Origin of the sequence: Mongoliitalea daihaiensis (assembly GCF_021596945.1) — a bacterium.
In the GTDB taxonomy this organism is placed as follows: Bacteria; Bacteroidota; Bacteroidia; order Cytophagales; family Cyclobacteriaceae; genus Mongoliitalea; species Mongoliitalea daihaiensis.
In genome coordinates, this window is the sequence record NZ_CP063779.1 from 1 (window position 1) to 57671 (window position 57671).

The following is a 57671-nucleotide window of genomic DNA, read 5'->3' on the forward strand; positions in this document are numbered from 1 at the left end:
ATGGAGAAAGAGATAACAATTTACGATATAGCGAAACAGAGTGGCGTTTCACCGACTACTGTCAGTAGAGCACTCAACAATCATCCTGCGGTAAAAGAGAAAACCAAGAAAAAGATTTTTCAAGCAGCCTCAGATCTCGGCTACCAATCCAATGTATTTGCTGCCAATCTTCGAAGTAAAAAAACAAATAATATTGGTGTAATAGTCCCCAGCCTAAACAGCAGCTTTCAAGCCTCAGTACTTGCTGGTATGGAAAAAATTGCAAATGATGCTGGTTACAACCTAATTATTACACAATCTTTAGAATCGAGTGAGAAAGAAATAGCTAACACGCTCTCCATGTTTAAAAGTAGGGTGGACGGCTTGATCGTATCCCTTGTTAGTGAAGCTCATCAGCTTGAACACTTCGAACCCTTTCATAAAAGAGGAATTCCGGTTTTATTCTATGACAGAGTTGCTAATAGTAAGGATAGTGTTGGTGTTACCATAGATAACATTCAAGCGGCACAAATCGCTACTAACCATCTCATAGAGCAAGGTTGTAAAAAAATAGTTCATGTTTTGGGAAGCACTAAAATCAGTGTTTATGCAGAGCGTCTGAAAGGCTTTAAGTACGCATTGGTAGACAAAGGGTTAACTATTCAGGAAGATCAAGTGATTGTATTAAATGAAATTAATGAACATGCAGCAGAGTATGTCATAGATCTGCTACTTAAGATGAGTCCATTACCAGACGGTCTTTTTGTATCAAATGATGCCTGCGCTGCAAGTTGTATGAATCAACTCATCCAAAAAGGATTTAAGGTACCAGAAGATATCGCCATCGTTGGTTTCAATAATGAGGTCATCTCAAGACTCGTTCATCCTAAGATTACTACAATCAATTATCCAGGCTATGAAATGGGGGAAGTTGCCATGAAAAACCTCATCAACCACTTAGATGAACCTGAAACTACACTTCTCCAAAAAACCAATAAAATCACACTTAGATCCGATTTAATCATAAGAGAATCCTCCCTTAGATTGAAATAACCTCACTTCCGTTTAAGCTTCAGAAAAAGAACGGAACAAAAAATATGCAAACGAAATAATTTTTTTAATTATGCAACCGATTTCATAAATATTTTTTAACTTCGAGGATCTTAAAGATAATTTGCTCCTTAAATAAAATAAAAACCTCCTTAATATTCATATAACTCTATTTTACAATAGATAATATTCCAAATATTTATGTTATCGATTTCAAATTTTCACACTTATTCATTTCTATTAAATCCTGAGATTAACATCAAACCCTCTAACCCTATGAGATTTCCGATCACTCTTTTTTTTATCTTATTCATGAGCCTTCAAGGGTTTTCGAATGACGGATATAAACTTTGGTTGCAGTATTTCCCCATACAAGAACCTGAAGCATGGCAAATTTCCGCACTTTCAAATTATGAGGTTATAGGCAGTTCGGCTACTATATCTATTCTAAAAAAAGAACTTGAAACTGCATCAATTGGCATGATTCAATCGCTTAATCCAAAAAAAAGCACGGATCATTCGTTATTAATAAGTAAAATTGAAGATCTAGGGATCCCTAACCTTCCAAATGAAAAGATTGATCAATTAACAGCCGATGGTTTCGGGATTTTTATCTATAGCAGCAATCAGCTGATTGTCACTTCAAAGACTGATATTGGCCTGCTATATGGAACATTTAGATTACTCCAATATATTCAGACAGGTACAAGTATTCCCGCAATGGGAATATTTGAGTCTCCAAAAGTTCAATATAGAGTATTGAATCATTGGGACAACTTGGACAGAACAGTCGAACGCGGGTATGCAGGTTTCTCTATTTGGAATTGGCATCGCCTTCCAAGACACATTGATCAACAATATCACGATTATGCTCGTGCAAATGCTTCCATAGGCATCAATGGCACAGTACTTACCAATGTAAATGCAAATGCATTAATTCTCACCCCTGAATATTTAGAAAAGGTCCAAGCACTTGCGGATGTTTTTAGACCATATGGAATCAAAGTGTATGTAACAGCCCGTTTTTCGGCTCCTATGGAGATTGGAAATCTGTCTACAGCTGATCCATTGGACCCCGATGTTCGACAGTGGTGGAAGAGCAAGGCAGATGAGATCTATAAGTATATCCCAGATTTTGGAGGCTTTGTTGTAAAAGCAGATTCCGAAGGGCAACCGGGGCCACACAATTACCAACGCACGCAGGCAGATGGAGCAAACATGCTAGCAGAAGCCTTGCAAGAGCATCATGGCATAGTGATGTGGAGAGCCTTTGTCTATAATGAACACACACCTGACGACCGACACAAACAAGCCTATAATGAATTTAAGCCCTTAGATGGGAAGTTTTTAGATAATGTTATTGTTCAGGTAAAAAATGGAGCCATAGATTTTCAACCGAGGGAACCATTCCATCCTTTATTTGGTGCAATGCCAAATACCCCTTTGATGATGGAATTTCAAATCACCCAAGAATATTTAGGGCATGATACGCATTTAGCATTTCTAGCCCCTCTTTTTGAAGAAGTTTTAAATGAAGACACCTACGCTAAGGGAAAAGGCAGCCCGGTAGCAAAGGTGATTGATGGTAGTCTACATGGATATCAATTGACAGGGATGGCAGGAGTGGCCAATATTGGTACGGATCGTAATTGGACAGGACATCACTTTCATCAAGCAAACTGGTTTGCCTTTGGTAGGCTAGCTTGGAACCCCTACGAAAACGCTCAGACTATTGCAGCAGATTGGTTACGCCTTACCTTCACGACTAACCCCACTTTTGTAACTACCATGCAAGAAATAATGCTCAATAGTCGCGAAATGGTTGTCAATTACATGACTCCGCTCGGATTGCATCACATCATGGCAGCAAGTCATCATTACGGGCCTGGCCCGTGGGTGTCCGGTGGTCGAAGGGCAGATTGGACCGCAACCTATTATCATCAAGCCAATGAAAAAAGTATTGGTTTTGACAGAACAACTAAAGGAAGTGACGCCTTAAGCCAATATGCTTCCGAAATCCAACAGCAATGGGGCAATCTTGAAACTGTCCCTGAGAAGTACCTTTTGTGGTTTCATCAAGTTGACTGGAATCAATCACTTTCTGACGGAGATAATCTTTGGAATAATCTAGCTCGACAGTATCAAAAGGGAGTGGAGGAAGCCAGAAGAAATAGGGATACCTGGGAGCAAATGGCACCCTACATTGATTCCGAACGCTTTCAACATATCCACTCATTCCTAAAAATTCAAGCAGAAGAAGCTCAATGGTGGAAAGATGCCTGTTTGCTTTATTTTGGTCAATTTTCCAAAATGCCCTTACCATCAGGAGTAGAACCACCTGCTCACGACTTAGCATATTACATGAATTACAAGCCGCAGCACGTACCTGGAATTTAAACTATCAATGGGTAAAATTATGAAGGAAGTTCATCAGAAAATAGCAATAGTTACTGGGGGAGCGTCAGGTTTGGGGCTTGCAACTACTCGAAAATTTGTAGAAGCTGGCATCAAGACTATCATCATTGGAAGAGATTCCGATAAACTACTCAAAGCAAAAGAAGAATTTGGAAATCAAGTCCATTGTATTGGCTTTGATTTAGGCGAGCTTTCGGGGATCCCTCCATTGGTTGATACCATCTATCGTCAATTTGGAAGAATAGACATCCTTGTGAATAACGCTGGGATTAATCAAAAAAAAGATTTGTTCGAAGTAACTGACGAGGAATTTATACAAGTCATCCATACCAACCTATGTTCTGTCTTTAGTCTTACCAGAGAAGTCGCCAAAATCATGAAAGCTCAAGCTTGGGGTGGAAACATAATAATGGTTTCTTCCATGGCTGCCAAATACGGGATCCCAAAAGTAATCGCTTACACAGCTGCAAAATCAGCCATTGAGGGCATAACCAAAGCCATGGCTGTAGAATTATCTCCCTTAGGAATTCGTGTCAATTGCGTAGCTCCAGGCTTTATCCGGACAGATATGTCTGCCGCAGCATTGAACAATGATCCCGAAAGAAAGCAAAAAGTCCTCGGAAGAACACCTATGGGAAAACTGGGAGATCCTTGCGATGTGGCTGAGGCCATCTACTACTTTACAAGCGATGGAGCAAAATACATCACAGGTACTTCCCTAGCCATCGATGGAGGCAACTCAATCGGATTTTAACTATCATCCTCAAACCTATTTAGCTATGAAAACCAAGGAACCTACATATAAAAAAAATCTCCGATTGTTTGCCTCAACACTGCTTCTTTTATTATACGCAAATGTTGTCAATGGACAAACCTTGAAAGACCATTTTCAAGGAGTATTTGATATTGGAGTAGCCTTGGGTTATAGGGATTTTAACGGTCAAGAAAGTCGGGCCGAGCAACTTATTGGCAAACATTTTAATAGTATTACACCCGAAAATATTATGAAATGGGGCCCTATTCATCCAAATTTAAATCAATACAACTTCCAGGGGATGGATCAATTGGTAGCACTGGCTGAACGTGTCAACGCGTCAGTCATTGGGCATACTTTGGTATGGCATAATCAAACACCCCATTGGGTTTACCATGATGAAAGAGGAAATCTCTTACCCAAAGAAGGCTTGCTACAGAGAATGGACGCCCACATCGAAACTGTCATGGGACGATATAAAGGAAGAATCAAAGGATATGACGTAGTGAATGAAGCCATATTAGACGATGGTACATACAGAGAATCTAACTGGTATCAGATTGCAGGAAAAGATTTCATCAAACAGGCCTTTGTTAAGGCTTCTGAAGTCGATCCTGATGCTGAATTGTACTACAATGATTACAATATGTGGAAAGCTCCCAAAAGGGAAACTGCCATAGCATTGGCATTGGAATTAAGAGAAGCGGGAATCAAGATTGATGGAATTGGAATGCAAGGCCATTATGGACTTGAATCTCCAAGCTTGGATACTATTGAAGCATCCATTACTCGAATAGCCGAAGCAGGTTTTAAAGTGATGATCACTGAGCTTGATATTGATGTCTTGCCTAATCCTGTTAACAGATTTGGTGCAGATATCGATGCAACATTTCCAGCCGATGAATCATACAATATCTATAAAGATGGTTTACCAGACGAGATCAAACAAAAACTAGCAGATCGCTACCAGTCCTTATTCGAATTATTCACCAAACATCAGGATAAAATAGATAGAGTTACCTTTTGGGGACTGCACGATGGTTCGAGTTGGTTGAATAATTGGCCAATGCCCGGAAGAACTGCCTACCCTTTAATCATTGATAGGCATTTTAGAGAAAAAGCTGAGATCATCGAATCACTGATGACCATTCAAGTTGAAACCAACAATTCCTCTATCGCAAAGTAATTACACCAAATTTACTATTAATGAAACCGATTTCATTGATTATCTACAGTTTTTATCTAAATTGTATTCCATATTTTCACAACATAATTACTCATTACACCCAACGTAAGTAAAATCAAGTGAGCTTCCAAAAAATATCCATATACATCCTTCTACCTTTTTGGATACTTTTTCCAGCTGAAAAGATGTATGCACAGGAGCAGCAACTACCAACCATTATTCAAATTGAGGATGGCCTATCTCAAATAAAAATCAACACCATGATGGATTTTTTATTGGACACGGCAGCCATACTGAGCATAGAAGACATCCAAAAGCCTGAAAATCAGCAACGATTCCAAAAGGTTACCGATAGTCACATCCTTTACGATTATTACGATTCATATATTTGGATAAAGCTAACTGTACAAAACAAGCAACAATCCTTTGACAAATCTTGGTACTTCGAATCTTGGGGTTTTGATATTAAAAACATCAGCTTTTATTTTCCTAACCCAGATGGAAGCTTCGAAATATATGAAGCAGGCTTTGAACTTCCTTTTCGAGATAGAAGCATTCAGCATAAAAATTTCAACTACTTTCTTGATTTACGCCCTGGTGAGCAAAAAACATTTTACTTGAGGGTACAACGGACCTATAACCTAGAGTTTAGCTTTCACCTACGGACAAATGATAGATTCCTCAGCCATTCCTTAAATGAATACTTTCTTTTGGGTATCTACTACGGAGTGCTGATTTTGATTCTGATTTTCAATCTTTACCTATTTTTCAAACTTAAAGATTTACTATACCTCTATTTCCCAGGCTTGATCTTATCGTATATTTGGTTTTCACTGGGCAGAGACGGACTCGGCTTCCAATACTTCTGGCCAAATGCACCTTGGCTCAATCAATTCAATAATCAATACGTTATAGAATTTTTCATCATCGTTGCTACCCTTTTGTTTTCCAATAGATTTGTCCAAAAATATACTAAAAGTGATCGGGTAGTGAAATTCACCAATGGTGCCATCCTTTTAAAACTGGTATTTTTTGTTAACCAACTTTTCTTTTTTGAGCTTCATTATACAAGTTACCTAGTCATTACAATTTTAATTTTATTGATCCCCTTCATCTTCGGATTACGTGAATTATTAAAGGAAGAAATCCATTCTTGGTCTTATATATTTGCTTACGCCTGCTTATTTCTCATAATCACTTATACCTACTCAAGAAGCATTGAATTGTTTGATAATCCTGTACTGAATTGGTACTTGGTTTATCCAGTCATTTTTATCGAAATGATTTTATTTTCATTTTCTATTTTTAACCAAATCAAATTTTTACAGTCAGAGTTTGTTCGTGCCAATACAGAAAAAACATTGGTTTTAGAGAAAAATAACCAATTGACCTTGGAGCTTAATAGCAAGCTTAAAGAAAAGGTCAAGGCACGGACAGAGAAAATTGAACGCATGGCCGCCGATCTAGCTCAGAAAAACGATGAATTGGTTGCAACCAATCAGAAACTCGAGGAGCTGAACAAAAAAGTCACAGAGATGAACATGCTCTTGCAGGAAAACAATGAGGAGTTAAAATCGTCTGTGGAGGAAACCACTAAAAGTCTTGCATTGATGAAAGGTCTTGGCTTTGAAGAATTTAAAAAGGTATTTCCAGACAAAGACACTTGCCTTCAATTTTTAGCAGAGTTGAAGTGGAAAAACGGATTCCATTGCAAAAAATGTGAATACAACAAATTTCAGGAAACAAGCAATTTCAGTAAGCGTTGCAAAAACTGTAATTACTTAGAGTCTCCAACAGTAGACACCTTATTTCACAAACTCAAGTTTCCTATCGAAAAGGCCTTTTACATCCTATATCTTTCCAATAGAAAGGATGTGGACTTGACTTTAAATGAGCTGTCGGAAATCCTAGAGCTCCGACGTGAAACCTGTTGGGCATTCAAAAACAAGATCGCTCAAGCCATGGAAAAAATCGACCACAATAAAGACTTGAGTGGCTGGGAGTCGCTGGCGCTGGTGCATTTGGAGTGAGGAGGAAGTGAGTTTAGATTTTAGCTTTTTAATCTAAATCTTTGAAAACCCATTCCAAATCTAATTCGAAGCCTTTGATGACAGAAGAAGGAACTATATGCCCCATAGTATAAAGCTTTGACGGGACGTAGTTTCCCTCGGATAATGTGTAAATAAACAGGGTTTTTTCTGATGGATGGATAATCCAATACTCTTGAACACCAGTTTCTTGGTAGACTTCATATTTGTGAATCAGTTCTTTTTGGTTGTTACTTGGAGAAAGTATTTCAACAATTAAATCAGGAGCGCCAAGGCACCCCATCTCATCTAACTTATCCAAATCGCACACTACACAAATATCAGGCTGTACCACAGTAAAAATATCTTCATTCTTTTTGGATTTGACGGGAAGCCTCACATCGAATGGAGCTATAAACACTTTACAATTTTTATCCTCAAAAAATTCAGCAAACGTTCTAGCAACTTTTAAACTAACCTCTTGATGAAGCCTTCGTGGTGTAGCAGCCTGCCTAAAGACTTTCCCTTTAATCAGCTCCACCATTTCATCCAACTCCCATGTCAGATAGTCTGCATAGCTGAACCTACCATAGGTAGCCTCTGGCTCATTCAAGAAGTTTTTTTTATCCTTGGTCTCCATAGAGCTAATTTACGAAATATTCCCAATCACTCAATCAACCTATTATTTAAACACTAATTGTGCAAAGAAATACAACTCATTTTTCCAATACTTAAAGTCATGGTAGTGATCGGGAAGGATTCGATAGGTATGGGGAATACCTTTTTCTGTTAAAAACTCATGGGCCCCGGTGGTCACATTCATCAAATTATCCTTATCCCCACAACTCAAAAATAAAAGTTTCAAATTGGACTTGGTCACGTAAGGTCTCGGAAGCAAAGCCTCTCCCCTCTTAGTGTTTGGTGCAGGAGAAAATGACCCCACCCAAGCAAAGTGCTCAGGGTTGCCCAATCCAAAGTTCATAGACTGCCCACCTCCCATCGAAAGTCCGGCAACAGCTCTATTTTCCACACCTGGCTTCACTTTATAATTCCTCTCAATAAAAGGAATCAAATTCTTCAACAAATCTTCCTCAAAAGTAGCAAACGCTTTTACTGGTTCTGCCCCGAAAATATCGCCTTCCGCACGATCATTTTTCATGGCGCGACCATTGGGTAGAACAACGATCATAGGCTGTACTTTAGCTTCCGCATATAAATTATCTAGGATTACATCTGGAGTCCCTTGATCCAGCCACTCCCGCTCGTCTCCACCTATCCCATGCAATAAATAAAGTACAGGGTACGCTTGATTTGGATCATAATTAGGAGGTAAGTAGATATTTGCTTTCCTGTCTACTCCTACGGTCTTGGAGGGATACACCAACTCTTTAACTACACCTTTTGGATTACTACTGTTAGATTTATCAAAGCCATCTGGCGCAATCAGCTGATCTGATTGCGCAAAAGCCAAATTTGAAATCGCCAAGCTGAGGATCAAGGCTGTTGTTTTTAGTGCTTCCATGGGTTGTTTGGATTTGTTTATTGTTAATTGTATTAATTTTTGCCACGAAGGCACAAAGACGCAAAGGGATTAATTTTAGGTGTAAGATTTTAGAAGATACCTGCTTATGGCAGGCAAGTTTTAGATTTCCAAACTCTTCATTTCTCATTCCTATAATGCATGCTGACTTTTATTAAAAAGCCATGAAATCCGCTTTTCTTGACGCCTGCCTGGGGTAGATAAGCTTAGCCCTCCTTGCCTTGATCCTTAGTTGTTTTAACCTTATCTTCTAATCAATTTCTGAACTTCAAAGTAAGCAGGCTTCGGCTGCAATTGTTCGTCTAACAAGAAAGGGAAATGCTTTCTTCCTGGAGTATCCAACCAAGAGGCATCATCTCCGATTCCCCAAAAAGTTACTCCCGTGATGATATCACTATAATCCAGCAAAACCTTCATTAACATGGGGTATGCAATCCGCTGTCTCATGTTAAACGCATCTGTATATATCGTAGATCCAGGCTCATCATTTGACAAATACACAGACAAATCCAACTCCGTAATTTGAATTTCTACCCCTAGACTTCTAAACAAATCCAAGGTAGTCCGAAGATCCTGTTCGGAGACACCCACAGTCCAATGTCCCTGTAACCCTACTCCATCGATGGGGATATTATTATCTTTTAATCTCTTCACCAGATCAAAGATTTTATTTCGCTTCCAACTAAAAATGGAATTATAATCGTTGTAAAATAGCTTAGCATCTGGATCAGCTCTTCTCGCGTACACAAAAGCTGAATCTATGTAAGCCGGTCCCATGATTTTATACCAAGGAGAGTCTTCTCGATAGATAATCTGACCATTAGGATCCCAGTCAAACATCGCCTCATTCACGACATCCCATGCATATACATCCCCTTTGTATCGAGATACGACAGCAGTGATATGTTCTTCTAACTGCTTCATTGCAACTTCTGGAGTGTGCAAATCTCCATTTTCATCATAAAAAAACCAATCAGGCGTCTGCGAATGCCAAGTCAAGGTGTGGCCTCGCACCATCATATTATTCTCCTTAGCAAACTGAACAATTCTATCCGCATTGGTCCAAGTATAGGTTCCTTTGACTCGTTGCAAGGCATCCGGCTTCATTACATTTTCAGCAACTAAACTATTAAAGTGCTCAATCAAGGCTCGCCCATGTGGTGTGCGAGAGTCCATATGATTGGGGGTAACGGCCGCTCCAATCGGGAAATGATCCTTAAACAGTTCTTTTAATGGAATGTATTCTCCCTCACCTAAGCCATCTTGAAGAGGAGTTGGCTCTTCTGTAGGAGTACATCCAAACACTGACAATACCCCGATTGCCAGTGCTAAAAGTGATACATGGTAATTTTTCATGTTGTGGTTAAAATTTAAATGGCACTTTTTTTAATTTTTGAAATTTAACACCTTAGTCGTTTTTGACTTTTACTTGGTAAATCTCCAATAATCGAAATTCAGGATATTACTCGGTGCTTTGCCTTTGAATACAAAATACAAATCATGTACTCCACTCATATTTGCAACATCCCCACTCACGATCGTCCATCGATCGTCCCCTCCAGTCAATGGGACAGACACCTCTGCTACCAATTGACCATCTTTACTTCCTACTCTAACTTCCATCCGTACGCCACCATTATGTGTCGTTCCTACCCTCGCATAAAACTTGCTAGGTCCTTGATCACGAAAATCAACACCTACTACTTTAATGTAAGATTTATTTGTAGTTGCTATCACAAAATTCCCGACCACAGCATTACTTTTGGCTTTGACACCCTCTGACCAAGCAATTGTCTCAGCTTCATTTTTCATATAAGGATTGATTGAACCAAGACTCTTGGTAATACCGGCTGTCATTTTCATGGGCTTAATAGTTCCGTCAGTATTAAACTCTACTTCTTCCACTGCCACGGACCGGGTAAAGCCACCACCACCAGGCAATGCGCCATTGTGATAAAACAAATAGGTCTTTCCTTTGAAATCTATGATCCCAGGATGATTGGTAAAGCTTCTGCCCTCAGCAGGCATCAATACTCCCCGATAAGTCCAAGGACCTAAAGGACTAGGGCCAGTTGAGTAGCCAATATGTTCTGGAAGCTCCCCACCAGCAAACAGCAGGTAATACAAATCGTGTCTTTTGTACATCCAAGGACCTTCTTCATAGGTAGTTGGCCTTTGGGAGTCTTCTGCCTTCCTTTTCCCGAAAGCCTCAATCGTATTGGGAAATTGTCCGATTTCTCCATCAATAGAGATCATATCCTCGTTTAGCTTCGCATAGTGGCAAACCGGATTACCCCAATAAATATATGCCTGCCCATCATGATCAATAAATACCGCAGGATCAATATCCGCACTGCTATTACTGATCAATGGCTTACCTATCGGATCAATAAAGGGCCCATAAGGACTATCCGATACCGCTACACCAATCCCATTCCTATTATTCAAATCTGTAACAGGCACATACAAGTAAAACTTCCCATTTCTCTCGATAGCATGCGGAGCCCAAGCATTGATTTTTCCCCACTCAAAGTCCTTATATGAGAGTACCGAACCATGGTCCGTCCAATTAACCATGTCCTCGGTTGTGTAAAGTTTCCAATCATTCATGGTAAACCAGGTAGACTCTGGCTCATCATGGGAAGTGTATAGATACACCTTATTATTATACACCAATGGGGCCGGATCTGCAGTATAAGATGTCTGGATAATGGGATTTTGTGCCCAAACACTACTACTCAGCAAAAAGCTATAAATCAAAGCCGTGATATATTTTCTAACCCTTTTCATTTACTTATCATTTTTGGTTGGTCAAAACAAAGCCTCCATTCGATTGAATAGTGACTGTAAATTCTCCATTTTTCCCAATCTCTACTGTCTGCAAGGTTGGATGCTTGGCTTTATCATCGTTGTAAAGGAGAACTTTTTTCCCCTGAATCATCGGCAGCTGTAACTTCACTGTTTGAGGTGTTTTCTCCGCATTGACCCCAGCAATGTACCAGTGCTCTCCCAATCGTCTAGCTATCACACTAAATTTACCTGGGTATCCTGCTATGTATCGGGTTTCATCCCAAGTAGTAGGCAGCTTTTTCAAAAAGTCCAACACAAATGGTTCCACATCCTCCAAATTATTAGGGGTCAAACCAAACATTTGAACAGGGTTTTGAAAGAGCACTCCTGTTGCTAACTGGAAAATATCGGTCGTTAAGCGCTCTTGTCCTCGACGGTTACCTTTGTTGAGAAACTTATTGAGCAACACTCCACCGTACTCCATACTAGCGACGGAATTTCGAATAAATGGATGAAGCGTGGCATAAAACGCCTCTTTCTCCCGAGTATCTTGAACAAAAATCAACATTTCGGAAGCTATGACTGCTTCGCTCCCAACAAAGTTCGGGTACATGCGCTCCCAACCTCTTGGCAATGTCGCACCGTGGAAAATAATCATCAATTCATGCTCATTTGCTTCTACTAAGATGTCTTCATACAAGCGCATGGTTTCTTGCTTATCTCCTCCAAAAAAGTCTACTTTCAATCCTTTCACACCTGCTTCTTTTAGCCATTTCATCTCATTTTTTCTGGCGAATGAGGTATTCATTTTATGCAGGGGAGTTTGAAAAGCATCATTTACCGTACCATTAGAATTATACCAAAGAAATACATCTACACCTTTACTGTTGGCATAGCGAATCAACTCCTCCATTCGATCATAGCCGATTCTTTCATCCCACCATGCATCTATCAAGATGTATTCAAAACCCATGGCAGCGGCCAAATCAATGTAAGCTACTTGATCTTCGTAGTTCATGCTATTGTCCTGCCATACAATCCAACTCCAAGTACCTTTTCCAAACTTGTAGTTAGTAGATGGCTTATACAAAGGTTCTACCACATCATAAGGAATGGTAGTTTCAACGATTGGTGTCAGAGAATTCCCTAATGTAATTGTTCTCCAAGGTGTATGGCTTGGAAGGCCCAATTGCGCCCCCGAACTACCAAAACCATTATTTTGCTCTAGTTGAGGATAAGCTACTGTATAAACACCTTCCTGAATAGCACTCAAATGTGAAGCCGTAAAGTTGCTGCCTACCCCTGTCTCAGACAAAAGAACCCAGCCATCATTACCGATTTTGAACAAGCTGGGAAAAACATATCCCAAACGGGCATTGGTGTTTGCTATCGGTTCATCAGCTACATATCCACTTTCGTAGCTTGGAGCAGTTCGTGCAAACCCTGTCATTGGGCGCATCATGTTGGACAAAAATGCTGTGGTAGCTGATGGAAACTTATATCCAGTAAGTTCTCTTTCCACTACTATCCCCTTGGTTTCTCCCCACATGGGTAGCTCATATCGAAAGGCTATATCATTGTCACTCACTTGAAAATGAACCGAAATCTCTTGATCAGCACTGTTTTTTACAGTGTATGTTAGGATATTTGCGTGATACTGAATAAAGGATTGCTTGATTCTATCTTGAGTATAAGATTTCTTTTCTTCACCAGTTAAGGATTTAACAAATGACAATTCTTGGGTAAACGACCCTGCATTTGTTTCCAGTCCCAAAGGAGATTTTTCCAACATGGACTTCTGTTCATAGGTTACTGAATAGAATAACTTACCCCCTTCAAGAAAAATAGAAACACCTACTTGACCATTGGGACTTTCCATCTTGGCATTTTCTTGCGCATAGGAAAGATATGGTCCAAGGAAATACAGTAACACTAGAAAGGCTCCTAGTTGCCTATTGATCCCCAGTGAAATTGTCCTAAAAACCCTATTTACAAAAAGACTATTGAACTGCATGGACTCCCTCCTTTGTCTGTATGACTTTTTGAATAGTTCCATCCTCGTTATAGTACATGTAGTCAATACAAATTGACCTTCTATAACTTCCCCCGGTAGGTAATGCCCCATTATGGTAAAAGAAATAATCCTTACCCTTGTAGGAAATCACTCCAGGATGAACTGTAAAGCTATTCGGTACGCTTTCCATGATCATTCCCTTATGTTCCCAAGGCCCTTCTGGACTTGAGGAAATCGCATAATCTATTTGTTCTGCTTTATCTCCTTTGCTTGCATATAATAAGTAGTACAAATCATTGCGCTTATAAACCCAAGGGCCTTCGATGAAATTTTCAGGATTAAGGATATTGATTGGCCCATCCATTTCAATCATATTATTCTTCAACTTTGCCCATTTAAGACTTCCATTACCCCAATAGATGTAAGCTTGTCCGTCATCATCGATAAATACAGCAGGATCAATATCATCCCAACCATGTTCATTATCCTTGGTCATTTCATTGACCACCAATGCTTTTCCAATGGCATCTACAAATGGACCTGTTGGACTATCCGCTACTGCTACACCAATCGCTGCTCCTCCTTGACTATTTTCGTCTTGTTTGTGAAATGTGGACACATAGAAGTAAAACTTTCCATCTCGCTCAGTACAGTGGGCGGCATAGGCATCTCCGGTAGCCCAAGAAAAGGTTTGGGGTGACACAGGAGCACCCCTATATTCCCAGGTCACCATATCTGTTGATGAAAATACCAACCAATCCTTCATTTCATAATTGGTCGAGGTAACGGATGCTGTATCATGACTGGTGTACAAATACACTACACCATTATATACAATCGGAGCTGGATCGGCTGTAAAAAAGTCCTCGATGATAGGATTCTGCGAAAAGCTTGTATGAAAATATAGACTGAACGCTATTATTAAAATAAATTTGAAGGCTATTTTCATGTGGTTTAGGTTTGAGAGTTGGAGTTAACTTTCCCAAAGTTTAAAACTTTGGGAAAGTTTGAGATTAGCTAATCTTTCATTTTTTGGGTTTAAAGATTAGACAGTTAGAATCTTAGTTAAATTTCACTTGATACCTTTTGACTACTCCCCGATAATCACAAGAAACAACAGCTACCCCATCCTTATCTTTGGCTTGCTCAATTGAAATTTTTACACCTGGATGATCTGATTTCGCGGTTACTTTAGGACTAGTTGCACCTTCTTCAAGACTAGCTTTTACTTCGTAAAGGTCATACCCTACTATACCATTTTCATTCGTAGATCTTACAGGAGTAGTTGGTACTTCTACCGCTTGTCCATTGACAGCTATGCTAATCTGAGGAGAGACAGGTCTATTCAAGTTTTTACCTTTCGCACTGAAACCCAATCCGAGTAATTCAAATAATCCTTCATCAGAACCAGCCTCCGCCACCAAGAAAATAGCATGCTTTTTCTCCAGCTGATCTACATATTGTGCTACATCGATAGTAAACTGAGTTGGCTCTTGGTTGGAGTTGGCTGGCACCTCAATTACACCCATTTTAGTTCCTTTCCAAGTATCATTCGCATAAGGACCATCTAGCCACACATTGACTTTGAATGCTTGATTTGTTTTGGGGGTCAGGAACAGATTGAAAACTGTCTGATTTCCTTCTTTGGTGCCTTCAAATGCTTTGAGACCAAATTTATCTTCGTTTAAGCCACCAAATCCAAAGTATTTGTATCCGATGATGTGTCCGTTTTTCACTGGAGCTATGGACATGTGATTATCCCAAATATCCCATGAATCTTGCTGAATACTGATATCTGACAAGTACGCTGCATAGCCTGCGGAATAATAGCGATAGGGATCCAATCCAAACATATGAAATCCTTCTGAAGTGACTTCTGCTCCTGTGTACGCTCTACCTTCATTATCTTTGGCTGACCACTGTTGATTTGGTGCATAAGGGTCAAAGGCACGGATTCTAGCACCTCCACCTTCTGCTACAGGTGTTTCATCTACTTCTATGGTTATTGGTGCAACTACTGGTTGCCGTGCAAACCCAAAACCTCTTGGTGGCTTATGATAAAAAACATACCATTGTCCATTGATCTCTTCTATACTTCCATGAGTATTATGTCCTCCATTCGTTAGGATAATACCTGACCCATCTTCATTTAAAACAGGGCCTCTCGAGTCGACCAATACTCCTCCACTTTTCCATGGCCCAAGTGGAGAGTCCCCAACTGCATAGCGTAGGGTAGAATTTGTGCTACTTACACCATATTCCGGACCAGAGTACCCACTGAAAACAGTGATGTATTTGTTCCCTACTTTTCTGATGGAAGAAGCTTCAAAGAAATTGAATGAACCCAAATCTTCTCCATCATAAATTGCTGGATAAGCAGTTCCCTCGGGGTCCCTCAATGCTCCGTATCTACTACTCGCTGGTAAAAAATAAGAAATCACCTCTGTACCAGGCCTTAAGGAATACATCGTGTTTTGGTCCAACTCAGCTGCCAAAGAACGTTGAAAACCCCAAAACCCATAGGCTCTGAATCCAATTTCATAATCCGGATCATTCGGATCCGTGATATAATCGATATAAACAGCTGGATCGAATCCTAAAATACTACCGGGGACAGTATTGCGACCATCTTCAGTCATGTTGATCGGTGTAAATGGTCCATCAGGTCTAGAGCCTTTGGCGACCATTGCCTCTCTTCCTGGGCCTCTGCTGTGCGGGTATAAGTAATATTCTTTGGCACCATCTTTTCTCCTGACTTCTACCAAATCTGGTGCATACATCACATCCCACTGACCATCGATTTCGTAGGTGAAAATCGCTCCTTCATCTCTCCATTGGGTCAAATCTTCTACAGGTGCTGACCACATCCGGATGTCCGGTCCACAATAACTATCAAATCTTACATCATGAGAACCGATGATATAAGCACGGTATTTTCCTGGATTATCCGGATCTTCAAATACACGTGGTTCTCCATCAGGCACATGTTCCCAAAGAGGCAAGTACGGGTTACCTGGTATTGAATGAACATATTTCCCATCTTGGATAAGACTTGTTTGGGCTTCTTCTTGGCTGCATGATACTAAAGCAGATATCATGACCATTCCAAATGCTAATTTTATTACGCTTTTTCCAATGGAGAAAAGTGATAACTTTTTCATAGAATAGATTTATTCGTGAGATTTGTAATTTCTATTTTGCTTATTTTCTAGAGTTTCGTGTGTTTCAATTCGATGACTTGGCAGCTAGAAAGCTATTGACATCTAACCAATGGATAAATGCATCAAACCAGCGATTGCTTGTTCTGTTGGGATTTCCTAACCCAAAACCATGACCACCATTTTGATAGAGGTGAAATTCAACCGGCACACCTGCTTTATACCATGAATCGATGATTCCAAACTGACCACGGAAGAGAAAATCGTCGGTTGCAATCACATTAAACATTGGGGGTGCATTGTTTGGTACCTCTACAGGGCCCATACCACCGTATATCGGGCCAATAAAGGCAAGTTTCATAGTTTGCGAATTCAGCGTACAATGCATGGTCAGGCCAGCTCCAGCCGAAAAGCCAATCATACCAATTCTATTCGTGTTTACACCCCACTCTTCGGCTCTCTCCACGATCATCGCGTAGGCAGCCTCAGCGTCCTCTAGTTGGTCAGAAAGATCCCGTTGCACGGGACGAGGTCTTGGTTCTTCGCTTTGAGCAGAACTTGACGCAGCATCAAAGGTTCTATTCATTGAGTCGCTAAAGTCATCTAAAGATTCAGGGGTAGGGTGAAGTCTGTATTTGAGTACAAAAGCAGTTATCCCTTGGTCTGCCAAGGCTTTGGCCACCTCCCAGCCTTCATTATCCATAGAAAGCCATCGAAATCCTCCTCCTGGAGCAACAATCACTGTTGTGCCGTTTGCCTTTCCAGGCTCTGGAAGAAACGGAGTAAGTGTAGCTGCTGTGATATTCCGCGCCATCGGATCGCCCCATTGGCGAAACCAAGTCTCTGAGGCAGGCTGATCCCTGACACCACCTGTATTGAGGGGTATGGCATTGGGTTCCTCAGGGGTTTCAAGTGGGTAAATAGTTCCATCCTGAGCTTTAATAGCCAATGCACAGAAAAGTAGGCACACTACTAGGGAAAACTTAGCTAAATTCTTAAGTGTAATCAACATAACAAGATCATTTTACTGGGTTCAACATGTGCATTAAATCGATTCTAAATGCTATTTCACACTAACATCATTGGCGGAGGTCGCATATAAGCCAATCATATTTCCGGTAAATCCTCCTGCTACATTCGTAGATAAAATATCTCCTGACACTATGCCTCCTAGTGTAGAAAAGTCTGACCCGTTCAATGAATATGCAAATTCAAAATCATCTCCAGTTGCTTTCACTTGCAGGGAAATTGATTTAGATAAGTCTACTTTAACACTTGCCAACACCTGAGACTTCACACTTCTATTTCTTCCCCTTCCTTCTGCCTCTGTTCGCTCTAAAAGCAATACGTGATCATCACCGACTTTTGTCACACCAAATACATAGTGAAAAGTCTCACTTTGTACGCAGGCGATACCTGCTAAATCTTTTTCTGAGTTTGGCTTATAATCCAGCTCAGTTGTAAATAAGAAATTCTTGTGTTGCTGCCTGTAAAAGAGGGTTGAAGTAGGCTTCATTTCTTTCATATTGACTGCAAAAGGCGAGATTTCAGCCCCATTTTTAGACATCTTCAGGAAGTCCTCTCTAGGTCCACGCAATCCAATCCAGCGGAAATCCAACTTGTCTCCATCAAATCTCTCTGTGTAGGTGAAATTCCCATTCGGGAAGAAACCGTCTTGGCCTGTTTTATTTTCAGTCACACCTCCTGGCATTTTTAATTTTGGTTGAATCGGCACCAGTCCATTTTCAAAAACAGGCCATTCGCCAGACCAATCAACTGGAAGAATAAAGGTTTCTCTCCCTGTATTCACACGATTCTTTTCATTTGGTCGAATACCTAAAAACACACCATAATATTTATCATCAGGACCTTGGACCAAGTCAGCATGCCCTGCCCAATCCACTCGATTATTTCTATTTCCAAAATATCGCTGCGTTAAAATAGGATTAGAAGGCGCAGGGGTATATGGCCCCATCGGGTGGTCACTTTTAAAAATTACCTCGCTGTGATTGCCTCCTGTGCCACCTTCTGCACACATCAAATAATAGGCATCATTCTTTTTGTAAATGTGTGGTGCTTCAATCCAAATAGGGTTTTTGGAAGGATCTACTCCCCCATCGACAATAATTTTATCGGTTCCTCCGATCACTTGGTCATTTTCCAAGTCATATTCCCAGATTTTAATTACCCGATGTCCATCGTATCGTTCTTTTCCGGGATCTGGAGCATCATTATGTACGACATAGGCTTTTCCGTTGTCATCAAAAAACATCCCAGGATCGATTCCATCAAACTTCAGTTTAATTGGATCACTCCAGCCCTGAAATGGGTCTTTGGTTTTGACCACAATATTTCCAAAATCTCCAGCAAACTGTGTGGTGATCATGTAAAAAGTATCATTGTAAGGATTATACTTAATGTCCGGTGCAAAAATCCCCAAAGCGATAGGCGCATCAGCTACTTTCAATTGAGATTTGCGATCCAATACATGACCAATCTGTGTCCAATTGACCAAATCTTTGGAATGAAAAATCGGAACTCCTGGAAACATTACAAACGATGATACGACCATAAAATAATCATCTCCTTTGCGCGTAATGGCCGGATCAGGATAGCAACCTTGAAGAATTGGGTTGTAGAACTCATCCGGTGCAAGGGGGTTATCCATGTACACTTGATCTTTCCCCTCATAGGTCGCATACTTGAAAATCGGATTTTTCTGTGCATTTCTTTGAGCGAAACTGTGCCCAAACGAGATCAACATGCACGTAATCAATAACCAACAAATTCGATAATTTTTCATTCAGTTATAGGTTTGATTTAGTATAATTCATTTAATAATTCCAACATTTGTACTCCATAGCGGCTACCTAATTCCCTGTAGCCCGCTGTGGAAAAGTGTAAGCCGTCATCTATAGCCTCACAATCCTTGGATGAAATCACATATGCTTTTGGAATGTACCGTGGTAGGGATTGGATAATCGGATTCATGGATGCACATTTCCCCCCTTGCTCTTCCCCTACCACTTCTCCTGCCAAAAGAGGAACACTATCTAGGGGAAGATTCAAATCCTGCAAAAGTCTATCATAAACTTTTTTCACTTTCATTGGCCACATAGCATCCCCTGTATTGGATTCTCCTTGGTGTAGTAATATACCTTTGATAACTCCTTTTTTCTGCGCCTCTTTGGCCAAAGAAAGTAGCCTATCATAAGGAGAATCATTGTAGTGACTCGCGGTATTTTTTAACCAATCCGGAGAATTCTGCAAATAAGATTCTCGTTCATCCTCATCAAAAAGTTCTATTCGAGTTCCTCCTACAGATACATTGATTACTCCAACTTTAATATGTGAAGGGAGTTTTGCAACGAGTGTTTTTCCAAAATAATCTGCCGGACTTATCCCTGTATTACAGCGGGTAATTGGAGCCGATGCTTGATACCATTTACCTTGAACTCTTTCAAGCTCTGGACAATCAACAGCAGCCATCATTAAAAAACGCTCTGAAGTCTCTTGATCTTTTGGCTCATACGGAGAAAAACCCTCCATATTGGATTGCCCAAATGCTAAAAAAACATAGAAATTAGGATCTATATCATCTTGAACACCTGTTCCTAATTCTGTTGTAAAAACCAGAAAAGAAGGTTTGTTATCTGCAATCAAATAGTATCCTGTTACGGTAACTAAACCGAAAACAAATGCCCAAACCATTAAACTTTTTCCCATAACAATTTACTTCTGTGTTAATTGAATAATTTCACCTGCTTTAGTTGCTATCTCATATTCGTAGATTTTTTTCAATTCCGGTAAGCTGGATTTATTCATATGATCTACAAATGGCTTGATTTCAGGAACTGAATAAAAAGGATTTAATTTCTCTCCTGAGTATGGCTGTAATCCTTTCCCTTTCAATGGATGATAAGACCTGATAATACAAATCCCCCCCAATTTGGATTGGATACGGATAGCTTTTGCTTGAGAGTTCTCCCAATCAATCGCTACTTCAAATCCTCCTCTAGCCCTCAATCCTGACACTTTTCCTTGCTTCCATGCATCAGGTAAAGCAGGTAGAATATGAATAGCCCCATCGTGACTTTGTAAAAGCATTTCAGCAATTCCTGCTGTACATCCAAAATTCCCATCAATCTGGAAGGGTGGATGAGAATCAAATAAGTTAGGATAGGTACCTCCTTTTTGTTTGCCATCAGGAAGGATTGCTGGACTTAATTGATCCTTGAGCAATTTCAATGCATGGTTTCCATCTAAAAATCGAGCCCATAAATTAACTTTCCATCCCATAGACCAGCCTGTAGACACATCTCCTCTCGCTTGAAGAGAGACTTTAGCCGCTTCAAATAATTCTGGGGTTCGATAAGGAGAGATCTGATTGGAAGGATAGAGTCCATACAAGTGAGAAACATGCCTGTGATCATCTTCGGGATTATCCCAATCAAAGAACCACTCTTGAAGCTGCCCCCACTTCCCTATCCTCATTGGAGGAAGGGCTGCCATGCGCTCTTTCATAATTTCAAGCTCTGGATCATTGTCATTGAGGATAGCAGCGGCGGCGATAGTTTTTCGAAATAAATCCAACAAAAGCTGATTATCCATGGTATTCCCCATGGCCACAGCTGCTCTGTGATGCTGATAGGGAACATTTTCAGGGGAAACTGAAGGAGAGACTACCCAATACCCTGTATCGGGATCTTCTATCATAAAGTCAACAAAAAATAAAGCCGCAGACTTCAAGGCTGGATAAACCTGTAATAGGAATGCCTCATTACCAGAAAACTCAAATTTCTCCCAAAGATGTTGAGCCAACCATGCACCTCCTAAAGGCCACATTCCCGCCTCAGCAAAATCAATTGGGCCAGTAACTCTCCATAAATCCGTATTATGGTGGAGCACCCATCCTCTCGCACCATACATATTTTGGGCTGTGGACTGACCTGACTCCGATAACTCCTGCACCATCTGTATGAAAGGCTCATGGAGTTCAGACAAATTGGTGATTTCAGCTGGCCAATAATTCATTTCCGCATTGATATTGACCGTGTATTTACTATCCCAAGCCGGATACAGTTGGTAATTCCATATGCCCTGCAAATTGGCTGGCTGCCCTCCTGGTCTGGATGATGCGATCAACAAATACCTGCCAAACTGAAAATACAATGCTGCCAAATGCGGATCTTCACCAGAAGCAAAGTTCTCGACACGCTTATCTGTGGGAAGATCAGCCGCAGGAGTTACACCTAAATCCAAACTTACCCTGTTATATAAACTTTGGTAATCAGTTATATGGTCTTGAAGAAGGATAGTATATTCCAGCGAAGTCGCCTTGGTTAAAACCTCGTTTACTTTAGATGATGGATCTCCACTGATATCTTGATAATTAATAAAATTAGTCGCAATAGCAATGTAAATCAGCACCTCTTCTGCATCAATCACTTGAATATGATCATCTGCTATATAAAGCTGACCTTTCTTGGGAAGTATGAATTTAGCACGGCCTTCAAAAACCATCTCCCCTTTAATCCCTTCGTGATCAGAGGACTTGCCGGTAAATATTAATCCATCCCCTGTGGTGGTCACCATTGAATTTCCAGGTCTGTCAAAGGAGGCTGTAAAATTTAATGCAGGCAACTCTTCTGACTTTAGTCTATACACCAATACCTGATCAGGAAAAGATGCAAATGCTTCAGATGAAAACTTCACACCAGATTTTTGAAATTCAGATCGGACGATTCCTGTTTCTAAATCCAACTCTCTGTAATATGCTGAGACCTGACTTGTATCCGCATGATTTATTCTAAAATTCCCAATAGTTTGATAGGGCATCCCATGGACTCCACTGAAAAAATTCTCATCCACCAATTGTTGCGCATCCACATATGCTCCCTCAAAAATTAAGTCCTGCACTTCCCTCAAGACACCAAGAGCATTTGGATTATCATTGTCATGCGGCTGTCCTGCATAGAAAGTATTTTCATTCAATTGAATCAATTCGCGCGAAGGGTCTCCAAAAATCATGGCACCCAGACGACCATTTCCAATAGGTAAGGCCTCCACCCATTGATCCGCCGGTTGATCATACCATAGTTTCCAGTCTTGCAAAGCATCTTCCTCTTGGACAGCACATGCCATCAAGCTGAAAATCAGTAGACAAAACCAATAATATGTACGTATTTCAATCCTCATGAATCAATTAGTCCCGATTTAAATTAAAGAAAGGTGACCCAGTCCAACTCTAAGTTTCCACTGCCTTTATAGACAAATACCAAATCATGTAGACCAATTACTTTGGCAGATGTAGACTCTTGTATTTCTACCCAACTACCGCTTGGCTTTACTGGGATTTCTGCTATGAGCTTCCCATTCTCTAAGGCTGACCGAACTTGAAGTGTACCCTCAGCATCAACATTTACTCTTATTTTGACAGCTTCCAATTCCTTTGTTCCGAAATCAACTTTGTTGTAGCGTACCCAAGAGTTATTTTGAGTAAAAACTGACTTCCATCCATCAAAAGGGCCATCCTCATTCAAGAATTCAATCGTGTAACCTTGCGCACTTTTGGAGCTGTACCGATCAGGATGTATCCGACGATTAGCATTTGAAACACCTATTCCCCGGTGAGTTGGTGTTACTTTTTTGATCAATCCATCCACTGTGAAATGAAGACTATCTGCTCGAATGGAGCGGTTTTTATCAAAATCAGGAGAAAAATCATTGTGATGATAAAAGAAATACCACTGACCTTTGAACTGGGCTACTGATTGATGATTGGTCCAGCAACCGGTAGGTGATTCATCCATGATCACACCCTTGTATTCAAATGGACCTAACGGATGATTCGCAGTTGCATATTCAATCCGCTCGGTTTGATTTTCTACTCTAGGATAGGTTAGATAATAAATTCCATTTCTTTCAAATAAGAAGGGCCCTTCCTTCAAACCCTTAGACGGAATGTTTTCAATCACCCGAGGTTCCTCAGCTAATTCCAGCATATTTTCTTTCAGCTTAGCTACAAAAAAATCATGTTGTGACCAATACAGGTACGCTTGCCCATCTTTATCAATAAACACATTAGGATCTATCCCATATACTTGAGGTATTGGATTAGATTCAGGAATGAAGGGACCTCCAGGATTGTCTCCTATGGCCACCCCAATATTGAAGGCTGAACCATTGACAGTTGGATCATTTTGTCTCTCTAAGTGTCCTTTGGCTTTGGAAGGAAAATAAAAGTAGTACTTCCCATTTTTTTCTGCCCCGTCAGGTGCCCACATGCTGTAAGATTCTTGATCTGCCCAAGGGACATTTGATTGATGCAAGGCCATGCCGTGGTCCTCCCAATCAATCAAGTTATCGGAAGAAAACACGTGATAATCTTCCATGCAAAACCAATCCGGTCTTCCTTGCGTGTGGTCACATCGAATATCATGGGAAGCATAAATGTAGATTCTATCCCCAAAAACTTTGGCGCTAGGATCAGCGGAAAACTGATGCCTTACCAAAGGATTTTGAGCAAAAACAACTGTTTGTATAAACAGTAAAGTCCATAAAAACATTGATTTCCTTAAAAGTAAATGTGTATGAATCATCGGTATATCTGGGTTTAATAGGTTATAGGTTATTGGGAAATATTGAAATCACTGAAATCAACTTGCCCACCGGGGTCACTTGTAGCATAATAGAATAGCGCAAAGCGATATCCCATAAAATGCGGGAGGGTATAACTCATCTTTAGTTGAGGTCCAAGTTGTGTCCAGGTTTTACCATCATCTTCACTGTAAAAGAAGCTCGCTAAGTCTTTTCGGTCTTGAAAATCACCATAAGCTTTCAACCTTACACGGTCACTGGTGATTGTTTTCCCCGAATAAATGACAGGCTGTTCATCTTCAATCAATTCCAATTGTAAGACTTTTTGGCCATCTTTTATTTTTATACCAATCCATCCATAATGCTTTTGTAAGAGTCCAAGGCCTGAGACATCCCCTTCTTTCAATTGATCTACGTGTAAGGTTACTTCTGCCGCACTCGTAGGGCCAAAGGTTCGCTGGGTAAGTGAATTTCTGGCTGACAACCATGATTCATCTATTCGATCTGTCTGAAAGGTTATCAGTCCTTGTTCTCTATCGATTGACCAAAGCTTATCCACAGGAGTATGATTCCATTGCCAAACCAATGGCAGATCCGGTTCATTTGCAGCACGTTTGAAATTATCAGATGCAACAATGGAAGGAATATCAGTCTTTTGAGCAGGCAATTGAGCTAATTCCATGGGAACTTGACCATTAACCCCTAGGATAGGCCAATCCTGTTCCCAAGTAACAGGCACCATATACGGTATCCTCCCCACAGCACCAAAATCCCGAAATAAATAGGCATACCAATCACCATCAGGCGTATCTATCAATCCACCTTGGGCAACTCCTTTATCTTCCAAGGCCACTCTCCCCTCATATGGCCCAAATAGATTTTCAGCTTTGTGTATGAGGACTGTTCGCATCCCTCCACGTGGCCAAGCAATATTGAAGAGATAATAGTTTCCATCAATTTTAAAAATTTGAGAACCCTCGGCATGAAGCATGATTTCTTTTTCAATAGGTGCATGCGCTTTGGCTACCAAAACTTGCTCTGTTTCCCCCTTGATTCCAGATAAATCTTCATTCAGCTCGACGATTTTTATCTCACCACCTCCCCAAATCATATAGACCTTATCATCCTCAAAAAATAAGGAATGGTCATGAAGTGATGGACTAAAAGAAGTTGCTTTCCAATTTCCTGATTCTATATCATCCGTGGTGTAGATGTAGGTTTTATTGGTATTTCCAGAAAAAGTACTGACATAGAAAGTACCATTATAATACCGAAGACTACTCGCCCAAGAGCCTTTCCCGTACATGGATTTCCCATTATCCAAAGCCAAGTCATCACCGCAATCTAATACCTCATACGCATAATTGAGTAATTCCCAATTGACCAAATCCATAGATTTCATGATAGGTAATCCAGGACTCATGTGCATGGTTGTACTACTCATATAATAGGCATCCCCAACCCTGATAATTGAAGGATCGGGAACGTCTGCATGAACGATTGGATTTATAGCTCGTTGAGCGAAAGCCTCAAAACCAATAATTATCATAAGAAAAGTGAATAAATAAGAAACCGTACGCATTTCTATCATTTTTGAGAATTCATTAGATGATAGAATATTTAATGCTGCGCTCGGGCCATAGCTATGATTTCACTTACAATATTTTTGGGAGTATAATCTCTGTTAAACAATAATGGGTAATCTGTTCGTCCCCTCACAGGCCATCCATTCTTCCAAGAGTCTCCATCCTGAATACCCCAAAGTGTGACACGGGAAATTTTATCATGATGCTTTAAAAACAATCCAAAGAAATCCCGGTAGCGTTGATCAAATTTTTTCTGAATATCATCCGGAAGACCCTCTGTATAAGGGTTTAATCGCTGCTGATACTCCACATTAGTAGCGACGTCAGCACCCATATCACGTCTAGGAGAAGGCAATACACTCAAATCCAGTTCGGTAATCATCACCGTTATGCCGAGGTTGGAAAATGCCACTATACTTTTTTCAAACTCATCAACAGTTGGGTAATCCAAACCAATATGTCCCTGCATTCCAACACCATCGATGCGCACCCCTTGCTCTTGAAGATTTTTGACCATTCTGACTACTCCTTCTCTTTTTCCAGGATTGGCCATGGAATAATCATTGTAATACAACTCAGCCTCTGGGTCAGCTTCATGGGCAAACTGAAAAGCCAATTTCACAAAGTCTTCTCCCAGAATCTGATAAAACTTACTATTCCTCCAAGAACCATCGTCTAGGATTGTTTCATTGACCACATCCCAGCCTTTGATTTTACCCTTATATCTACCTACTACGGTATGAATATGATCTCTCATTCGTTGGGTCAATACCTCTGGGCTCACATCCTTTCCTTCACTATCAGTGAAAAACCATCTAGGTGCCTGCGAGTGCCAAACCAAGGTATGACCTACCATATGATAATTCCCCTCTTGACCCAACTCAACAAATTTATCCGCCATGGTGAAATTGAAGTTCCCCTCTGTTGGTTGTATCATGCCACTTTTCATAATATTTTCAGCGACAATAGAGTTAAAGTGTTTATTCAATACATCGAGTCCTCTAACATCTTTACGATTGATATGATCATTGTTAAGTGCAGCTCCAAACAGAAACTTTCCTTCAAAAGCAGACTGTAGAAAGAGCTCATCATCATTTTTAATATGATTCTGTATTGAAAATGATGCTAGTAATATCACCGATAATACTAGACCAATTTTTCTCAAATGTGTCGTTTTCATAATCTCTATTTTTTTCTTCTAGTGGTCAAAAGGTTGATCAGGAACCGCAGCTTATTTTCTCGCTAGCGTATTCTCTAAACCAATTATAAACTGGGTATGCACAGGCTTCAGGGTTTCTATTGTAGGCAACATCACCTTGCGGATCGCCATTATGAATGAGATTTTCAGGCATCAATAAGTTCCAACTGATATTCCCTAACTCATCAGCCAAAACTTTAAAGTTGGAACCGAATCCCCAAGTACCGGGAGTACCAGTTACTCCGCCTTTACCCCAAACCAAATATTCTTCCGGACCCCAATCAATCTCTGTGATGGCTATAGGAGCGATGTCTGCTACTGGTTTGATGTGGGTATTCCAATTTCTTCTAAAGGTGACCGGATCATTGTTATCCTGTCCCCAGTATCCTGGATAGATGTGGACAGCATATCCATAATTATCATCCTCTATAGGATTATTAGGGAAGCCTCTATAATGTGATTGGTAACCTGAACCAGGAATCCAGAGCACATTTTCAGCCCCATTAGCTCTGATCAAATCCACCATAGGTTGGAAAAAGAGCTTCAAAGCATCAAAGTGAGGTTGGGTATCGCTTCCATGTATGCCATTAGTACCTAAAACTTCTATAGGTTCATTGGCAAGTTCAAACATGACATGCTTGCGGTTTTTCAATTGGGGCAGTTTTGAAATATGATCCCAAATTCTCATCAGGTAATCAAAGTACTCATCCCCAACCGCAATTCTTTGGGGACAAACGCCTGGAGGTCTAAAGATTACATACATACCTCTATTTTCGGCATGGTCTACCAAAGGCAGGATCACTTCCTCCACAGATCTGACAAATCTTTCAAAACTAAATCGAGAGATATCATTCTCTGGTATAGGAGGACCAGGTTCATTACTCCAATAAGGATCCATATGTAACCTAATCATATTCAAATACCATTCTCCATTGCCCTCAGACAAGGTATTCATCACGGATCTATTGTAATTGAGACAACCCGCCACATCGTAATCATTCCATCTCCAGATACCTACATGCCCTCCATTAAACCACGGACTCGTTGTGATGGCAACTCCATGAAGCAGCACCTCATTCCCACATGGATCTACAAGGTGTCTTCCTTGAACTTTCAATTCAGGCGTAGAAAGTGGCCAAGTAATAGCCACTTGTTCTTCTTTTGATTCTTCTGGATTTTCAAATTCATTTTCTTGAATATCTTCTGAATCAATGGAATTACAAGAGAAAAAAAATACCAGGAAGCCTATGAAAATAGGCATCAAACGAGACATGATAGGTAATTTTAGAGTAGGTTAAGAAATAGGTAGTGAGCGTATGTAATTTCAAAAAACAACTTCAAACTAACGCTAGCAGAAAGAAGAAAATCCTTCTTTCTGCTAGATTAGTTCATCGAAATTATCTCTGAAAACCTTCAGCAATACCCGCATAGGCATGTTTGCGGACTAAACCAGAAGTCCAAAGACCCGATCTTGCTGAATCTGTTCCATCAATAGGAGCTGCGAAAGTGATACCTGCTTGTTGATTAGAAGGAATCAAATCCAAGTAAAGGCTAATAACCTGCTTGTAAGCCTCTCCCTGTGTAATCAATGCAACTACAGATGGATTTGCGTCATTCAATCTTACCTCTAGGGCACTGATTTTAACTTTTTTGCCAGTAGCGGCTAACAGTCTAAACATCTGTGCAACATTTTCCATGTTAGAATTTAAATTCAAAACCATGCGTGCTGCAATTCCGTCAACTTGACCACCGTTTTGCTCTATGTATGAGACATAATCAATCAATGCTTCGCACTTAGCAAGATTGGCTTCCATTCCGCTTTCGCTGATATATAAAACATCGCCTGAGTTCCCAAATTGCCTAGCAAGCTTGAATGCCTCCACCCCATAATCCTTTCCAATATAATCCTGCCAGTAGAATTCCCCCTCACCTGGAGTTAATCCAACTCCAGTACGAATAAGACTTGTATTGGATTCATGAATTGGCTCAGCTACCACAACACGTTCAGTTATTTGACCTTTGGTTTCTCCAACAAACTGACTGATGTAACGCTCCATCTGTGTACTGATGATAGACGTCTTTTCTACTTCGGTCTTTTCAACTATTGTGGTCGAACCACCAGTAAAGGCCTCACTTGATAAGACAACCTGATCAATGTAAACAGTCCCTGCAAATTCACCGTAACTAATGATAAATCGATTTCTATCGTCAGCAGTCGCTGTAGTTGTAACGGATACAAATCTCCACTCAGGCGTTACAAAGACTTGACCGAAACCATTGGATGAGAAATTAGGGCTTTGCAATTCCGGACGAATAACACCTTCAGCATCTCCACGAACCCAGAAGCTCAATCGGTATGTTTCACCATTGTTAACAGGAGCAGCCAATTGATATAACGTTTGCACTTCCCAGAAGCCGCCAGTTAATGAAGGATTTGTGACAAAGAAAGCGCGCCCTTCGTTTCCGACCCCCATACCTTCTTCAGTTACACCGCGGACAGAATTATTTCCCCATCCTCCCCAAGCAATACCGCCATCAAAATCACCACCAGAAATCAAATTATTGATTACTGGATCACCTTCTAGGTCATACACATACAAATTATTGATATCCAAGAAATAATTTACACCAGACTCATAGCCTAATTCTAAATTAAATCGGAAACTTTCTCCTGTAAAATCACTTACACGAAAACGAATTTCTTTCCAAGAAATAGAAGTAGTAAATGTTTCAGTTGCAGCCCCTGAACCTCCCCATGCTAGTGCAGGCTCATTATTTGATAGACCTTCAAAAGTAAATCTGCCTTCTCCTGGCTGATCAGATTTGATATAGGCTATCACCTCATACGTACGACCAGGAATAATATTGATAGAAGGAGAGCTAAAACTTACATCTGATGGACTACTGACAGCCATACCTGCAGATAATTTCACAGCCGGAGTACCAGCACCCATCCCCTGATTCGGTTCAAAGGTTACTCCTTGTGAACTAGCCCAATTATCAAGGTTACCACCAGATAACTCGCTCACATTTAACTCATTCATAAATGCGGGAGAATTTACAATCAATGGTGATAATTGACTATTTAAGAAGCTTGCATTTTGATTTCTGTGCCAAACAAGTGGGCTTCCAAAAACATTGATTTCACGTGAATCTGCCATCTCTAACAATGCCTGAACTTGGACTAAATTTAAGTTACCATTGTTTTGGACAACAGTCCTATGGTCCATGCCAGAAGAAGGAGAAAACTCATTGAAGTTACGATTAATCAATCTAAATCGTACGCCTTGATTGGTATAATCACTCATAGGTAAGGAGATCCCTACTCTGAAGTTGGGATTATTCAGCTCCTCAACATAATCCAATAAATCGCCGAAACTGTTAATTTCTTCCTGCATCTCAACGCTCAAGGGTTTTTCCACTTGAAAATCATCCAGAGCACCAAAATCCGCACATGATGCTAAGCTTAGCAACCCTAAAACACCAATTGAATAGATAATTTTTTTCATAAACTAATTTTTTACAAGTTATTGTACTACAGGATTAAAAAACTCCAAACCGACACCACGATTTCTCATAACAAGTGTATCAGTTGTCACAACTCTCATCGTTGGCAGATCAAGCTCATATTGCAAATACAAGGCATCACGATCTTGATTTCCCCAACTTTGCTTCTCACCCCTCTTGACAAAAGAGCCAGTACCCGAAGCAGTCACACCTTCTGTAGCAGAAGAAATTGTGCAATTTCCCTGATTGTTAAATTCTAACCTAAGATTGATCACTTGACTTACTCCATCGTTGCCTTGAAGAGTCAATGGAAAATCAATGGTAGTCAACGATTGCGTATGAAGGTCTTTCAACTCGTCCTGCTCTACAAATCGTTCTCTACGAATCACTTGCTCCGTAAGACTTTCATGACCAGGTTTACCTGTGATGACATCCAAGCCTCTTCGCAAGTAGATACCATGCCACTCGTTAACATATTTTACTGCATAGAGGACAAAGTCTTTTGGTAAAGCCTCCCAATCTCCAGCCACATGTCTATTTGGATTTGGTAAAGGAGAAGAACCTCGAAGGACAGTATCCACATTTGCAGCAGATACAATTCTTAAAGGAAATACATAAGTATTTCGAATAGCCTCAGGATCATTGAAGAAAGCGCCTGTCAGTTGAACCTCCACACCGCCAATGATAGAACCTCTTGGAATCACAATTTCAGATTCGGTCATTTGGAAATACTCTGTCGGTAAAACTTTCACTTCACGCCCACCTTGTGAAAACAAAAGATTTTCAACTAAGGATGGATCATATGCAATCTCTAAGCGAATATCATTTCTGTTTTCATACACACCACCTGTAGTAGCCATTACTCTGAATTTACGCTCATTGTCGAGCGTCGTATCAAAGATATCTTCACCCAAGGTTATTGTCCTTACAGGATACTGATGGGCAAAATACACGCTCTGGAAATCAAAGTCTGGGAACTGCCAGTCCTGATTGACACAAGAGCTGATGCCTATGACGGCGATTAATACAATTATTATTTTTTTCATGTTTTTTTCTTTTGGCTTCAAGAAACTCTAGCAAATGAATATTACCAGCCTGTGTTTTGTCTAAGTGCATTATACTTCAGTAATTCACTCAAAGGAACTGGACCATATTTCATGTGTTCTCCAAACACCCTATTCTGAACATTGATGACCTGAAAACTATTGTTTTGAATTCTCACACCTCGTGCAGGTTCAGTCAAGTTTAAATTCCATCTTCTGATATCCCAGAATCGGAAACCTTCGAAGCAAAGCTCCAATCTTCTTTCATTTCGAATCAACTGACGCATTGCATTTTGGTCATTTCTAATCGACTCTAGATATGCATCTCCATTCGTTAAGCCAATTCCAGCACGCTGTCGAATAGCTTTGATCACATCGTATGCAGAAAAACCATACGTACCAGCCGCCAAAGGACCCCAAGCCTCATTCGCAGCCTCAGCATAAATTAAATACAATTCAGTATATCGAATTCTTGGCATCACATGTAGCTGACCGTTGACAGAAACAGGGTTCAAATTCACATCTTGTCTTAAGAGCTTGCGCATATAATAACCGGTTCGTGTGGATACTTCAACTCGGTTGATCCCATCATTGGTGCCTCCATCGGCTGCCGTATTGATCACTTGATTGTTTGGTCCTGCAGTATTCCCATTGCGGATAATGTAATGATTGAAACGTGGGTCTCTATTCGCATAGGGATCGGCTGGATTGTAAGAGCTATTTGGATGATCGATGGGATATCCATCAATTGATGGAAATGCATCTACCAAGTTTTGGGTTGGATTCAAGAGACCATTTCCAAATTGTGTTGGAGGGAAATGGGCTGCTTCCAAGTTACTGGAAGGACCTCCTAAGGATGTTCTCCATAAAATCTCTCCTTGATTGACACCGCCACCCAAGTTATTGATTTCATTGACATTTGTGTACCAAGTCAATCCTGTTGGAGCTAATCCAGAAACACCACCATTCAGGCTTAAGATTTCGCCAGCGTATCTTGCCGCATCTTCCCAAGTGGTATTATTGCCTTGGCTAAATGCAGGGCTTGCTGCCATCAATGCTGCTTGCGCTCTAATTGCACGAGCGATTCTACCACTTAATAATTGTCTCGCATCCTCTCCGAAAACGCGATTATAATCATTTCGATTGGCCCCCATAGCTCTGTAGCGCTGAGGAACGTCTTCTTCACTAGCTACATTCTCATAATCCAAGGGTAACAAATCAATTGCTTCCTGAACATCGGAATACAATTGTTCCATACACTCTTGGAAAGTATTCCGTGGCAAGTTGAATTGTGAGTTTAAGTTTTGGGCCTCAGTAAATAACTGAACTCCCAACATTTGACCGTCAGCCATTCCTCCATGCGCCTGTAATAAATGATACATGAACAAAGCTCTTAGGCCTAATGCCTCACCTTTGATTCTATCTGCAAACATGCGGTCCAACATAGGATTATTGACCACAAATGAAACACTGTCAGAAGTTTCAATCATCAAGTTCAAGTACTGAATAGCAGCCTTTGAATTTTGCCATTGATTGACAGGATTATTATCTGCTGCCCATTGACCACTTGCCATGTTGAAGAAGGCATTGTTTTCATTGTTTGCCACGGCATCGTCAGTAGCCATATCGTTGAATTGCCACCCATTCCGCGGAATGCGAGCATATCCATTGATAATCAATCCTTGAGCAAATCGTGGTTCGTTATAACTACTTTCAATATCCCTGTTATTTTGAATAGCAGGTTCAAATAGGTCATCACAGGAAGTATTCATTACCATGACTACTGCCAGCATTCCCACTATATTTTTAATATTCTTCATATCATTTCAATTTTAAAACTGAGCAGCTAAACCAAGATTAAAGAAGTGTGTCTGAGGAGCAGAACCAATATTGGTAGTCAAAATCTTTCGATTAGGTCCCAAGGTAAGTAGGTTAGCACCGTTCATATACACATCCATTCCTTTGATGAATGCTCCTCCGAAGAATTTGTCGGCAGGTATACGATACGTTACTTGTACTCTTGCCAAATCAAACCTATTGGTACTGTACAACCAGAAATCAGAGTTTCTGAAGTTGTTGGCACCATTCAAGGTAGTCAATCGAGGATATTCTGCTGTTTCAGCAGTAGCTGGAGTCCATCGGTCTCTGACAACTTCTGAGTACTTTGCATCTCCAGAAATCCAGAAGTAAGAGCTATTACGCATGGCATGAGCTCCACTTCTCCACATACCTAGAGCAAAGAAGGTAAAGTTTTTCCACTGAGCTGTCACATTCAGACCCATTGTCAACGGAGCACCAAACCATCCACCTCTACCCAAGAAAACTTCATCTTGAGGAGTAATTCTGTCATCTCCATTTTGATCAATGTATCGAATATCTCCGGGCGCAACTTCTCCAAAGATTTGAGTTGGAGATAATCCTATTTGAGCGCTGCTATTGAAAAAACCAGCATTTCTCAAACCCCATATTCCATCGATTGGTCTACCTTCTCTAACTTGATACTCGTCTAGCCAATTTTCCCCTCTTTGGATCGCTTTGGTAGCATAGTATGTTCCTACAAGTCCTATATTCAGATTCACAGCGCCTACTTTTTCCTTCACATTTAAGTTGAAATCAAAGCCTGTTCGCTGATCAGCATTATAGTTTTCGAAAGGAATGAAAGATGATGCAGGAAAACCTGTTGCAAAATAAGTTGGATAGATATCGCTTCTTTGAACCAATAAGCCAGTCATTCTACTGATGAATGCAGAACCATTGAAGTACACCTTGTTATTGAAAAAGGATCCTTCGACTCCGATATTGACTTCTTCTCTCTTTGGAAATCTCATTCCTGGATTAGCACCTCTTCTGGAGATAGTAGTAATGTTGTTCAATCCATCTTTCCAAGTGTAAAAAACAGTACCATCCCCCTGCTGCGTAAATACCTGCTCGTACAAATAATAATCCATGATATCTAAATCGGTGTGGACAATACCGCCTGATACAGAAACCAATAAATTATTTACTACAGATGAATTTTTCAAAAACCCTTCATTACTCAATCTCCATCCCAATGATCCCGTTGGCGAAAATGCTCGTCGATTTTGCTCGGGTAATCTTGCAGAGTGAATGATAGCTCCATTAAATTCAGCAAGGAATCTGTTTTGATAATTGTAGCCTAGATGTATCCCCAAATTGGCATTACTTACCCTGTGGTACATTTGTGAAACACCCGTCTGGAATCCACTCGCGATCAACATCGCTGAAATCTCATGCTTCTCATCGATTACAGTGTTATAATTCAATTGAGCAGACATAGACATCGTTTGCTGAAATCTGTTCCCACTGATATTTTGAGTACGTGTACTTGCGTCCTGTCTAAAACGAGTCAAACCTGTAATCAGATCCTGACCGGCATAATTATTCCACTGAGGCTGATACACTGCATATTCATTATTGAATGCTAGCACATAGGAGGTCTGATAATCTAATCCAAATCTGTAGTTGAAAGTCAACCCTTCTGCAATATTTCTCAAATCTGCATTTACCCCAGTATTGAATTGATACTGTCTACTTGTAAACACATTGGAACCTCCAGCATAGATATCTGCTATTGGGTTGGTTTGCTCAAGTTGTGTACCGCCAAGCAAATACTGTCCTCCGATAAGGTGACTACTATTCTGAATGAAGTTTTGAGAAACGGCATCATCGCCCTCTATCATACTGATTGGAACCAAAGGAGAAAAACGATTAGGTCTTATGGTCGCAGCACCTTGCCAAAAGTCAGTATTTACTCCTCTCCCATTGTAGAATATTACAGCTGCATCCGCAAAACCTGAAATGAAATTCGTTAGGTTCATGTCAACATTACCTCTGACATTAAATCGCTCGTTTCTATTTTGTGCAGCTTGGCCAAAGTTCAATAACGAACCTTCGGACATCATACCCAAATTGGTGTAATACCTTGCCCTGTCATTTCCACCTGCAATCTCCATAGTAGCATCATGTCTACTATAAGCTTTTTGCAGATAGTCATTGGAATAAAAATCCAAATTAGGATAACGGTAAGGATTTGAACCAGAACCGTGATTAAAGATTTCTTCCTGAGAAAATAAAGGTTGTAATCCATCATTGACTCTTGCTTCATTAAACAAGGTCATGTATTCGGCTGATCCTAAATATTTAGGAATTTCCCGAGCGGCATGTACACCTGTATTGGCTCTTACATTAATCGTCTGCTTTCCTACACTACCACGTTTGGTGGTAACCATGATTACACCTTTAGCTGCACGACTACCATAAAGAGCCACCGCAGACACACCCTTCAAGAATGTAATTTGCTCGATTTCAATAGGCATCACACTTCCTGGATCTCTTGGAACACCGTCTACTAAAAGTAAGTATTCATTGTTACCCCAGATATTTCCATGGAAACCAGGTGCAAAACCTTCCATGTTGTCCAAAGTCCAAGTGAAATAGTTTTTCTCTAAGAGTTCAGGAATGTTTACAAATGAAACTCCACCCATTAGATTGGACCTATCCTTTGATTGAAATGCTGTATTGACTCTTCTAGATTCCCATTCTGGAACCAAAATTATTTCTTCGGTCTGACCGGAAATCCTTACAACTTTTGATTCAAAGCCTTCTGCTCTGAAGATCAATAGCGAGTTTGGAGTTATCTGAATATCAAATTCTCCGTTCTCATTAGTAGTTCCCAAAACTTCCTCTTCATCAGTCAAGATGAATGCTGACGCAATTGGCGTACCCTTCGTGTCTTTGATTGATGATTGTATCCGTATGGTTTGGCTGGTCTGTGCCACTACTAGCACTGGGCTTGCAAGTAGCATCAAAACCAACATCCAAATTAAATTTTTATATCTCATAAGTGCTTTTTCAAAATGTTGAATTTGATTAATTACCAGCCTGGGTTCTGTCTAAACTCAGGGTACAAGGTCACATCGGACACTTTCAATGGCAACCAGTAATGTCTTTCTGCCAATGGCCTTTCTACAAGAACCCGCTCTCTCAAGTTCAATACCCTCATTTGCGTAGGATCTCCTCCTAATTCAGATTCAGGAGCACGGTTAAACTCAATAGCTGTCTTTAATGTGTATGGCGGTTCAATCAATTGCATCCATCTCCTTAAGTCATTGAATCTGTGTCTTTCAAATGCCAATTCAACAGCACGTTCGCGTTTGATCTCATTCAAAAACACATCCACAGAGGTTTGGAATTGTGGCAAAACATCCGGCATTTCGGCACGCTGTCTGATTACATTGACAGCCTCCACAGCTGTTTTACTAAAGTTTGTAGATTTACCCATTACAGAGTTGTGTCCCATCAAAGCTGCTTCTGCATACATCAAGTACACATCTGCCAATCTTAAGTAAGGCACGTTCAAGTGAAGAGCAGCACCAAAAGCAAAAGCATTATCATAAGCGTTTGCTGTCATGGGTACAAATTTTCTATTGACATATCCAGTTGGGCTACCGGATACCGCACCTCTGTAACTACCTCCAGTGTATAGATTTGCAAATCTGTTATCTTCCTGATTAGGAGGCATAGAACCTTGAACCACCTGCATTCCATCAAAGACTATACTTTTATAAAAACGTGTATCTCTACCTCTGAATGGGAATTCAGGATTGTAACCTGATGTTGGATCTGCTTGTGTGATATCCGTTGGTAGTGGCAAACCATTAGCCATTCCAAAATTTTGATTTACAAAATTGGCTGTTGGAACAAATTTCGTAGCATCGCCATCAACAATAATGGATGGGAAATACTGCTTGGTGATACCAAAGTTCGATTGATCACCAGACCAATAGAGAGATCTAAAAATAGTCTCAGTTCCCCCTGACAAAGCCCAGTTCTGACCCATGGTGTAAAATAATGTATGCCAACGGTCAAAAGGCATCAATGCATATTGAGTCTGCCCACTCTCAACCAAATCCAACAATTCTCCAAATGCTTCAGCAGATCGACGAGCAAAATCTGTATTGTACGTTCTACTACCTGTAGACTCAAAATTCATTAATGGACTAGCGGCGTACAATAGGTTCTTGCCCAAATAAGCCAATGCCATTATTTTATTGATTCTTAACTCATTTCTACCAAGTGTTCTCCTGCCGGCAATTGTATTATCCCAATTGATAGGTAAAAGATCAGCAGCTCTTCTTAAGTCTTGTGCAGCCCTCTCGGCGCTCTCATGATAGCTCAATCTGCCCTCTCTCAACTGTTCATCTCCAGGAAGCACTCGATCCACATAAGGAAGTCCTCCCACATGCTGAAAGAGCATGAAGTGAAACCAACCTCTAAAAAACAACAACTGTCCTTCAATCAATGCCCGCTCTTCATCTGTAGCGTCTGTCATCCTATGAAGATTTTCCAAACCAAGATTTGCTTTTCGAATGCCGTACCATGCTAATGGCCATAAACCCTTCGTATGAGGATTATCATTTGTATTAGCAGACCACTTATCCATCCAGCTTGCTTGACCTCCATGACCAGAAAACTCTACTTGCCAAGCCCAGAAATTACCCCGGTCAAATGCAAAAGCAACATGAAAGTCACCTGCGGCCGATACCATTTCATCATCACCCCAGTTCCACGAAGAAGTCCAATAACTGGTAGTGAAATTAGGAATACAATGGTACAGTTCTTCTGTGTAACCCTGAAAATTCTGGAAATTAAGGAACGCAATTTCCTCAGAAATAACAGAATCTGGAGTTCTTTCCAAGTAATCTACGCAAGATGTGGCACCAAGCATCAACAGAGCAAAAGCACCTATAAAGTTGATTTTAATTTTTATATAATTTAAAGCTTTCATAGCATTTCAAATTTAGAATGACATCATTAAACCAAGGTTTATCCTTCTCATCATAGGGTAAGCACCCTCCCACGCCTGACCTGTTCCAAAGTTTGATTCTCTATCATCAGGCATTTTACTCCATACCCAAAGATTATTACCATTCAGGAATACTCTTAAGCCTCCCATACCGAGCCTCTTGGCCCGCTCTGGATTAACACTGTAAGCAATCTCAGCATTTTTTAAGCGAAGGAACGAGCCATCATATAAATACCGAGCACCATAATAATAGGATACTGGCGTTAACCACACTGGAAGCGGAGTGCCTGCATCAGGGTTATCTCTAGACCAATACGTACCTTCATCATACACCAAATTTCTTTGGCCATCTAGGTTGGTGAATGGAATACTTCTAGTCACATTCGTCACACCGTAAAACTGCATGAAGAAAGAAAAACCCTTGTACTCCATACCGATATTGGTATTGAAGGTATTTTGAGGAATGTTGGAAAAACCATAAGGTGCAGCATCAAATGCATCGATCAATCCATCACCGTTAAAATCTAAAATTTGATACCCTCCAGGAAGCTTTCCACCGTTGTTGGTGTTATGAGGTGTACTTGCATATAGTTCATCCCAAGTATTGTAAAATCCACTGTTGATGTGAGAGCGTGCTTGTCCCAATTGGAAACCAGCTTGCTTCTGATACTCTGGTAAAAACTCAGGATCATCTCTATTGATCACAATATCAACTGCACGAGTCACAGCAACATCCGCCCACAATCTCATCCCATTTCTCAAGATCTTGTTAAATCTCAACTCGATTTCGTACCCAGTAGTCTCTACTCTTCCTAGGTTGGCAGCTGGCGCTTGCACTCCAAAATAACTAGGAATGGAACGATCACCAGCCATCAAGATATCGACTCGATTGTCTCGGAATATATCAAAACTACCATCTAAGAACCCATTGAATAAGCTGAATTCGGTCTTCAAGTTGTATTTGTAAACCGTCTCCCATCGAACATTCGGGTTACCTAAAACAGATTCTCTATACCAAGTAAAAGGACTAAAATCACCTCTCCAACCGACAGAAGACATTCTAGAGGAACCTCCAAAGTCCCACTGATTCATGAAAAGAAAACGTCCACCAATGTTATCATCTCCAACCTCACCATAAGAAGCCGTTACCTTAAGGAAGTCAATTGGTTTGATATTTTTCATAAAACTCTCTTCCGAAATTACCCAACCGATACCACCGGAGGAAAAGAAAGCAAAACGATAGTCAATACCGAATTTTTCTGAGCCATTGTAGGCCCCATTGTACTCTGCCAGGTACTTGTTTTTGTAATTATATACCGTTCTAAACACCCAATCTTCGCGATAACTAGGAATCATATTACCAATTGCATCCTCCTGTCTCATCATCAATCCCATGGCATTGATATTATGATTATCTGCAATAGTAGTTGTGTAGTTTAATTGAGCTTGATAGAATAATCTTCTTTGGGCTCCTTGCACAGTACCACCTTGAGTAGTCCAAGCGATGGGCTGAAAAAAGTCGAAATTGCTGTTATCAAAGTTGTTTTTCAAGTTAACACGTCCTGTAACTGGATCGATCCACATTTCCTCTGTATTATTGAACAAGTCATTGACTCCACGGCCAACTTCTGTGAACGTATTATCCAAAGCAATCGTACCTCTAAAGTTTAAGCCTTTGACAATGCGGCTTAAATCTTGTTCCAAAACAATGTTGGTAGATAAACTAGTTGTGGTAGTGTTTTCTATACCCCCAATAGCCAAAACTCTTGCTGAGTTGATTGCTCCAAAGTCATCTAAAGGATAATACCCCCAAAGACCATTTGAATATCTCGGCTGAAACACATCTGGCGGGTTTCTGAATGCTGCTCTCCAAAAATTCGCGTCATTGCTACCATTCCAAGGTGTTTTACGAACACCGTAGATTCCTCCCAAATTGACTTTCAAAACAGTTGAAGATGTCAATTGGAAATCTAGATTGTTTCGGAAGTTAAGTCTATTGAAATTATAACCTGGCTGATAACCTCTGCCATTATCGAATTCTCTAAATAAATCCCCTTCGTTTTGAAAATCGAATGCTGCGAAATATTTAGTGAATTTAGTACCTCCAGTTATAGATAAGTTGGCATTATACGCCATAGCGTAATCTTTGAAAAGGTAATTTTGCCAATCAATATTTGGATACCTTTCAAACTCCTCTAAGTTTGCAGGATTTCTGTATTTCTCTCTTATTTCTTGAGGGATCATTTGCGTCCATGCTTGTGGACTCACAGATAATTCACGCTCAATTGCTTGATTTCTGATTCCAATCGCATCGTATGCATCCATTTTACCAGGAAGTTTGGACGGAGATTTGACTGTAGTATTGACTCTAGCTACAATTTCTGCCTTCCCCTCTTTACCTCTTTTGGTAGTGACAATGATTACACCGTTTGCTCCACGGGAGCCGAATACAGCAGTTGCAGATGCATCTTTCAATACAGAAATGGTTTCTACCGATCCAATATCCATATTGTTGAAAAATTCAGGTCTTTCTACACCATCAACCAAGATCAACGGTCCGTTACCATTCCAGGTATTGTTACCACGAATCACAATCTGAGGCTGCTCATCTCCAGGAGCACCGCCACTTTGCACAGCAATCAAACCAGGCAAGTTACCTTGTAGTGCCGCACCTAAGTTGGAAACCCCTCCAGTCCGTTGTAATACCTCTCCTCTTGTTTGAGAAACAGCTCCAATCAATGTCTCTCTTCGCTGCTCACCATAACCAATCACAACAAATTCTTCGAGCGAAGTCTCAGCTTCAGAGATTTCTATGTTGTAAACTGTTTTACCTGCCTCTACGAGTATTTCTACTGATCTGAAACCGATAAAGCTTACCACAAGAATTTCACCCGGCTGAGCATCCAATTTAAATTCTCCATTTACACCCGTAGCAACTCCGCGCGAGGTACCTTTGATCAAAACAGTAACACCTGGGATTGGCATCCCATCATTTTTGTCTGTAATTACTCCCCTGATCTCCTGAAAAGCTACAGCTGACTTTTCCTTGGATAACTTGGATGAGGAGTTACTTTTTGCTTTCCTTTCCTTCTTTGCATGAGAAGGATCATCTTTCTTAGTTAATTCTTCTGAACTAACATTTGTGGGTTGATTTGCTAATTTTTTAATATCCTCCGTTGACCAATCAGCCTCTAAATGGTAAGAAGTGTTCGGTACTTCATTCCTTGCAAATCCCTGTATACTCATCGAGAGAAAAACTGATAAGTATACAAGCCCGAAGGTTCTGTATGAGAAGTTAAAACTTAGCCTTAGTAATTTTTTATTCATAAAATTGGTAAGGTTAAATTAGGTTTGAATTAAAATTAAGGATCACGTATGCGTGATCATTTGAATGTAGTCTACAGTCATTTTCTAAGAAGAATTTTCCATGGGCTTGAAATGTACTAGATTTGATAGTTAGGTTTGAGACATAGAATAGATTGCTCATCAAAAGACAGTTCAATGAACTAATGATAAGCCGAAGCCTATTAGATAGTGCATGTGTCAATTGATTATGAAATCGAGCGCCAATCAAAAGATAATCAGGGGGTGAAAAACAGATTTTGCAATCGCTTTCCTTTTTCACGGAATCGATTGCAGCCAAAAGTAATTTGTTTTTAGAAAGCTTACTCATTTTTATTTTGGGTTATTGGTAATCCACACAATCAAATATATACTTTGAGAATGAAAAATTAAAAAAGTAAAATATATTTAAATATCTGATTTTCAATAACTTAAATTTAACATTGCGCTTACAAAAATCAAAAAAATGGCAGAAAATTGGCCATTTAAGCAAACTGAGAGGGGTTTGCCTTTTTTTTCGATAAAAAAGACTGTTACGCTTAAGTAAAGTTACTGATTATCAATTATTTAATACATTTTTTTTCAGAAAAAAAATGCTCAAAAAAAATACAAATACTTGCTTATTTACGGAACCCCAAAAAAATACTCTTTGATTCAGATTGTAAACCCCAAATTAATACTGTGTTTGCTCGAAAAACAAATGTTTACAAATTTGAAATATTGATTATATGCAAATTACAGTTGATACTCGATTTATTATCAAACTTAAAATTTTGATAGAATAACCGGTTTTTAAGGCTTTAAATCAAGTTGAAAGGGAGAGGCTGGCAATCCGATGTGATTAACCAAATTGGCATGGGTTGGATTGTCCGCCCAAGCATAACGGATACTTTTGAAATCCTTCACAAATTCAGGTACTGAAACTTCGATAACAGATGGGCTGATGATAGATGCTTTACACCAATGGTACCTTCCCGATTCATCTGCAATGGCAAAGCCTTTAAGTGAATCGCCCGACCGAATTTCCAGACCTTTCCCGACTTCCGAAAAAGTAAGATGTATTTTTCGCTCTTTTATTGTTGCACTTCCGACAAGCGGACCTGAAAAAGGTCCATCCAAAAAATTATAAACAAGCTTTCTGGCCTGTAATGCCAATCTATCTCCCACTGATTTCTTATCTAACGGGTGTATATCATTGGCTTCGCCAACATCTATAGTTATAGCCATACCTGTGTAAGGTATTTGTAAAGATTTGCGCTGAATTTCCCTCATTTTGGCCCAATTGCTCTCTTGAGGAGTGTTTGAAGGCTGCATAAAATTGGGCAACTGAACAAAGATAAAGGGTAGTTCTGATCTATTCCAGAACCTCCTCCATCCGTCTATCAATTCATGAAACTGTTGTTCATACACCTCCACTGCCCCTGTATTCGATTCCCCCTGATACCAGAGAATGCCAGTGAATGAAATCGGTTTCAAAGGATGAATCATTCCCTGGAAAAGTCCTAAAGGTTTTAAACGAACACTTGTTTGGTTAGGAGCAGGCTTCACTACTGCTCCAATTGCAAACTTCCAATCTTTCTCCAGTTCAATAAACCCATCGTTGACAGCTAAGGAATACGGCTTCTGTTCAATAAACCGAGGTTTTCCCCGTTCACTTACCAGTCTGACTGTAAGCACATTCTTTCCCGGTTTCAATACTCCCACTGGAATCGTATATCTTCTTGGCGGATATTGGTAGCCCGTACTTCCAACCATCACTCCATTGACAAATGTTTGATCGCTATCCACCATCGTTCCCATTAACAAAGCAGTTTCTAAATCCGGTATTTGCGCCTCTGTTAGGACAATTTCCTTTCGAAACCAAAAAACTCCATTTTGAAGCTCGCCCTCCAATTCGGGAATTGAAAATAAATCAGGTATCAGTCTCCACGAACTATCGTCCAATAAGGGATCAAACCAAGGGACATTATCTTTTGATAAACCTAGATCAGATTTATTCAAATGCTGGGTCCAAGCATCCTTTTTTTCTCTATCTGATTTTTCAAGCGCTTCAATTACGCCATCTCGAGCAAAATAAGCTGCTTCCTCATAATCTTGGCGGAATTTTTTTAACGCATCTTTTGGCAACCAAGCCTGAATAGGAGAACCACCAACACTCGCATTGATGATTCCTACAGGGATTTGGTAGGTATCAGCTACGTTTTTAGCAAAAAAATAACCAATAGCAGAAAATGCAGGCAGCGTTTCCTTGGTGGGTTTCAACCAAGTTCCCGAAGAAAAATCCTGATTCCCTTCCACGAAATTGTACCTATCCGGAACATCAAAATACCGAATTGTCGGATAGCTTGCTAACTGAAACTCCTCTGGGAAAAGCGGAGAAACCCGCTCCATAGTCGTTTCCATATTGGATTGTCCTGAAGTCAACCAAACATCCCCAAACCAAACATCCTGAATTTGAATGCTTTCAGAAAGCGTAGAGACCATCATCTTATATGGGCCACCCGCTTGCTGTGGTTCAAGAACAACTTCCCATGATCCATCAACACCTGCGGTTGTAGTGAGCTTCTCTCCTAAAATTTGGACATTGATTACTTGTCCAACCTCGGCCCATCCCCAAATCTTTACCGTTTGCTCGCGCTGCAAAACCATGCCATCACTGATTAGTTTGGGTAATCGCAAGGAAGCATACACTTCACCCCAAGCTAGGAAGCAAACTCCTATCAAGACAAGAATACTTTTAATTGAAAAAGTAGCCCTTTGAGATGAAATCATACAATTTGAATTGGTTTACTTGGGTTTTTCTAACTGAACTGTGGGTAAATCTGTAGAATATTTTCGAATAATGCAACCGATTTCATTAAATGTCATGAATTGAGACAGCTACAAAAAAAAATAAGGATGAACAAAATGCCCATCCTTATTCATTTTTCTTTTTGACTTCTCGATCAACAGGCATTTCCAGTTTCTTATTTTACTGAAAAATGGTACTGGATTTTATGGCTGTAGGTCTCACCTGGATTTAAGCGAGAAGTAGGGAAACTTGGTTCATTGGGTGCGTTAGGGAATGTTTGAGGCTCCAAACACAAGCCCATGTATTGACTATAAGTTACTCCATTGACAGTGACTTTCCCATCTAGAAAATTCCCAGAATAAAACTGTACGGCAGGTGAATCTGCATAGACTTCCATCACGCGTCCACTACCAGCATGCTCCAAGGTTGCCATTTTTACCAACTCTGAAGAATGAGACTCTTTCACTACATAATTATGGTCATATCCACCCGGTACTTGGGCTATTCTTTCTCCGATTAATCGTGGGCTGCTGAAGTCAAAGGGAGTTCCTGCTACAGCTTTCAATTCACCTGTTGGAATAAGGTTTTCATCGACTGGTGTGTATTTTGATGCATAGAGCGTTAATTGATGTCCCAATACATCCTCTTTCATCGCACTCAAGTTGAAATACCCATGATGGGTAAGGTTGACAATGGTTGGCTGATCTGTCTCCGAAGTAAACGCTAACAATAATTTGTTATCAGCTGTCAATTCAAACGTTAAGGTTGTTATGAGATTTCCCGGATATCCTTCTTCCCCATCAGGGCTTATGTAGGTCATTTTTACAATCATGGACTCTTTTCCCTCCTCATAGGAAGCATTCCAAAAAACCCGGTTAAACCCCAGTAGCCCACCGTGTAGGTGATTGTCTCCATCATTGGTTGCTAATTGGTAAGACTCTCCGTCAATTTCAAACTTTCCTCCTGCAATTCTATTTCCAAAGCGACCAATCGCTGATCCGAAATAGTAATCATTGGTATCATAATCAGCAATTTGATCATAGCCCAACACGATATTTTCGCTATTTCCATCTTTATCTGGAACAATCAATTTGGAAATAACTCCCCCAAAACTGGAGATTTCCACTTGCATGCCATTACCATTATCCAATAAAAAGACTTTGGCGGTATTCTCACCCACAGGGACTTCTTTTATCTTAACATCAAAATTGATAGTCTTTGATTCCATTTGTAGTGTTTCGTTTTTAGGAGCCGAACATCCATAACTGGTCATGAATACTATTCCGGCTATGAGTAGCGAGAAGAAATGATTTTGTTTTTTCATAGTGGTTATTTTTCAGCATCCTTGGCCATAATAGGCATTAGATCCATGCTTGCGATCATAGTGTTTTTTTACTAAAGCATCCTTCAAACGCTTTGCTTGAGGGTTGATTTGCAATGTCAAATAGGCCATTTTGGCTACTTCTTCTAATACTTTGCTATTGTAAACAGCTTTGGATGCATCCTTTCCCCAAGCAAATGGGCCATGACTTCCAACCAAAATCATTTCCACTTCCGCCGGACTGAGGTTTTTCTCGGCAAAACAGTCCAAAATCTGCTGCCCGGTATTGTATTCATAATCTCCTTCAATCAAATGATCGGCCATAGGAGATGCACATGGAATATCAGCAGTCAAGTGATCCGCATGGGTAGTTCCGAAATTCGGAATATCCATCAGTGCTTGTGCCCATGCAACAGCATAGGTAGAATGCGTATGGCAAATCCCTCCTATAGTTTCCCAATGTTTGTACAAAAAGGCATGGGTTTTAGTATCGGACGACGGTCGCATCTTACCTTCCACCACCTTGGCGTCAAAGTCTACGATCACAATGTCCTTCACCGTCAATTGCTCATAAGGCACTCCACTAGGCTTGATGGCGAAAACACCATTCTCTCTATCCACGGCACTCACATTTCCGAAGGTATACACCACCAAATCGAGTTGGGGTAGTTGCATATTGGCTTCGTAGCAAGCGTGTTTTATGTTATCATACATAATTTAGATCTTAGATTTTAGATTTTAGATTTTTGGATGATTCTTAGATTTCTTACTTTTCATTGTTATCAAGGTTTTAGCAAAAATTGCTGTCAACTCATTAGCTTCTTTCAATAATGAGTCTACTTCAATCCAAGCTTTTTCTTTAACCAACTCTAGCCAATATCCTGATTCATCAGCTTCCTCTAATACAATTTGAAGCTTAGAAATAAACTCATTATCACTTCGAGCCCTACAAGCAGCTCGATAATTAGCTCCTATTGAAGTAGCTGACTTTACAAGCTGATATGAAATCACTCGAGCAGCTGTCAGATTGGGGAATTTTTCTACCAAATCAAGTACATGGAGAGCAAATTTTTTGGTTCTAGATTTAAGCTGATCTTGCATAGCGAATATCTTTTTAACTAAGTTTTTATTCCTTTAAGGCTTTATGGATCAGGTTTATACACTGTAAAATCAAATCTAAATTCTACCTTCTAAAATCTTAAATCTCTATCCATATCTTTTTTGTAGAAAATTATGGACATCATGACACACTATCCGATTATAATCGACTAACATATCGTTTATTATTTACTAATCTTAGCTTCTGCCTTCATCCCTCTGCCTTCATCCTTTTTCAACAAATTTCCCAAAAGATACATACTCCTGATACAGTCTCTCATAAACCTCCACATGCTCCGGGGTAGGATAGTAGACTTTGTCAAACCCTGAACCCATGGCTTGAATGGCTTCTTGAGTGTTAGGGTAAATACCTGCAGACACGGCTGCATACATAGCCGCACCTAAGGCTGGCGCTTGCTCGGAAGTGGCTACTTTGATAGGCATATTCAACACATCTGCCAAAGTTTGCATGACTAATGTGGACTTCTTTGCCACTCCTCCTAAGCCGATCACTGCATCTATCTGTACACCTTCCTGTCTGAATCGATCAACAATCCTTTTGGAACCAAAACAAATGGACTCTACCAATGATTTGAATATCCTCGCAGCATCCGAACCCATATTCAGATTTCTGATCGCTCCCTTCAATGCCTGATTGGCATCAGGTGTTCTCCTTCCGTTAATCCAATCCAAAGCAACAATAGTCGACTCTTCCACAGGAATTTGCAATGCTTCATCTGAAAGTTTGACCAATAACTGATCATCCAATTCTGCGATCAAAGAAGCTTTTTCATTTTCAGAAATGGAACTACTCTTTTGAATCAACTCGATACTAGGGTCTAAAAGAAGTTTTTTAAACCATGCCAATACATCTCCAAAGGCAGATTGACCTGCTTCTAGTCCAATTGTACCCGGTATCACAGAGCCATCCACTTGACCACAAATTCCGGGGATTAATTTATCTCCTAAAATCGCTTTCTCTGCAACCATGATGTCACAAGTAGACGTTCCCATGACTTTCATAAGGGTGTTTTTAGAAATCTCCGCCCCCACAGCTCCTGCATGCGCGTCAAAAGTTCCAACTGACACGACTACTGAGGTGGACAAACCTAGAACTTCAGCCCAATCCTGACTGAGATTTCCTGCAACTGCGTCTGAAGTATATGTCTCCTCGTAGAGACGGTCTCTTAGCGCTGCAAGATATGGGTCAAATAGTTGTAAAAACTCTTTGGAAGGTAATCCGCCCCATGACTCATGCCACATGGCCTTGTGGCCTGCTGCACATCTACTTCTTTTAAGCTCTAATGGGTTCTGGCAACCTATCAACTGGGCTGTAATGAAGTCACAATGCTCCATCCATGAATACGCTGCATTTTTAATCGATTCATCCACTCGAATTGTTCGAAGAATTTTCGCCCAAAACCACTCTGAAGAATAAATCCCCCCTTCAAATTGGGTATAATCAATTCCTCCCCAAGTTCTCGCCACTTCATTGATCTCATCAGCCTCTCCAATGCCTGTATGATCCTTCCATAGGATCATCATGGCGTGAGGGTTTTCCGCAAATTCAGGAGTCATGGCCAAGGATTGTCCTTTTTCATTGACCGCCATAGGAGACGAACCCGTAGTGTCTACACAAATAGCCTTTACTAATTTTGGATCTACTCTTGACTCTTTCAAAACTGCCGTGATAGTAGTTTGCAATCCTTCCAAATGGTCCAATGGATGTTGTCTAAACTGGTTTTTTACAGGATCACAGTACAATCCCTGCTTCCATCGAGGGTACCAAAAAACATGACTGCCTACAGTAGCTCCTGTTGCAGCATTTACTAACACCGCTCTTACTGAGTCGGATCCATAGTCTAATCCTATAACAAATTGATTACTCATTTTTTCAATTATTTTACACGAATCATTACAACCAAATTCACAGGAACAGAAAGATTTATTTCATTAATCGGATATGATGAAACTTTGGTGTTACTTTTCCATCAACACTTTGAATATTGATATCCAACATCTCTCCCATTGATTCTTCAAAATCAAATTCATGAACAACCATCTGTCCAGCAACTAGTTGCCTTGGCTTCATATCCACCCATACCCCATTGAGAAAAAGCTTGTAAGCCTCATCATTTTCAGGCTTGAAAAGCATAATCCTCAAAACTTTTCCTTCCAAATTGGTATTTTTCAACTGATAGGAGATAAATGATTGGGTACTTCTCCAAAAGCTCCCATCTTGCTGACCTGTTGCGGTTTGTTCCCCCTTAAATGCATGCTCAGATTCCGGTTGCTGCTCGCCTAAAGAAATTTTATCGACCGTTATGGCTTCTAATTTTCGAATCAATTGATCTTTCGACTGCAGTCCCAGTCTAAACTCTTGGTACTTCTGCGAGTCGATTTCAGGCCAGTAGACTTGATATCTGCTATCATGAATAGAAAAAAACGGAACCAATTCAATAGATGAAGTGGTAGCCAACAATTCTTCCGCCTTTAATTCAAAAGTTAAACCATCTGATACCTTTGTCGGTAATGTTTCCAATTCTCTTTTCAAAACAGGGGTAAGTTCCAGCGGAGTCATCGGTCCTGCAGCTACATGTCCCATCCTACTTCCATCCGCAATTAATCCCTGAAGCCCTTCTTGGCTGGTCTTTGCCCCTAAGACTACAGGGCCATAAAGGAAAGAAACCCAAGGCGAACCATCGGGAAGTTGTTCCTTCCTTACCTCCATAGGCAATTCAATTTCAATATGATCATTTTTGGACCATACCCCTTGAATCATCACATAACCATTGCTATCTCTCAGCAATTCAATTGCTTCCTTATTGACAAAAACTTTCAATTTTCCAGGAGCAACCCAACTTGGGTATCTCAAACGAAGCGTAGCTTTTACAGCTCCTTCATGAGCAAAACTAATGGCTGTTCCTTCCTGAAAAGGGAATTTTGTCTGTTGAATTAACTTGATTCCCATATCTTCCCAATCAAGTTCAGAAGCTATGAACAAATTGATGAATAGGTTATCTTCACTAGTTGCATAAATGGCATGCCCATACTTGGCATGGTTTTCCAAACCAGAGCCTACACAGCACCAGAAATTTTCATGTGGCTGAGAATATACCCTGTAATGATTAGGGCGCATGGAAGTAAAATAAACAAAGCCTCCATTTTCAGGGTGCTGACTGGAAAGAATGTGGTTGAAAAGTGTGCGTTCGTAATAGTCAAAATAGCTGGCCTGAGGAGATTTTTGGAATAGTTTCTCGGAAAGTCTCAGCATGTTGTAGGAATTACAAGTCTCAGGACCTTCCTCGGATGAAATCATAGATGAAAAATCTTTGGCAGGATGAAAATGCTCCCGAACACTATTTCCTCCTATGGAAACTGAGCGCTGATTGACCACTATATCCCAGAAAAATTGAGCAGCTTGACTCAGTTCATCATCGCCCGAAAGTGCTGCTATTCGCTGAAACCCAATCACTTTAGGGATTTGTGTATTGGCATGCATTCCAGTCAGTCTATCTTCCCCTTCCGTTAATGGTGCCAGCAATGTTTGGTGAGACATTTGTCTAGCAAGGGTCAAATAGCGTGGGTCAGAAGTTAATTCATACATATCTGCAAAAATCTCATTTAAGCCTCCATGCTCGCTGATGAGTATCTCTTGAAATTCCTTTTCTGTGTAGGTTGCTGTAAGCTCTAAAAACCAATCTGTAAGCCCCATCAACATAGGTTTGGCTTGTTCCTTCCCTGCGATTAGGTAGGCATCTCTTAAGCCAGCAAAGATTTTGTGAATATTATACAAAGGCACCCAACGGTCATTTAAAGAAAAACTTCCTGCCTTGATTTGGCCTTTTCTCAGCTCTTCCCAGATTATTTTTCCTCCGGGTACGCCGCTCAGATATCCTGAACCATTCGCTTCTTGAGCAATTTGTAATTGCTCTAACATGTAATCTAGGCGTTTTTCAATCGCTGGATCACCTGTAGAAGCAAAAGTCATCGCTAAAGCAGATAAGTAATGCCCACCTGTGTGTCCATCCAGTCCTCCACTTTCCCAGTTCCCATAATTTGCAACCGGCCAAGATAACCCAGCCTCTTTCATAAATGGAGCAAGCAGGCGATCTACATCCATTTCAAGAATATACTCTTGATTGGTTTTCATCGCTTGACTGAATGGACTTTCCAATAAAGTGACTTGGTCTAAACGAAAAAAATCCACTCCAGAGGTCTGTGCTTGAAGACTCAGCACATGAATAAAAAAGAATCCAATGATATGTAAACAAGCCTTGTAACTCATGAATGCTTTACAAAATTCAAGTAAGGCGTTGATGCCTTACTTGAAGTGGTTTATAGGTTTGAAAGTGAATATTCTTTTGAAAAGAAAGTAAAGCAAGGCGGATATTTTCAATCCGCCTGCTTTAATTTCCAATAACAACTAACCCAAATACATTGCTTTTACTCAATCGTTTAACCCTATGAGCTATTACTTTTTCGAAATTGAAGTAAAAATAATAGAATAGCAAATTTTTAAATGTTTTTTTTACACTAATTAAAATAAAGATCCATGATCTAGCAGATTATACCCATGAAACAAGTGTTTAATTACTGATTATCAATGATTTAAAAAATCGTGTAAAAGATGTGCGTTTTTATATGTAAGCCATCCAATGATATACATTCAACCGATAAATATTCCAAATTATCTTGAAAGCATAGTTTCGGACTCTTATTAAGTGTAAAAATTGGAATTAAAATGATTTTCACTTATTTTTCCAAAAAAAAACTGCATGAAATACTCGAATCAAACAAGAATGCTTGTTGCGGTGGATTGTATCATCTTTGGATTCGATGGAGAAGATTATAAAATTTTGCTCATCCAAAGAGGATTTGCTCCTGAAAAGGAAAAATGGAGCTTAATGGGAGGATTCGTTCAGATGGATGAAACGTTGGATAAGGCTGCCCAACGGATTCTCAAGCAATTGACAGGACTTCATGATGTCTATTTGGATCAAATGTCAGTATTTAGTCAACCTACACGAGATCCGATTGAGCGCGTAATTGCTGTGCCGTATGTTTCACTGATTGATATTGAAAAATACAATAAACAGATCAACAATGACTTTCACGCCAAATGGTTCTCGATCAGAGAAATTCCAAAACTGATTTTCGATCACGGAGATATGGTGGCGCTTGCATTACAGCACCTACGCTACAAAGCAGCCCTTCACCCTATCTTATTCGAATTACTTCCAGAAAAATTTACCTTGCCACAATTGCAGACTATGTATGAGGGGCTGTATGACACCAAACTGGACAAACGTAACTTTACACGTAAACTTCTCTCTAGTAATTTATTAGAGAAAACAGAAGAAAAGGATAAGTCTAGCTCAAAAAAGGGTGCATTTTACTATTCACTCAACGAGGATTTTTATGAGAAAAACATCACCAATATTTTAACCATTATTTCTAAAAGTGATACATCGCTCTTTTCAGATTAATTAAAATACTAGTTTAAAGTTGGAACTCCATGTCCGTACTCACCTCAAGAAAACATAATAGCTATTTTATTTAGTGTTTAAAATACACTTAACTATATCTTCAAATCAAACCTAAAACCTACATAACGGATGAATAGTAACATTCTTACAGAGAGTGAAGTTTGGTTTCTAACAGGAAGCCAACACTTATATGGCGAGGAAACACTCTTACAAGTAGCAAAACACTCTCAATTAATTGCGCAAGAACTTAATTCCTCAAAGGATATTGCAGTCAAAGTCATCTTTAAACCCACTGTCAAAACTACCGAAGAAATATACCGGATTTGCCAAGAAGCGAATCAGTCCTCAGCATGTATCGGTGTCATTACTTGGATGCACACCTTTTCTCCAGCCAAGATGTGGATCAACGGTTTGAAAATTTTGCAGAAGCCCCTGCTACATCTTCATACTCAATTCAATAGAGATATTCCATGGAATACGATAGATATGGACTTTATGAATCTCAATCAAAGTGCACACGGGGATCGGGAATTTGGCTACATGGTTTCCAGAATGAAAATCGAACGAAAAGTAGTCGTAGGTCACTGGCAATCTCCAGATGTTCATCGCCAAATTGATTCCTGGGCAAGGGCAGCTGCTGCTTGGACAGATTGGCAAGGGGCTAAATTTGCTCGCTTCGGTGATAACATGAGAAATGTTGCCGTTACAGAGGGAGATAAAGTTGAAGCAGAATTGCAATTTGGATTCGCTGTCAACACCTTTCCAGTAGGAGATTTGGTTGCATTTATTCAAGCTGCTAGCGATCAAGAAATCCAAGCTTTGATTGATGATTATGAAGCATCCTACACATTAGCTGACCAACTCAAATCCACGGGTAATCGTCGTTCTTCCTTGATTGATGCTGCACAAATTGAAGTTGGGCTGCGAAACTTTTTGAAAGAAGGAGGCTTCAAAGGCTTTACCAATACATTTGAAGATCTGCATGGTATGAAACAATTGCCTGGAATAGCCACCCAACGCCTCATGGCCGAAGGTTATGGCTATGCGGGAGAAGGCGACTGGAAAACAACCGCATTGGTCCGCGCCATGAAAGTCATGGGAACTGGACTTCAAGGTGGCAGTGCGTTTATGGAAGACTACACCTACCATTTTGATCCCTCAAACCCATTAGTACTTGGTGCACACATGTTGGAAGTAGACCCAGTGTTAGCAGCAGATCAACCCAGCTGCGAAGTTCACCCTCTTGGAATAGGTGGGAAAGAGGATCCTGTTCGTTTGGTGTTCAATGGAAAGTCAGGGCCGGCAGTCAATGCCTCTTTGGTAGATATGGGGAATCGCTTCAGACTCGTAGTCAACGAAGTGGAAGCAATACCTGTGACAGAAAAACTCCCTAATCTTCCGGTAGCTAGAGTCTTATGGAAACCACTCCCTGATATGCAGACAGGTTGTGCAGGATGGATTTATGCGGGAGGTGCACATCACACCTGTTTCAGTTTATCCTTGACTACTGAGCATTTGGATGACTTTGCAAAAATTGCAGGGATTGAAAACATCACGATTGGACAAGGAACCTCTTTGAAGCAACTCCAACAAGAACTCAAATGGAGTGATGCTTTTTATAAATTAGGCATGTAAACAAAACAGAACAAATAAAAAAAGCAGAACGACTAACCCGTTCTGCTTTTTTTGTTTAGTAAATAATATTCCTTTTTATGATTATCCCCTTTTATTCCAGTAGCTAAACAAATGAATATACTCATTATGCTTTCAAGCATCTGTTGACAGTGGACAGTTGACTTTGGTCCATTATCCGCAATAGTTCGGATATTATGTTGACTCTTGCTTAATTGCGGATAATCACATTCCTTTTTTAGAGAAATTTTTCAAACCATCATTTGAATAAATTTAAGCTTTCATCCCTGTAATCTTGGATGAAAAAGAGAATGTTATCCAAATAGGCAAAATCTTCTTTGGGGTGCATGGTGGTCAGAACTACTGCCTGCATTCCTGCTTTTCGGGCCGCCTCCACCCCTTTAGGTGAGTCTTCAAAAACCACACATTTTTCAGGAGCTACACCTACAGCAGAAGCGCATTTCAAGAAAACTTCGGGATTGGGCTTACTTAACACCACATCATCCGCATGAACAATGGCATCAAAGAAAGATCGAATACCCAAAGCATCCAATGAAAAATCAACATTGAAAGGAATGGCGGCCGTACCTAGCGCTATTTTATAATTCTTTCCCTGAAGCAACTCCATAAATGACTGAAAGCCTTCGATGGGAGCAATTAACTCTTTGTAAACTTCTTGGTACCGTTTCTCTTTTTTGATGGACCAATGGTGCATTTCTTCCTCTGTTAAAGCATCTGGCCCTAGTACACGGGCAAACAGTTCACTGTTTTTGCCATACATCTCTAACCAAACCCGCTCGATCGTAATGTCTACCTGAAGATCTTGGACCAGGAGATCATGCCAAGCTTTGGCATGGTAGGCCATATCATCGATGATGGTACCGTTCAGATCAAATAAAATTGCCTCAAATGATTTACTCATAATTTTTTCTTTGGATGACTTTTTTCACCTTCTCGACGATGGTCAATGCATCCAATCCATATTTTTTCATCAAATCCTCAGGCTTACCACTTTCTCCAAAGCTGTCATTGACAGCGACATACTCTTGTGGAACCAAATGCTTGGATACAATTACCTGGGCGATACTATCCCCTAGCCCACCTAAACGATTATGTTCTTCGGCCGTCACAACACAACCCGTTTTCTGGATGGAAGCCAAAACAGCCTCATCGTCGAGTGGTTTGATGGTGTGAATATTGATAATTTCCGCATCAATTCCTTGAGCTTTTAGGATTTCTTCTGCCAAAACGGCTTCCCACACCAAGTGACCCGTAGCAAAGATCGTAACGTCTTTACCATCTTTGATTTTCCAAGCTTTTCCAATTTCAAAAACCTGATCAGCCGGAGTGAAAACTGGAATTACTGGCCTTCCAAACCTCAAATAAACCGGACCATAATGATCGGCAATAGCCAGGGTAGCTGCTTTGGTTTGATTGTAATCACAAGGGTTGATGACTGTCATTCCTGGAAGCATTTTCATCATCCCTAAATCTTCCAAGATCTGATGGGTAGCGCCATCCTCCCCTAGGGTAAGGCCTGCATGAGAAGCACAGATTTTTACGTTTTTATGCGAATAAGCGATGGACTGACGGATTTGGTCATATACCCTACCCGTACTGAAATTAGCAAAAGTACCTGTAAATGGGATCTTCCCGCTGATGGTCAAACCTGCGGCAATCCCCATCATATTGGCTTCGGCAATACCCACTTGAAAAAATCTTTCGGGAAATTTCTTTTGAAAATCCCCCATTTTGAGTGAGCCAATCAAATCCGCACACAATGCCACTACATCTGTATGCGTTTCGCCTAATTGTGAAAGCCCTGCACCAAATCCTGAGCGGGTATCCTTTTTTTCTGTATATTCTAAAATCATCGGTTTCTTGGTTTAATAATCCTGAAGGGTTGACGGTAATTGAGCAAGAGCATTTTTCAATTGCTCATCATTCGGGGCTATTCCATGCCACTTATGGGTTCCTACCATAAAGTCAACCCCAAAGCCCATTTCTGTATGCAGTAAAACTACCACTGGCTTCCCCTTGCCAGAGGCTTCAAACGCTGCATTGATATCCACACATAGTTGGTCCATATCGTTACCTTCCGCAGCTAACACCTCCCAGCCAAAGGCTTTGAATTTGGCTGCTAGATCTCCATTATCCATCACCTCTTTCGTAGGCCCATCTATCTGCTGTCCATTGAAATCTACAAAGGCAATCAGATTGTCCACTTTATGATGTGCGGCAAACATGGCCGCTTCCCAGTTTTGTCCTTCCTGCAACTCCCCATCACCTGTTAATACAATTACCTTTTGGGTATCTTGATCCAGTTTTTTACCTAAAGCAGCACCGATTGCTACCGAAATCCCTTGACCAAGTGAACCAGATGCAATGCGCACACCAGGCAAACCTTCATGGGTCGTCGGATGACCTTGAAGACGCGAATCTAACTTTCGAAAGGTTGCAAGTTCACGCACATCAAAATATCCAGCACGTGCCAATACACTGTACCAAACGGGTGAAATATGCCCATTGGAAAGGAAAAACAAATCTTCCCCTTTTCCCTTCATCGAAAACTGCGGATCATGTTTGAGTTTCCAAAAATAAAGCGCTACAAAAAAGTCTGCACAACCTAAGGAAGCACCGGGATGCCCGGACTGGCACTGATGCACCATGCGCAATATATCACGCCTCACTTGAGTCGCAATCTCTTTTAGTTGATTACTATTCATATATTAAATCTAATAGGTTTGAATGCTAAATATAGATACAAAGTGTGAAAAATACACTTATAGAACCAATTTTTTGCAACCGATTTCATTTTTGCTCAGAATCAAATGAGTTTTGTGTATACCGCATTGTAAAATGACTCCCTTAATCTGAATTGGATAAAAAAATAAATCCGTTCCCCAGCCAGAAGAACGGATTTAAAGTTCAAAAAAGAGTTGTCGTCACCAAAAAATATAATCTTACAAAGCTTATCCCCTGAATACCTTACAAACATACATTCTTTAAGAATAAATAAATTGCAAAGTTCATGAAAGCAACTCTTTTCTTCATGAATCAGGGCTTTGAGTTCATGAAGGGGTAAAAACTTTCACAGAAGTAATTTCGCCCATAGGTTCAAAAGTATATGGCTCAATTGATTGGTAGCTTTTGTTCGAGGTAGACTTGGCCTTCCTCTCCTTTGATTTGAAGGATAACTTCTTTTGTTTCCCAATCAATCACTGCTAATCCATAATGTAAAGAAGCAATCAGATTTCCTACTCTATACGGATTATATTCTTCCCTATAACTTCTCCACACATGAGTGAGACCGCTTGAAGTAACTT

38 protein-coding genes (1 of these 38 running past the window's edge) are annotated in these 57671 nt (G+C 40.3%); 7 read left to right on the top strand and 31 right to left on the bottom strand.

All coding sequences use genetic code 11. The annotated features are described in order from the left end of the window. From IPZ59_RS00005 to IPZ59_RS00025, 5 genes are all read left to right on the top strand, one after another. On the top strand, nt 1-1032 hold the full coding sequence (locus tag IPZ59_RS00005; RefSeq protein ID WP_236137840.1) for a LacI family DNA-binding transcriptional regulator: 1032 nt from the start codon (nt 1-3) through the stop codon (nt 1030-1032). Nucleotides 1033-1305: 273 nt separating this feature from the next. Then, on the top strand, nt 1306-3426 hold the full coding sequence (locus tag IPZ59_RS00010) for an alpha-glucuronidase family glycosyl hydrolase (protein ID WP_236137841.1): 2121 nt from the start codon (nt 1306-1308) through the stop codon (nt 3424-3426). 19 nt (nt 3427-3445) lie between these two features. After that, a complete protein-coding gene (locus IPZ59_RS00015) occupies nt 3446-4198 on the top strand; it encodes an SDR family NAD(P)-dependent oxidoreductase (protein ID WP_236137842.1) in 753 nt (250 codons plus the stop codon). Nucleotides 4199-4223: 25 nt separating this feature from the next. Next, nucleotides 4224-5384 carry an endo-1,4-beta-xylanase gene (locus tag IPZ59_RS00020; RefSeq protein ID WP_236137843.1) on the top strand — a complete coding sequence of 387 codons (1161 nt, stop codon included), beginning with the start codon at nt 4224-4226 and terminating at the stop codon, nt 5382-5384. 119 nt (nt 5385-5503) lie between these two features. After that, nucleotides 5504-7414, top strand: a complete 1911-nt coding sequence (locus IPZ59_RS00025; RefSeq protein WP_236137844.1) for a 7TM-DISM domain-containing protein — start codon at nt 5504-5506, stop codon at nt 7412-7414. A 28-nt stretch (nt 7415-7442) separates the two neighbouring features. Here IPZ59_RS00025 and IPZ59_RS00030 read toward each other — a convergent pair whose 3' ends face one another. From IPZ59_RS00030 to IPZ59_RS00160, 27 genes are all read right to left on the bottom strand, one after another. Beyond that, complete coding sequence (locus IPZ59_RS00030) at nt 7443-8051, bottom strand: Uma2 family endonuclease (protein ID WP_236137845.1); 609 nt, start codon at nt 8049-8051, stop codon at nt 7443-7445. A gap of 42 nt (nt 8052-8093) precedes the next feature. After that, the gene (locus IPZ59_RS00035) at nt 8094-8933 is read right to left on the bottom strand and encodes an alpha/beta hydrolase (protein ID WP_236137846.1); all 840 of its coding nucleotides are present in this window, start codon (nt 8931-8933) and stop codon (nt 8094-8096) included. Between the two features lie 261 nt (nt 8934-9194). Then, complete coding sequence (locus IPZ59_RS00040; RefSeq protein WP_236137847.1) at nt 9195-10307, bottom strand: endo-1,4-beta-xylanase; 1113 nt, start codon at nt 10305-10307, stop codon at nt 9195-9197. A gap of 69 nt (nt 10308-10376) precedes the next feature. Beyond that, entirely contained in the window at nt 10377-11741 is a 1365-nt protein-coding gene (locus IPZ59_RS00045; protein WP_236137848.1) for a glycoside hydrolase family 43 protein, read from the bottom strand. 7 nt (nt 11742-11748) lie between these two features. After that, the gene (locus IPZ59_RS00050; protein ID WP_236137849.1) at nt 11749-13797 is read right to left on the bottom strand and encodes a glycoside hydrolase family 97 protein; all 2049 of its coding nucleotides are present in this window, start codon (nt 13795-13797) and stop codon (nt 11749-11751) included. Further along, nucleotides 13742-14704: a glycoside hydrolase family 43 protein gene (locus tag IPZ59_RS00055; protein WP_236137850.1), complete on the bottom strand. Its 963-nt coding sequence runs from the start codon at nt 14702-14704 to the stop codon at nt 13742-13744. Before IPZ59_RS00055 ends, IPZ59_RS00050 begins: the two co-directional genes overlap by 56 nt. Before the next feature lie 112 nt (nt 14705-14816). Continuing rightward, nucleotides 14817-16916, bottom strand: coding sequence for a glycoside hydrolase family protein (locus IPZ59_RS00060; RefSeq protein ID WP_236137851.1), 2100 nt, complete (start codon nt 16914-16916; stop codon nt 14817-14819). 64 nt (nt 16917-16980) lie between these two features. Continuing rightward, the gene (locus IPZ59_RS00065) at nt 16981-17925 is read right to left on the bottom strand and encodes an alpha/beta hydrolase (protein ID WP_236137852.1); all 945 of its coding nucleotides are present in this window, start codon (nt 17923-17925) and stop codon (nt 16981-16983) included. Between the two features lie 51 nt (nt 17926-17976). Then, nucleotides 17977-19716, bottom strand: coding sequence for a glycoside hydrolase family 43 protein (locus IPZ59_RS00070; RefSeq protein ID WP_236137853.1), 1740 nt, complete (start codon nt 19714-19716; stop codon nt 17977-17979). 17 nt (nt 19717-19733) lie between these two features. After that, nucleotides 19734-20639 carry a sialate O-acetylesterase gene (locus IPZ59_RS00075; protein WP_236137854.1) on the bottom strand — a complete coding sequence of 302 codons (906 nt, stop codon included), beginning with the start codon at nt 20637-20639 and terminating at the stop codon, nt 19734-19736. Between the two features lie 6 nt (nt 20640-20645). Further along, nucleotides 20646-23111: a glycoside hydrolase family 95 protein gene (locus IPZ59_RS00080; protein ID WP_236137855.1), complete on the bottom strand. Its 2466-nt coding sequence runs from the start codon at nt 23109-23111 to the stop codon at nt 20646-20648. Nucleotides 23112-23134: 23 nt separating this feature from the next. Then, nucleotides 23135-24514: a family 43 glycosylhydrolase gene (locus IPZ59_RS00085; protein ID WP_236137856.1), complete on the bottom strand. Its 1380-nt coding sequence runs from the start codon at nt 24512-24514 to the stop codon at nt 23135-23137. 29 nt (nt 24515-24543) lie between these two features. Further along, nucleotides 24544-26061 (bottom strand): glycoside hydrolase family 43 protein, encoded by a 1518-nt coding sequence (locus IPZ59_RS00090; RefSeq protein ID WP_236137857.1) that lies wholly within the window; start codon nt 26059-26061, stop codon nt 24544-24546. 71 nt (nt 26062-26132) lie between these two features. After that, a complete protein-coding gene (locus IPZ59_RS00095) occupies nt 26133-27278 on the bottom strand; it encodes an endo-1,4-beta-xylanase (RefSeq protein WP_236137858.1) in 1146 nt (381 codons plus the stop codon). Between the two features lie 37 nt (nt 27279-27315). Then, the gene (locus IPZ59_RS00100; RefSeq protein WP_236137859.1) at nt 27316-28569 is read right to left on the bottom strand and encodes a cellulase family glycosylhydrolase; all 1254 of its coding nucleotides are present in this window, start codon (nt 28567-28569) and stop codon (nt 27316-27318) included. A gap of 124 nt (nt 28570-28693) precedes the next feature. Beyond that, the gene (locus tag IPZ59_RS00105; protein ID WP_236137860.1) at nt 28694-30805 is read right to left on the bottom strand and encodes an endo-1,4-beta-xylanase; all 2112 of its coding nucleotides are present in this window, start codon (nt 30803-30805) and stop codon (nt 28694-28696) included. 18 nt (nt 30806-30823) lie between these two features. Next, nucleotides 30824-31849 carry a DUF5627 domain-containing protein gene (locus tag IPZ59_RS00110; RefSeq protein ID WP_236137861.1) on the bottom strand — a complete coding sequence of 342 codons (1026 nt, stop codon included), beginning with the start codon at nt 31847-31849 and terminating at the stop codon, nt 30824-30826. A gap of 41 nt (nt 31850-31890) precedes the next feature. Then, nucleotides 31891-33666, bottom strand: coding sequence for a RagB/SusD family nutrient uptake outer membrane protein (locus IPZ59_RS00115; protein WP_236137862.1), 1776 nt, complete (start codon nt 33664-33666; stop codon nt 31891-31893). 12 nt (nt 33667-33678) lie between these two features. Then, nucleotides 33679-36708 (bottom strand): SusC/RagA family TonB-linked outer membrane protein, encoded by a 3030-nt coding sequence (locus tag IPZ59_RS00120; protein WP_236137863.1) that lies wholly within the window; start codon nt 36706-36708, stop codon nt 33679-33681. A 32-nt stretch (nt 36709-36740) separates the two neighbouring features. After that, nucleotides 36741-38654 carry a RagB/SusD family nutrient uptake outer membrane protein gene (locus IPZ59_RS00125; protein WP_236137864.1) on the bottom strand — a complete coding sequence of 638 codons (1914 nt, stop codon included), beginning with the start codon at nt 38652-38654 and terminating at the stop codon, nt 36741-36743. A gap of 12 nt (nt 38655-38666) precedes the next feature. Then, nucleotides 38667-41999, bottom strand: coding sequence for a SusC/RagA family TonB-linked outer membrane protein (locus IPZ59_RS00130; protein WP_236137865.1), 3333 nt, complete (start codon nt 41997-41999; stop codon nt 38667-38669). Between the two features lie 807 nt (nt 42000-42806). After that, nucleotides 42807-44786 (bottom strand): sialate O-acetylesterase, encoded by a 1980-nt coding sequence (locus IPZ59_RS00135; RefSeq protein ID WP_236137866.1) that lies wholly within the window; start codon nt 44784-44786, stop codon nt 42807-42809. A 194-nt stretch (nt 44787-44980) separates the two neighbouring features. Continuing rightward, nucleotides 44981-46129, bottom strand: a complete 1149-nt coding sequence (locus IPZ59_RS00140) for an aldose epimerase family protein (protein ID WP_236137867.1) — start codon at nt 46127-46129, stop codon at nt 44981-44983. A gap of 12 nt (nt 46130-46141) precedes the next feature. Beyond that, nucleotides 46142-46840, bottom strand: a complete 699-nt coding sequence (locus tag IPZ59_RS00145; RefSeq protein ID WP_236137868.1) for an L-ribulose-5-phosphate 4-epimerase — start codon at nt 46838-46840, stop codon at nt 46142-46144. Between the two features lie 24 nt (nt 46841-46864). Beyond that, nucleotides 46865-47227 (bottom strand): four helix bundle protein, encoded by a 363-nt coding sequence (locus tag IPZ59_RS00150; protein WP_236137869.1) that lies wholly within the window; start codon nt 47225-47227, stop codon nt 46865-46867. Between the two features lie 222 nt (nt 47228-47449). After that, nucleotides 47450-49114, bottom strand: coding sequence for a ribulokinase (locus IPZ59_RS00155; RefSeq protein ID WP_236137870.1), 1665 nt, complete (start codon nt 49112-49114; stop codon nt 47450-47452). Between the two features lie 55 nt (nt 49115-49169). Continuing rightward, nucleotides 49170-51512 carry a glycoside hydrolase family 127 protein gene (locus IPZ59_RS00160; protein WP_236137871.1) on the bottom strand — a complete coding sequence of 781 codons (2343 nt, stop codon included), beginning with the start codon at nt 51510-51512 and terminating at the stop codon, nt 49170-49172. Between the two features lie 490 nt (nt 51513-52002). On the opposite strand from IPZ59_RS00160, the gene IPZ59_RS00165 reads away from it, so the two are divergent. Together IPZ59_RS00165 and araA are read left to right on the top strand one after the other, a co-directional pair. After that, nucleotides 52003-52713, top strand: a complete 711-nt coding sequence (locus tag IPZ59_RS00165) for an NUDIX hydrolase (RefSeq protein ID WP_236137872.1) — start codon at nt 52003-52005, stop codon at nt 52711-52713. A 129-nt stretch (nt 52714-52842) separates the two neighbouring features. Then, the gene (gene araA, locus IPZ59_RS00170) at nt 52843-54348 is read left to right on the top strand and encodes an L-arabinose isomerase (protein ID WP_236137873.1); all 1506 of its coding nucleotides are present in this window, start codon (nt 52843-52845) and stop codon (nt 54346-54348) included. A gap of 256 nt (nt 54349-54604) precedes the next feature. Here the strand turns inward: araA and IPZ59_RS00175 are convergent, their stop codons facing one another. From IPZ59_RS00175 to IPZ59_RS00190, 4 genes are all read right to left on the bottom strand, one after another. Further along, entirely contained in the window at nt 54605-55267 is a 663-nt protein-coding gene (locus IPZ59_RS00175; protein ID WP_236137874.1) for an HAD family hydrolase, read from the bottom strand. Then, nucleotides 55260-56219, bottom strand: a complete 960-nt coding sequence (locus tag IPZ59_RS00180; protein WP_236137875.1) for a transketolase family protein — start codon at nt 56217-56219, stop codon at nt 55260-55262. Before IPZ59_RS00180 ends, IPZ59_RS00175 begins: the two co-directional genes overlap by 8 nt. Before the next feature lie 12 nt (nt 56220-56231). Beyond that, nucleotides 56232-57071, bottom strand: coding sequence for a transketolase (locus tag IPZ59_RS00185; RefSeq protein ID WP_236137876.1), 840 nt, complete (start codon nt 57069-57071; stop codon nt 56232-56234). A 406-nt stretch (nt 57072-57477) separates the two neighbouring features. Then, nucleotides 57478-57671, bottom strand: partial view of an alkaline phosphatase D family protein gene (locus tag IPZ59_RS00190; RefSeq protein WP_236137877.1) — the 3' end only. 820 nt of this gene lie beyond the right edge of the window; the window shows 194 of its 1014 coding nt (coding positions 821-1014); its start codon lies off the right edge, out of view — the gene reads right to left on this strand; it ends in the stop codon at nt 57478-57480.

Coding starts and splice junctions, on each gene's coding strand:
- IPZ59_RS00005 (WP_236137840.1), top strand. CDS start 1: ATGGAGAAAGAGATAACAATTTACGATATAGCGAAACAGAGTGGCGTT.
- IPZ59_RS00010 (WP_236137841.1), top strand. CDS start 1,306: ATGAGATTTCCGATCACTCTTTTTTTTATCTTATTCATGAGCCTTCAA.
- IPZ59_RS00015 (WP_236137842.1), top strand. CDS start 3,446: ATGAAGGAAGTTCATCAGAAAATAGCAATAGTTACTGGGGGAGCGTCA.
- IPZ59_RS00020 (WP_236137843.1), top strand. CDS start 4,224: ATGAAAACCAAGGAACCTACATATAAAAAAAATCTCCGATTGTTTGCC.
- IPZ59_RS00030 (WP_236137845.1), bottom strand. CDS start 8,051: ATGGAGACCAAGGATAAAAAAAACTTCTTGAATGAGCCAGAGGCTACC.
- IPZ59_RS00035 (WP_236137846.1), bottom strand. CDS start 8,933: ATGGAAGCACTAAAAACAACAGCCTTGATCCTCAGCTTGGCGATTTCA.
- IPZ59_RS00040 (WP_236137847.1), bottom strand. CDS start 10,307: ATGAAAAATTACCATGTATCACTTTTAGCACTGGCAATCGGGGTATTG.
- IPZ59_RS00045 (WP_236137848.1), bottom strand. CDS start 11,741: ATGAAAAGGGTTAGAAAATATATCACGGCTTTGATTTATAGCTTTTTG.
- IPZ59_RS00050 (WP_236137849.1), bottom strand. CDS start 13,797: ATGGAACTATTCAAAAAGTCATACAGACAAAGGAGGGAGTCCATGCAG.
- IPZ59_RS00055 (WP_236137850.1), bottom strand. CDS start 14,704: ATGAAAATAGCCTTCAAATTTATTTTAATAATAGCGTTCAGTCTATAT.
- IPZ59_RS00060 (WP_236137851.1), bottom strand. CDS start 16,916: ATGAAAAAGTTATCACTTTTCTCCATTGGAAAAAGCGTAATAAAATTA.
- IPZ59_RS00065 (WP_236137852.1), bottom strand. CDS start 17,925: ATGTTGATTACACTTAAGAATTTAGCTAAGTTTTCCCTAGTAGTGTGC.
- IPZ59_RS00070 (WP_236137853.1), bottom strand. CDS start 19,716: ATGAAAAATTATCGAATTTGTTGGTTATTGATTACGTGCATGTTGATC.
- IPZ59_RS00075 (WP_236137854.1), bottom strand. CDS start 20,639: ATGGGAAAAAGTTTAATGGTTTGGGCATTTGTTTTCGGTTTAGTTACC.
- IPZ59_RS00080 (WP_236137855.1), bottom strand. CDS start 23,111: ATGAGGATTGAAATACGTACATATTATTGGTTTTGTCTACTGATTTTC.
- IPZ59_RS00085 (WP_236137856.1), bottom strand. CDS start 24,514: ATGATTCATACACATTTACTTTTAAGGAAATCAATGTTTTTATGGACT.
- IPZ59_RS00090 (WP_236137857.1), bottom strand. CDS start 26,061: ATGATAATTATTGGTTTTGAGGCTTTCGCTCAACGAGCTATAAATCCA.
- IPZ59_RS00095 (WP_236137858.1), bottom strand. CDS start 27,278: ATGAAAACGACACATTTGAGAAAAATTGGTCTAGTATTATCGGTGATA.
- IPZ59_RS00100 (WP_236137859.1), bottom strand. CDS start 28,569: ATGTCTCGTTTGATGCCTATTTTCATAGGCTTCCTGGTATTTTTTTTC.
- IPZ59_RS00105 (WP_236137860.1), bottom strand. CDS start 30,805: ATGAAAAAAATTATCTATTCAATTGGTGTTTTAGGGTTGCTAAGCTTA.
- IPZ59_RS00110 (WP_236137861.1), bottom strand. CDS start 31,849: ATGAAAAAAATAATAATTGTATTAATCGCCGTCATAGGCATCAGCTCT.
- IPZ59_RS00115 (WP_236137862.1), bottom strand. CDS start 33,666: ATGAAGAATATTAAAAATATAGTGGGAATGCTGGCAGTAGTCATGGTA.
- IPZ59_RS00120 (WP_236137863.1), bottom strand. CDS start 36,708: ATGAGATATAAAAATTTAATTTGGATGTTGGTTTTGATGCTACTTGCA.
- IPZ59_RS00125 (WP_236137864.1), bottom strand. CDS start 38,654: ATGAAAGCTTTAAATTATATAAAAATTAAAATCAACTTTATAGGTGCT.
- IPZ59_RS00130 (WP_236137865.1), bottom strand. CDS start 41,999: ATGAATAAAAAATTACTAAGGCTAAGTTTTAACTTCTCATACAGAACC.
- IPZ59_RS00135 (WP_236137866.1), bottom strand. CDS start 44,786: ATGATTTCATCTCAAAGGGCTACTTTTTCAATTAAAAGTATTCTTGTC.
- IPZ59_RS00140 (WP_236137867.1), bottom strand. CDS start 46,129: ATGAAAAAACAAAATCATTTCTTCTCGCTACTCATAGCCGGAATAGTA.
- IPZ59_RS00145 (WP_236137868.1), bottom strand. CDS start 46,840: ATGTATGATAACATAAAACACGCTTGCTACGAAGCCAATATGCAACTA.
- IPZ59_RS00150 (WP_236137869.1), bottom strand. CDS start 47,227: ATGCAAGATCAGCTTAAATCTAGAACCAAAAAATTTGCTCTCCATGTA.
- IPZ59_RS00155 (WP_236137870.1), bottom strand. CDS start 49,114: ATGAGTAATCAATTTGTTATAGGATTAGACTATGGATCCGACTCAGTA.
- IPZ59_RS00160 (WP_236137871.1), bottom strand. CDS start 51,512: ATGAGTTACAAGGCTTGTTTACATATCATTGGATTCTTTTTTATTCAT.
- IPZ59_RS00165 (WP_236137872.1), top strand. CDS start 52,003: ATGAAATACTCGAATCAAACAAGAATGCTTGTTGCGGTGGATTGTATC.
- araA (WP_236137873.1), top strand. CDS start 52,843: ATGAATAGTAACATTCTTACAGAGAGTGAAGTTTGGTTTCTAACAGGA.
- IPZ59_RS00175 (WP_236137874.1), bottom strand. CDS start 55,267: ATGAGTAAATCATTTGAGGCAATTTTATTTGATCTGAACGGTACCATC.
- IPZ59_RS00180 (WP_236137875.1), bottom strand. CDS start 56,219: ATGATTTTAGAATATACAGAAAAAAAGGATACCCGCTCAGGATTTGGT.
- IPZ59_RS00185 (WP_236137876.1), bottom strand. CDS start 57,071: ATGAATAGTAATCAACTAAAAGAGATTGCGACTCAAGTGAGGCGTGAT.